Here is a 57,671-nt window from a genome sequence, read left to right as displayed (position 1 = left end):
GAATCAACGGATTATTGATGTCAAGAAATCCTTGGATCAAAACCAAGTTGTTATCTGGGATAAGCTCAATGATGGGCAGGCCACTTACGAGCAGGTTAGTCGAGATGATTTAATATAGCTTATAATAAAAGCATAAAACTTCTTGAAAGTTTTATGCTTTTACTATAAATTCAATTTAGGGTTTAATAATGAGATGTTCCCTATTCAATTGTTTTGATAAAAACCAAATGCTGATCAGTCGAGAGCTCTTGGCGATAGGAAAAGCCAGAAAAATTCAATGTTTTCAAGACTTCAATCGTTTGAATCTTCTGTTTGATGATCTGGTTTAGTAACTGGCCACGCCCTTTCTTGGAGATAGTTGAATGGGTCTTGAGTTGTCCAGCGCTTTCCTCTTGAAAAGTAATTCTAATAAGTGATTTTGCCAGCTGGGGTGAGAAAACTGATTCAAATTCACTCGATAGAAGGGAGATAACAGGTTCGTTATTCATAATAGACTTGAGGAAATCGTCATAAACAGGTCGCCAGTAGTTTTTCAGAGATCGACCATTGACTTGGACTTTACAGCTGAAATCTAAGCGATGTTCAGCAATATCAGCTAAAGCGTTGATAATACCATAGAAAGCAGAGGTAATAAAAATATGCTCTCTTGTAAACTTTTTATCAAGATCGGTCAAGTCTCTGTCAATTTGACGATACATCAGACCGTTGAAAAGTCCTAAAGCTGGGTAGCTAAGTGCCTTTCCGTTCTGTAAAGCTGTCAGATGCTGGGCTTCTATTTTTGCAGCATCGGACTTGATCTTATAAATTTTTTCTAATTCTGATGGATTAACTTGAGCCAAGATTTTTAGGATAGGTTGGCTTCTGTCTGGAAGGGAAACGTGATGACCTTGAGAGTGAGCGCGCACTTCTTTTGCAGGAGGAATTAAAAATTTCATTGTTTTTGATATAAATTTCTTGGTGTTATTAGCTAAGGTATAAATATTCTTGCTTAGTTACTCAGGAAATTGAGAGGAGAACCATGCCGATGAAAAAAACCAGATAGGCAATGAGGGCGGTAATTTTCAGACTAGTAGGAATTCCAGAACGATAGCGTTTCATAGGGAGAAAGAGGGCAACAAGTCCTCCCCCTAACAGCCCCCCCAGATGCCCAACAAGGCTTATGCTAGGATGACCTGACATTAAATCCATCAGATTAAAAGCTAGATTAAGAGCAATTAAAACTAAGAATTGGTTACCGACTTGTTTAAGAATGGAGCTATTGCCGATATAACCGACAATGACTATAGCTGCGAAGAGTCCAAAGAGAGCAGTTGATGCTCCTGCTGAAACTACAGTCGGTGTAAAAAATAGGGTAGCAGCATTTCCCATCAGACCTGCTAGAAGGTAGAGAAGGAAAAATTTTCCGGATCCCCAAAGTTCCTCAGCGATACGACCGACAAAGTAGAGGGTAACGCCGTTAAAAATTAGATGCTCCCAGCCGATATGGACAAATATTGGGGAAAGCAAGCGCCAGATTTGTTTGTGGTCGTACTGGACTGCTCGGCCGAACATGCCGCCAAAGTGGTAGATAGCGGGGCCGGTCGTAGATTCCCCAAAATAAATAACTTGCAGGGCTAAAAAGACTAATAGAGTAAAGGCCAGCAGGGCATAGGTGACTGGATATTTTTTAAAATCTTTGACCATCATAGATAAAGACCTTTCTAACTGGGACATCATGCAGATCAGCATGAAAATCGATCTCTTGACAGGGATAGATAGTACTGATTGTATCTCCTTGGAAATCCTTTAAATAGCGGTCGTAAAAACCTGCTCCAAATCCGATACGGTAGCCTTGTGAGTTAAAAGCTATACCCGGGACATGAATTAGGTCAATGCTAGTTTTAGCGACAGGATGCTCCTTTATGGGCTCTAAGAGACCAAATTTAGTCATTTCTAGTTGTTTTGGGGTGTATTCCGTAAAAGTCATCTGACTTTTAGGGTGGGTTTTTGGTACTAAAACGACTTTCCCGTCTTTTTGAGCCTGAGTAATTAGGGCCTTGGTATTATACTCGAAATCAAAAGCCAGATAGGTTGCCAAAGTTTTGGCTTCTTGATATTCTGAACTAGCTAGGACCTGCTCCAGTAAAGCCTTGTCAATCTCAGCTTTACGCTCTCTATTTTGCGCTTTTAGCTGCTTTAAAACAGTTTGCCGAATCTCGTTTTTTAACATGCTCTTATCTTACCATTTTTCCTGTGAATTGACAGGTTTCGTCGAAAAAAGAGTGGGATCAACCCCAAAATTGAAAATTTTGGTTCTCACCACTTCCTAATTTCTAGGCGGTGACTTGAAACGGTCTCTCCCCAGACCGTTTTTGACACTTGCTTTGCAAGCTTCGTTTCCCGATTAAAAAGGTCTCCCAGACCTTTTTAAGTCACACCCCCGCACAACTCCAAAGGTTCAGGGGACCTTTGGAGTTTGGAAAAAGATGAATGTCGTTCATCTTTTTGCCGATTTGGCCTTGTGGCAAAATGAAAACGCCAACAGTGGTTCATTGGTGCTCAAGCATCTAATGAACTGTACAGGAGCAAGACTTCTTGGCCTAGCCACCACTGCGCCAAAAGTTTATTACAAAACAGGAAGACTGGACGAGTTTTTGCCCAGCCTAGAATTTAATTGGCACGATAGTTCAGAAATTTGCTGATGGTCTCGACTGCAAATGGCAGAGCATCCTCATTAGGGCTCATTTTTGGACTGTGAAGATGATAAACTGAATCAACACCTAGCCAGAACATAACTCCGGGAATTTGATGAAGTAAGTAACCAAAATCTTCACCGGTCATAGCTGGCAGGATATCAATCAGATTGGCATCTGTCTTTTGGTCAAAGAAGGTCATCAAGTCCTTAGCTAAATTAGGGTCATTTTCAACAGGCAGATATCCCCCTTGAACCAGTTCAACATCTACCTCTAAACCAAAGGATCTAGCAACACCTTCTGCAATTTCCTGAAGTCGTTTTTGAGTTAACAAGTTCATTTCTTGAGTCAGTGTGCGAATGGTCCCGTGTAATTTAGCTTCTTCAGCGATGACATTATTAGTAGTTCCAGCATGCAACGACCCGAACGTGACGACAGCCCCTTCAATCGGATCAACGTTACGACTGACGATGGTTTGAACTTGGGTCACAAAGTAGGCTGCAGCAACCAGAGCATCGTTGGCCTTGTGAGGGAAGGCGGCGTGGCCACCAGTGCCCTTGAAAGTTACAAAGGTTTCGCAGGTTCCAGCAAACAGGGTGCTAGTATTGGTAGCGATATCGCCAACCTTTAAATCCGGTCGAACATGGAGGCCGTAAAATTCATCTGGTACCCAATTACCAAAGGCATCTTCTTCATACATAAGCTTACCCCCAGCCAAATTTTCCTCAGCGGGTTGAAAGAGAAAAAGTAAATTATTTTTGGGTTGTTTTTGAACTAGAGCATCTAACAGTCCCAAAGCCGTGGTCATGTGGATGTCATGACCGCAGGCGTGCATCCGTCCCTCGTGCTGACTGGCAAAGTCCAAACCTGTAGCTTCTTCTACGGGCAGAGCATCGATGTCTGTTCTCCAGCCTACTGTTTTTTCGGGAGCCGAGCCATGTAAAAAAACTAAGATACCAGTTCTCCAGGTTCTTTGCTCAACAAAATTCTTGCCGTGAGTAATTTCAGTAATCTTATCCAAAAGGTACTTTTGTGTTTGATACTCTTCTAAGCCAATTTCAGGAATCTGGTGGAGCTCTCGGCGGATTTTAATTAAATCTAACATAGAAGTGGATCCTTTCATTACTTTCATTAATGGACAGTTTAACTGATTGAACAGGTTAGATTTCGTTATTCAAACAGTTTTTAGCTTGTCAGTCGATATATTTACATAAGAAAAGAGAGTGGGCAAACTCTCTTTATCACAGACTTAGAGGTTGCGCAGGGCATCTTCCAAAGCCGTTTTTTGTTGTGTCTTGGTATCAATTTTCTTGATGACACGAGCTGGGACTCCGGCAACAACAACATTTTCAGGAACATCTTGGGTAACGATAGCACCAGCAGCAACGACCGAACCATTGCCAACCTGAACCCCTTCAATAACAACGGCATTAGCACCGACTAAAACATTGTCACCAATCCGGACGGGGTCAGCAGAAGCTGGCTCAATCACACCAGCCAGAACAGCGCCAGCACCGATATGGCTGTTCTTACCAACGGTTGCCCGACCACCCAAGATGGCTCCCATATCAATCATGGTTCCGGCACCGATTTCAGCACCGATATTGATAACGGCTCCCATCATGACCACGGCATTGTCTTCGATGGTCACTTGGTCGCGGATGATAGCACCCGGTTCAATCCGAGCATTGATATGACGTTTATCAAGCAGGGGAACAGCAGAGTTGCGACCATCCTGTTCAACCACATAGTCCTTATTTTCAGTCAAGTTGACCAGAAGGGGCTGGATGTCTTTCCAGTCACCAAAGAGAACGTTACCTAGCTTTGTTACAGATTCAGGGACATTTCCTGCCAACTGGCCTTCAAAGGTGACCTTGACATTGGTCTTCTTTTTAGCATTTCCGATATAGGCAATAATTTCTTGGGCGTTCATTTTCTGTGCAGTCATGATAGTCTCCATTCCTTTTTGTTTAAGCATTATTATACCAAAAATTCTGAAAATTTGGCGATAGAGTTTCAAAGAGCTTAAGAGAGAGATAGAAATAGGCAGGGAGTGAGAAAGAATCTAAAAATTAAAAATTTTGGTCTGCCTCCCCCTGCACAGTTGACTAAGTTTTCTGATTTGGCTTCTGGCAAAAAGAAAATCAGCCAACCCTTGCGCCAATTGGTAAATCTAGAGCAATAGCAAAAGAGGTAAGACTTTCGTACCACTCTTCATTTTCATTATAAAAGAAAAAATCCCTGACGGGACTGTATAATTCTAATTATCGCCAGTAGACATAGGCAGGATTAGGAGTAACGTAAACTAAGGTATTGCTGCCAGCATTGAAGAGAAGGATAATATCTTTTTCTTTATACTCGTAGATATAGTAATTGTGAAGATTGCCTAAGGAGAAATCCACAGCTTTCCAGTTAAAAGCCCGAGCCTCTTCACGAGTAATATCTTTGTTTTTAAAGAGGTTGATGATGCGCTTTGGTTCATCTTGCTTTAAGGCAATTACCATCTGCGAACTGTCATTAATAATTGAATCAGGGTTGCCGAGAATTTGCTTGACTGTATCAGCGGTATACCCCTTGTAGTCAGGGGCAGAAGCGGTTAAACCTGAGCTGGACCCCTCATAATAAATCTCACTGCCATCGGTTGCATAAATCTTATCTTTTTTGGCAGAATCAGCATCCACAGGCAGATCATCTGGATGGCGATTCTTATGAAACTTTCCCCTAGTACTTGGACTCCCATCGTTTGCCGAGCTGGTGACGTTCGTCTGATCGGAGCTTGAATGACTTTTTGGGTTACAGGCTACCAAAAAAGCGCCGGATGCCAGCAGGCATAACAGCAATAATAATTTTCTTTTCATCATAAACCCCTAATCAATAAAAAGCCTATTTTCATAGGCTTTCACTTGTCAAGTTTATCCTCCCTGTAGGACTCGAACCTACGACCCATGGATTAAGAGTCCACTGCTCTACCAACTGAGCTAAGGAAGGAGAAAGAGCTGTATTGGTACCGATGATCCACGTTTTGTATTGAACCCGCAAGTTAAAGCAGGTGGGTAACTCGCTCTTGCTTAGCTGCTTCCGCGTGAAACGGCCTGCATACTGCAAAAAGACTTACGTTTCCCAAAATACAAAGATTTAGTCGGTCAACACAGTGATGTGGATTCGTATACCACAGCAGTTTTATGTTCTTATCATACCATTTTTGAAATTTTTTTCAAGAGGAAAATACTATTTTTTATTAAAATCCCCTTACTTTAATCAGAAAGTTTATCAATTTGGTCCTTGTTAGCCCCTAAAGCTCGTTCGTATTTGCCCGTTTCATTGGCTGAAAAATAATTAATCCCTAAAAGTTTATCGGGCAGATATTGTTGCTTAACCCACTTTTCCGGATAATTATGGGGATAGAGATAATCCTGAGCATTGCCTAATTCTTTGCTGCCTTGATAGTGGCCATCGCGTAAATGACGCGGAATTGGCAGGTTTCCGGATTTCCGTAAATCAGCTAAGGCAGCGTCCATAGCAAGATAGGCAGAATTCGATTTAGGAGATAAAGCCAGATCAACCACAACATTAGCAATCAGAATTCGTGCTTCTGGAAATCCAATTTTTTGAGCTGCTTCCAGTGCCGTTACTGTGTGAATTTGAGCATCGGGGTTGGCCAGACCGATATCTTCATAGGCAATTACAGTCAGGCGGCGGGCTAGACTGGGCAGATCGCCCGCTTCAATCAAGCGGGCAGCGTAATGAAGACTGGCATTGACATCGGATCCGCGGATGGATTTTTGCAGGGCAGACAAGACATCATAATGGCCATCCCCATTTTTATCCATGGTAATGTAAGATCGCTGCAGGCTGTTCTCGACTGTATCCAAGGTAATATGGCGCCGCCCTTTTTCGTCAGCCTGAGTGGACATAACAGCTAACTCCAAGGAATTGAGGGCTGACCGCAGATCTCCGTTGGTGGCTGTCGCAATAAAATCTAGGGCTTCATTATCTAGGCTGATATCAAAATCGAATCCCCGCTCTTTATCGGAAATGGCTCGTTTGATAGCTGCCTTAATATCATCATTAGATAAGGGTTCCAGCTCAAAAATTTGCACTCGCGAGCGGATGGTAGGTGTGACTGAGAAAAAGGGATTTTCAGTCGTAGCCCCAATCATAATAATATTGCCATTCTCCAGCAGGGGCAGAAGGAAGTCCTGTTTGGTCTTGTCCAAACGATGAATTTCATCCAGCATAAGGACTAGGCCACCTGAGAATTTAGCCTCCTCTGCAATTTCCTGCAGGCGTTTTTTACTGTCAGTTGTGGCATTGAAAGTACGAAAAGCAAACTGAGTTGTCCCAGCAATAGCAGAGGCAATTGAAGTCTTACCGATCCCCGGTGGCCCATAGAGAATCATCGAAGAGAGCATATTGGCCTCAACCATCCGGCGGATAATTTTGCCTTCACCGACGAGGTGCTCTTGCCCGATAATTTCATCAATAGTCTTGGCCGCATACGCAGAGCCAGATTGGCTGTCATAACTCACAGCTCCTTTTAATTGTAGATTTTTATGATAGAATTATTGTAACACAAAAAAGGCTAAAGCAAGAAGAGGAGACCAGATGGCTAAGTATGGATTTTTATCAGTTCTGGAGGAGGAGTTAGAAGAGCATTTTGATTATGACTTCGCCATGGACTGGGACAAGCGAAATCACGCTGTAGAAGTGTCCTTCGCCTTAGAAGCACAAAATCTGGCAGCTATTGCAACCGTCGATGACAAGGGAGAGCTCTCAGATCAGGATGTCCTCTTTGAAGATTATGTGATCTTTTATAATCCTGAGAAATCAAGATTTAACCCAGATGACTACCTAGTGGCCGTCTCCTATCAGCCTAAAAAAGGGCTGTCACGCGAATTCTTAGGCTATTTTGCAGAAACCTTGAACACTGTTGCAACCGAAGGCCTCAGCGATCTGATGGACTTCCTCAGCGATGATACCATCCAAGAATTCGGCCTCCATTGGGATACTGATGCTTTTGAACATGGCAGAGCTAAACTCATCGAGACAGAGTTCTTTGAGTATCCGAGGTATTAGAAATTTCAGAAGTGCTGGGTTTAATGATAAAATAAAACGAAGAAAGTCTTATGTTACAGAAAAAATATATTGGTTCTTATAGTCAAAATGCTAGAGATTATTTTTCCTTACTGCCTGCTGAAAAAGAAATAGTAGAGAAGTTAAAAAATATCTACAGAAATGAAGAAGGAATTTTTATTCTTTGTGGAAATAGAGGGTCAGGAAAATCGAGTTTGAAAAATATTTCCTTGGAAGCTGTAAATTATGATAAAGCAGACAAAAAGGTTTTTGTAATAAATGTCTCTTTCTTTAGTGGTAATAAAGATTTTCATAGAGAAATTTTGATGCAAATTCCTCACGCAATCGAAGCTAGAATTGAAGAAATAAAAAATGGGATAGGACATCTGGTTAGTGATAATAGAAATCTCTATATTACTCCAAGATATGATGAAGAAGAAAAGGAAAAAGAGTATGGTCGATCAGAAATGCATCAAATATCTGTCAGGCTCTCAACCATCCAGAAAAAGATTGATAGGATAGTACTTAATAACACTACGGATATTGAAAATGTCCATCGTGAGTTATCGAATCACAGAAAAAGTGTAGTTGAAAAGTTTAACGGATTAAATCTACAATATGGATTTCAAAAGAAGCAAATACCTTCTTTTAAAGAATTTAGTGAAGTAAGAATAAAAAGTTTTCGGCGTGAAGTTAAAGAACTGGAGGAAAAAGTTGAGGGAGTTGAAAAAGCGTTAGATGAACTAAAGAAATTACATGAATTCTTACGTTTATCTCAAAACCAACTGAGATATTTCGATACAGAAATAACTCGAATAGAAACCTATTTAGAATCAACAACATCGACAGTGTCAACTAAAAACTCAATTGATTTAAGTGTTGATTTAGGTATTGTAAAATTAGGAACACAGTTACGAGGAGAGGACGATTCAAAAAAACTTGAGGAACAATCTCAGGAATTGAAAAATATCGTGACTGAAGAACTAAAAGAGCGTCAGCTATTTAGGCTTTTGCAAAATATGTCAGAGTTTTTTAATATTACTTTTTCTATAGATGAATTAGATAAATGTAGCACTGCGACAGTAATTAATATGATTGATAAAAACAAGATGCTGTTCTTTGATTGTAATGTCACTACGCTTTTGATTACTGATGTAGCGACAGCGATTTCATTATCAGAAGAATCAGATTATATTTCTGAGCCGAATATTGTTGTTGTTCCTGATTTGACTGTTTTAGACCATGTTTATAGGGTAAATAGTAAGGGGATGAATTTAAGTTATGATTTTATTGATATTTTAAATTATTATTTCATGAGTAAAATGAATAATAGAGAATTAAATTATAGTAGAAAATATGAGGGAAAATCAGGTTTTTCCAAGGGGTTTGAACTTTATAAATTTATGAATTCCTACCTTTATAGAGATTTAAACAAACTATATCAACCAATTGTATTGAAGTTTTATTGGGAATTGATTGATTTATTAGATTTTGTTGGAGAATTATCAAAAGAGGAATATGAACAGTTTGAAAATAGTTTTTTCAAAAAGAATGATTTGCATTCTTTAAAGGTCAAATTTATTGTTCGTAAAATAATAACTCAGTTGACAGCACAATCTTTTGAATATGCCTTTATTCTTGGAGATGAAAGAAGTAGATATAGACATAGTAAAGTATTAACTGAGTTTAATATTAAAAAAGGTCAAGTTGCTAATTTTTTGGAACAGTTAGCTTTAAAACCCACAATACTTTCTGATGATGATAATTTTTTAAAAATTAATAAAAGAGACTGTCAAACTGGAGGACTCTATGATTTTAGACATGACTTATCACAATATTTAATAGAATTGGGATTTAATGATGAGATCTTTAGAAATATCTTGTTAGAACTATCTAAGCCAAAAGAAAAATATATTTCTAATAATATGAAGTATCGATTTGCGGACCACCAATTTTATGATCCTTACCAAGGTATTGATGATGCAAGATCTGTCGTAGAGAGAGAAAATACAGTTGGTGTCATTTTATTCTATCCATACGATCACTCGGAGAATGCTGATCCTACTCATCGACCGTTACGAAATGGTATTGTTGTGACTGTGAATAATTTTGATGAAGCAGTATTATATCCTTATCTTGGTTATATCGGCTTACATTCTCATAAACCATATTATCTAGCAGATTTTAAAAAAGAATTAGAAAATCAAGATATTCCTATTTATGAGGTGGAAGACGAGAACTTATGGAATAAGTGTTTTGAACAAGATGGTCAAGAGCTTGAGGATAAAATTTTTAAAGTGTGTGAAAGTAAAATTAAACAATGGTTAGATGAACTACGAAAGGTGAGGAGTTAGATCATGGACAAGTGGCAAGAGTTAAGTGTTGTGGTTAATCGGGAGGCTCAGGAAGCGGTGGCTAATATTTTAGTAGAGTCAGGCAGCCAAGGGGTAGCTATTGAGGATAGTGCGGACTATCTTGGACCTGTTGGCAAGTATGGTGAGCTCTTCCCAGAGGTTGAGCAGTCTGACATGATTAGGATTACAGCCTACTATCCTGAGTCAATGGCTATCGAAGCTATCAAATCTGAGGTCAGCCAAGCTATCCGACAGCTGCCAGATTTTGGCTTGAAAACGGGTCAGATGAGCCTATCTCATCATGAATTGGCTGAGGCGGATTGGGCGGAAAACTGGAAGAGGTACTACCAGCCGACTCGTATCAGTCACGATTTAACCATTGTGCCAAGTTGGACGGACTACCAACCCTCTCAGGGTGAAAAAATTATTAAGCTAGATCCCGGTATGGCTTTTGGGACAGGAACCCATCCAACGACTAAAATGAGTCTTTATGCCTTGGAGCAGGTCCTGCGGGGCGGTGAAACAGTTCTAGATGTGGGGACGGGTTCTGGTGTCCTTTCTATCGCCAGCTCCCTGCTGGGGGCCAAGGCCATCTATGCTTATGACCTAGATGATGTAGCTGTTCGGGTGGCTCAGGAAAATATTGCTCTCAACCCTGATATGGGCAATATTCATGCAGCTACCGGCAACCTTCTTGAAGGTGTGGATCAGGAAGCAGATGTCATTGTGGCCAATATTCTAGCGGATATCTTAGTCAACTTGACCGATGACGCTTACCGTCTGGTCAAAGATGAAGGCTATCTGATTCTCTCAGGCATTATTGCTGAGAAACTGGATCTTGTCTTAGAAGCTGCCTATAGTAGCGGCTTCCTGCTAGAAACCCAGATGATGCAAGGCGAATGGCATACCCTCATTTTCAAAAAGACCGATGACCTGTCAGGGGTAATTGGAGGTTAGATGCAACAGTATTTTATTAAAGGTCAGCCAGAAAATTCTTTCGTTATCACAGATAAAGACACCGCTAAACACATGTTTCAGGTTATGCGGCTAAAGGCAGAGGATCAGGTCGTCTTAGTCTTTGATGATGGCATCAAGCGCTTAGCCAAAGTGACTAGTCCGACCCAGCAGGTTTTGGAACTGGTAGAGGAGCTTGACGATAATGTGGAACTGCCAGTTTCAGTTACCATTGCCTCTGGTTTTCCCAAGGGAGACAAGTTAGACTGGGTAACTCAAAAAGCTACAGAACTAGGGGCCAAGGCTATCTGGGCCTTTCCTGCGGATTGGTCAGTTGCTAAATGGGATGGCAAAAAATTGGCTAAAAAAGAAGAGAAGTTGGCAAAAATCGCTCTGGGAGCTGCCGAACAGTCCAAACGTAATCAAGTGCCTGATATTAGGCTATTCGCTCAAAAGTCCGAGTTTATCAAGCAGTTACCGGTATTTGATAAGGTATTTATCGCCTATGAAGAGTCCGCCAAGCAAGGAGAGCAGGCTGCCTTGGCGCGTGAGTTGGTACAGGTTTCAGCAGGCAGTAAGGTTCTCTTCATCTTTGGACCCGAAGGCGGGATTTCTCCAAAAGAAATTGACGTTTTCGAGCAGGCTGGAGCAATCAAGATAGGCTTAGGCCCTCGGATTATGCGGACTGAAACGGCTCCCTTATACGCCCTGAGTGCCGTCAGCTTTTATACAGAATTAATGAGGATTTAAAAAACGCCAACTGGCGTTTTTTAAATCTTTTTCCCGTTAAAGGTGAAACGGATGTGGGCATAATCCCTTTCGCCATTTTTACCGTCCATAAAGGCTTGGGCCTCCTTTTTGATTTGCACTAAGTCTACTCCTTGAGCCTTGGCGGCAAAGATGCAGCCACAGTAGCACTGACGGTAGATATCATATTCCTTGCACATTTCTACAGAGCGTTGGTAGCCTTGATTTTTCTTGAAATCACTCGGAAGATATTGGGTGTCGTAAATCTTCTGCACATCAAGTCCGACAGTGTTAATCGTTTGGGAGTTCTTGTGGGGGCTGATGGTTAAGGCACTACCAAAATAATCAAACCCAAGCTCCACAGCCTTTTCAGCCGTTTTATCCAAGCGATAGTCATAGCAGACGCGACAGCGATCTCCACCTTCGGGCTCATTTTCTAATCCGTGGACAGTTCGAAAAAATTCATTAGGAACATAGGGAGCACCCAGGAATTGGACAGCCTGCCCAGTGTTTTCGTTGAAATCGTGAATAAATTTCTCCACCACATATTGCCGTCTTTGGTATTCCGCCTTGGGATGAATGTTAGAATTGGCAAAATAAACCGTGATATCCGCCCACTGGCTCAGATACTCCAGTGTGTAGGTACTGCAGGGAGCGCAGCAGACATGCATGAGTATCTTTGGTCTTAATCCTTGATCTTGCCAGTTGGCAACCATCTTTTGCATGACACGATCATAGTTGATTTTTTGGTTAGGATTCATTTTTGCTAAGATGTCTTGACTATCAATCATAAGGTAATCTTTGGCCTTTCTTGCTTACAGTTTATCATAAATTGAAAGGGCTGACCAGTCTAGGGAAATTAAGCAGCAAGAGCTGGAAAGTTTTCTAGATTTTCCGTCTTTTCTTCCTATATGAAAAGTGTTAAAATTAAGGCAACTTAAAGTCCTTAGGAACAGCTCTGATACTCTGTAAAATCAAAAAAGTCCATTAGTCATGGATATAAATGAGTCTTGTAACATGAAGCACAATAAAGATAAAACTATGTCCTTACACAATGCTTCGCAAGGTGCTAGTCCAGAGTTAACCATTTTAATGACCGATGTGTGATAATGGATGCGACCTGACTCAGTCGAGCTAAGTTGGCGAGCTTTCCTAAAGATGAGAATAAGTTTTAGTTAGAGGTAGCGAAATGGCAAGTAACCCAAATTTAAAGGGACCAGAAGTTGTTGATGCGGTTAAAACCTATATGGCACCGGCAGATGTTGCTCTGGTTCAAAAGGCTTTGGATTATGCAACAGAAGCTCATAAAACGCAAAGGCGGCAATCGGGTGAGCCCTACATTATTCATCCTATTCAAGTGGCTGGGATCTTAGCTGATTTACAACTGGATGCTGTAACGGTTGCCTGCGGTTTTCTTCATGATGTAGTGGAGGATACAGAGGTCACCTTAGAAGATCTGGAAAGAGATTTTGGCCTCAAGGTCAGTCAGATTGTTGATGGGGTTACCAAGTTAGGAAAAGTAAAGTACAAATCCCATGAAGAACAATTAGCTGAAAATCACCGTAAGATGCTCATGGCCATGTCTAAGGATATCCGAGTTATTCTGGTTAAGTTGGCTGACCGCCTCCATAATATGCGGACCCTAAAACATTTACGGCCTGACAAACAAAAACGGATATCTCGTGAGACCATGGAAATTTACGCTCCTCTGGCCCATCGTTTGGGGATTAGTGCTATCAAGTGGGAACTGGAAGATTTAGCCTTCCGCTATCTCAATGAGGTAGAATTCTATAAAATTTCCCACATGATGCACGAAAAACGGCGGGAACGCGAAAGTTTAGTGGATGAAATCGTTGAGAAAATCAAGAATTATACAGCTGAACAAGGGCTTCACGGAAAGATTTACGGTCGGCCCAAACACATTTACTCTATTTACCGTAAAATGCGAGATAAGAAGAAGCGCTTTGATCAGATTTATGATTTGATTGCTATCCGCTGTATTATGGATACTCCTAGCGATGTATATGCTATGCTGGGTTATATTCACGAGCTTTGGCGTCCTATGCCGGGACGGTTCAAAGACTACATCGCCAATCCAAAATCGAACGGCTACCAATCCATTCATACAACCGTTTATGGTCCTAAAGGTCCCATTGAAATTCAAATTCGGACCCAAGAGATGCACGAAGTAGCTGAGTATGGGGTTGCTGCTCACTGGGCCTATAAAAAGGGCATCAAAGGTAAGGTCGATGCCCAAGAATCCGCTATTGGAATGAACTGGATTCAGGACTTGGTTGAACTGCAGGCGGGCTCTAACGGAGATGCTCAGGAATTTGTTGACTCAGTCAAGGAGGATATCTTCTCCGCTCGTATCTATGTTTTCACCCCTTCGGGTGATGTTCAGGAGTTGCCTCGGGATTCCGGTCCTATTGATTTTGCCTATGCTATCCACACTCAGGTGGGGGAAAAGGCTGTCGGAGCTAAGGTCAATGGCCGTATGGTTCCCTTGACAGCTAAGCTCAAGACTGGTGATGTGGTTGAGATTGTCACCAATCAGAATTCCTTTGGTCCAAGCCGGGACTGGATAAAGTTGGTCAAGACAACCAAAGCCCGCAATAAGATTCGCCAATTCTTTAAAAACCAAGATAAAGAAATGTCCATCAGCAAAGGCCGCGATCTGCTAATTGACTATTTTCAAGAGCAGGGCTATGTGGCCAATAAGTATCTGGATAAAAAACATATTGATGAGATCCTACCTAGAATGAGTGTCCGCAGCGAGGAAGCCCTCTATGCAGCTATTGGTTTTGGTGAAATCAGTGCTACCACCGTCTTTAATCGCCTGACTGAAAAAGAACGACGTGAAGAAGAGCGAGCCAAAGCCAAGGCAGAAGCGGATGAATTGATAAATGGTGGTGAAGTCAAGCATCAGAACAAGGATGTTCTCAAGGTAAAAAGTGAGAATGGGGTCATCATCCAAGGTGCCTCTGGGCTTTTAATGCGGATCGCCAAGTGCTGTAATCCTGTTCCGGGAGACCCGATTGAGGGTTACATTACCAAGGGACGTGGGGTAGCTATCCACCGCGCTGACTGCCACAATATTAAAAGCCAGGATGGTTACGAACAAAGGTTGATTGATGTTGAATGGGATGAAACCAGCAAGCTGGGCCAAGAGTATTTGGCAGAGATTGACATTTATGGTCTCAATCGTTCGGGGCTTCTAAACGATATCCTGCAAATCCTATCAACACAAACTAAGAGTATTTCGACTGTCAATGCTCAACCAACCAAGGATATGAAATTTGCCAATATTCATGTTAGCTTCAAAATCCCTAATTTAAACACCTTAACGACGGTTGTAGATAAGATAAAGGTAGTCCCTGATGTCTATTCCGTAAAACGGACGAATGGTTAGGTAATTGCCTAATTCTCTTGTCTGAGATCCTAAAACCTAAAATGGAGGCCATAAACAATTATGAGAATTGTATTGCAGCGAGTTAGTCAAGCACAGGTAAGTATTGACGGAGAAATGGTTGCTTCAATTGGTTCAGGACTCTTATTATTGGTTGGGGTTGATCCTGAAGATCATCAAGAAGACTTGGAATATATGGCTCGCAAAGTCCTTAATATGAGGGTCTTCTCTGATGACGAAGGGAAGATGAATCTTTCGGTGAAAGATATTGGGGGCAAAATTCTTTCGGTTTCTCAATTTACCTTGTTTGCAAATACGAAAAAGGGAAATCGCCCAGCCTTTACAGAGGCAGCTCCGCCCAAAATGGCCGGAAAACTTTACCAAGACTTCAACCAAATTCTTTCCCAAGAAATTCCTCTTGAGACCGGAGAATTTGGGTCGGACATGAAAGTGTCTTTAATCAATGATGGACCAGTGACGATCCTTCTCGACAGCAAAAATCGCTAAAAAGATTAAAAATCTGAGAAAGCTTGATTTAACAAGTGTTTTGGGGATTGAATTATTTCAACCACCAAATTGTTCATGTTTTGTAATAAAATAGTAATAAGTTAGATAATTTGAGTTTTATGTAACAGAGGAAGCAGGCCATCGCGGGCCTTGCTCTTTTTTTATTTGACAAAGTCAGTAAAATCAAGATAGTTTTGGGTGTAAAATTAGTTAATACTTTCAAGTATTGGGGTTGAGTTTTCTTGAATTTTCAGTAAAATACAATTCATGAGTTTTCGAGCGGCTCTCACCACAAAGCGCTTGATTATAAAAATTAGAAGGAGAAAAGACCGTGGAGAACAAAATGCTAACGCTTCCCAGCATGCTTGTCTTACTTGCCTGTGGGATGATGTTCGTTCTACCAGCTCGCTCTGCTCATGCAGAGGATGTTGTCAACCAACCCCGAGTTGCAGACGAAGCATCCACAGCTAGTCGTCCAGCGTCGTCGCAGACGACTCTGGAACGCAGTCAATGGCAAGAAGATACTCAGCCAGCAGAAGAAGACACTAGCAATGTGAGTTTTAAAGGCAATTCCCAGCAGGAAGTTGCCAGTTCAGACTCCAGTACAGAATTGCAAGATCCAGCAAAACAAACCCCTCCAGAACTTATTTCTGGGGATTCAGCTTCAGGGTCGGTTCCAGCAAGTTCAGCAATTGAACAAACGGGCTCAAATCAAGAAGCTGCCCAAAACCAATCAACTAGCAATCAAGGACCAGGTGTTATTCGGGCCACTAGTGCTCAGGTAACAGCGACTCGGTCAGTTATTGCTTCACAAGCGGGTGACGCTATTCTGGATTTATCAGCCGATAAGGCCAGTTATCGACCAGGTGAAGATGTCAACCTGTCTGTTGATTTTAAAAATACAACAGAACAGGAGCAGGACATAACAGTTTATGCTGACGTTTATTACGTTGACAACAAATTGGGAACTTATAAGTTCACGAGACACCTGAAAGCCGGTGAAGGTTACAAGATGCAAGCAGGTGACTTGAAAATTCCTGCTTCGCAATTTGAAAACAACCACGGTTACCTAGTTAAAATTAAAGTAGCTGATGTTAATAATAACACGCTAGGTGAAAGCAGCCGTGCCGTTGCTGTTGAAAGCGATTGGACCAAGTTTCCTCGTTATGGTATCGTAGGTGGTTCACAAGATACCAACAACAGCCTTCTATCTAAAGATGCTGATCGCTACCGTGCCGCACTTGAAAAATTGAAGAATATGAACATCAATTCATATTTCTTCTACGATGTTTACAAAACAGCCACTAACCCATTCCCAAGTGACGAAGCTCGTTTCAAACAAGATTGGAATACTTGGAGTGGTTCTGAAATTGATACCCAAGCTGTCAAAGATATTGTCAACCAAGTTCATGAAGGTGGAGCAGTAGCCATGCTCTACAATATGATCTTGGCTGAAAATACCAATACGGGTGAAGCTCCTGCCTTGCCAGAAACGGAATATGCTTATAACAGTGATGACCGTGGTTATGGTGCCAAGGGACAACCGATGTCTTATACCGTAAAAATTCCAAAAGACGGCAAAGAAGAAGATGTTCAAATTCAACGTTACTACAACCCAACCAGTAAACAATGGCAAAACTACATTGCCGATAAAATGGGCCAAGCTATGAAAAATGGCGGCTTTGATGGTTGGCAAGGTGACACTATCGGAGATAATGAAATTTACAGCTATGCCGATAAGGATAGCAATGACCCAAGCAAGAAACATTGGCTAACAGAAGGGTATGCAGAATTCCTTCGTGCCATTAAAGAAAAATTACCAAATTACTACTTAACCGTAAACGATGTTAATGGTGAACAAATCTACCGCCTTAAAGACGGTAATCAAGATGTTATCTACAACGAAATCTGGCCATTTGGTGGTTCAGCTCTCAAAGATGGCCGCAATCAAACCGAATATGGTGATCTGAAGGCGCGTGTCGATGAGGTTCGTAAGGTAACAGGTAAGTCTCTTATTGTCGGTGCCTATATGGAAGGTAGCGAAAAAGGAGGCTCTAAACGTGATGCAGAGGCTGGCAAGGCCTTGCAAACAGATGCTGTTCTTTTGACCAGCGCTTCGATCGCAGCTGCCGGCGGCTACCACATGTCTCTCGCAGCTCTTGCTAACCAGCAGAACGAAATAGACGGAGGCCAAGGTATTGGTGTCCTTCAAACTGCTTATTATCCAACTCAAAGCTTGAAGACTTCAAGCGAATTGACTCGTAAAAATAATGATTATCAACAATTTATCACAGCTTATGAAAATATTTTGCGTGATGGTGTTGAAAATGATGATGCCCAAGTAAATACTTATAATTCAGAAGGTAAACTTCTGTCAACTGATGCCAAAGGTATTAATGGCCATCAAGTATGGACTTATGGCAAAAAAGGCAATAACTTTAGAACTGTTCAACTTTTAAATCTGATGGGAATTAATTCTGATTGGAAAAATGAAGATGGTTCAGAAGCAGACAAGACACCAGATGAGCAAACAAACTTGACTGTTAAGTATGCTCTTGGTGATGTATCAATGGAAGATGCCCAACGTATGGCAAATCAAACCTACGTAACATCTCCAGATGACTGGTCTAAATCTAATATGCAAAAAGTTTCTGCCTCAGTAGAAACTGACGAAAACGGTAAACCAGTTCTCGTTATCAATGTTCCTAAATTAACACTTTGGGATGTTGTCTATATCTCAGCTGAAGATGAAAAATCAGCCCCTGAGCAAGATCAAACAGCGGCTCCTGCTGATCAAGCGACTGATGACAAAGCGGCTCAAGACCAAGTAAATCAGCCAGCAGCCCCAGCAGAACAGCCTCAAGTCCCAACTCAAGCTAAACCTGTGGAAACAGATCCGGCAGCAAGTCCAACTGCTCCAGAAAATTCAGCTCAACCTGAAGCAACTGAGCAACCAGCTACCCAAGATAAGGCAGAAGAGGAAGCCAGTCAACCTCTTGCGGAATCAGTTGAACCTCAGCCTGAAGCAGGAAACCAATCAGACGAACCAGTAACGCCAGCAGGCAATTTCTCTGTGGAACCAGCCGCAGCTGAAACCCCTGCGACTCCAGCAGACGAACCAAGTACCAATAAGCCTCAAGATCCAGCAGCTCAAGCTCAAGATCCAAGCCTTACCGAGGCACCAGCTCAACCAGAGCAACCGCAGGTAGCGGAGCCAAACTCGGCGGATCCAGCAGCTGATAAAGCGGCAGCACCAGAAGCTGCTAAACCGGATTCAGCTCAGTCAGCCGACCCCGCTACTCCAGCAACTGAGCCTGCTGCTACCGACCCCAATCAGCCTGCCGTTAATCCAGCTCCAACCTCTAATGAAGAGCCATCAGCTGGACCATCGGCTCCCGCTATGCCCGCACAGCCAGCTGCCAGTCCTGAAAATGAATTGCCAAGTCCAAATTCTGGACAAGACAATAATAATCAAACAGCTGACTTAGCGCCAGAGCCAAGTTCTCCAGCGGTTTCTGATAATCAGGGAAACCCATCAGGTGGGAATCAATCCCTACAGGTTCAAGGACAAGGCAATCCGGCTGACCCAGCTGACAATCCAGAAGGTTCTGCAACTCTTCCAGCGGACCCAGCGGATCAGCCTAATGCTGGTTCAGATCAGGCCAGTCAGCCTGACGATCCAGCAGCTAATCAAAATTCATCAGAATTGCCCAAAAATCCTTTAGTACCAGGTGAAGTCGGCCAGCCAACAACGCCGCAGCTTCCCAATTTAGAGACATCGACTTCGACCAGTATGGAGAATGAGAGCCCCTCTGCTGGCCAGTCCTCCGCTAAGTCTTCAGAGCAATTACCTAAGACAGGAGACAAAACCAGTGGTCTCATTTTTGGTATTAGTCTGGTCTTCCTCGCTTTGACAGGATTGCTGGCAAAACGTGAAAAAAACTAAAGCGATTAGGGGACTAGTTTTTTGAGCGGCAGCTCTTACTTCTCCTCTTTTTTGCGGGAATTGGCTAGAGATATTTTAGTCAAAACAAGATAAGAAATTAATTTTTAACCAGTGTCTCGGTTAAAATCGGGCACAAAAGAAAGGAGGTCTTATGCCATTGAGGAAAAAAAGTCTGGCAGTCTTGATGGGAGCTTTTGCTCTTGGAATGACTTGGCAAACGATGACGACCGTTTCTGCTGACGAACTTGCTGATAACTCGGCAAATATGGCAGCTGTGACTGATAGTCAGAGCCAGATCCAAGTGCAGGCAGCAACAACTGGTACGACAGTCTCTACTGATAGTGCAGTAACTCCTGCAGCGCCACCAGCTCAGGCAGAAAGTCAAGCCAGTCCAGCGACTGCGGACTCTAGCACTTATGACAGCTCTAATTACGGTGCCAATCTTCCTTATACAGGCTATGAGGCCGAACAAGGAACTTTAGCCAACGGCGCTAAAGAGGAAGCTTCAACAGATGTCGATTCAACTGCAGGAGAAGCTTCTGAACAGAAATATGTCGAACTACCAAATCAAGGGTCTTCCGTCTCTGTTCAGGTTGAAGCCCCAGCCAATGCTATCAATGTTCGCTATACCATTCCTGACGGAACATCTGGTCAATTAGATGTTCAAGTTAATGGGAACAGTGTAGCCAACCTTGATTTATCTTCATCATCGGCTTGGCAATACCTTGATACGGATGTTGAAAATGACAGTCCAACAACTAATTCACGGGCTCGTTTCCGTTTCGACGAGGTCCATTCCCTTTTGAAAGATATTCAACTGAAAAAGGGAGATACCCTAACCTTGGTCAAAAATTCGGCAGATAACGTTGCCTATGGTATTGACTTCATTGAACTAGAACAGGCTGGCGATCCAATCGCCCAAGCCGACAATGCCATTAGCATTGCTTCTAAGGGAGCAGTAGCCAACGATGGTCGGGACGATAGTCCAGCCCTCTTTGCTGCTATTAATGAGGCCAAATCAACGGGACGTCATGTTTATATTCCGGCCGGTCAGTTTGACTTTAATCAAAAAATTGGTGTAGATGCTTCAAACCTGAAAATTTCAGGTGCGGGCATCTGGCACACCCACCTACATTTCACCAGCGACCAAGCTGGTGGAGGTGGTTTTGAATTTAACCACAATGATAACGGTATCGAGTTGAGCGATTTCTTTATGGATTCGAATCTGACCTCGCGTTATCATGAAGCTGCTAATTACAAAGCGATTTCTGGAACTCTAGGTTCTAACTCATCAATCCATGACATTTGGGAACAACACTTCGAATGTGGCATGTGGATTGGTGACTATGATGCCTCTAATATGCATTATACCGACGGTCTTGTTGTTAAAAATGCACGAATTCGCAATAACCTAGCAGATGGTATTAATTTTGCACAAGGAACAAAGAATTCAACCGTAGAAAACTCTAATATCCGTGGTAATGGTGATGATGGCTTGGCCACCTGGTCAAGTATTGATGGTGCGACTAATGCAACCATTGCCGAAAATAATAAATTCCTTCACAACACCATCGAGTTAGGCTGGCGTGCTGGAGGGATTGGTATCTTTGGTGGCAAGGGCCACGAAGTTGCTAACAATCTGATTAAAAACAATATTGCCGGTGCAGGTATTCGTTTGAGTACTGTCTTTGCAGGTCATAATTTCGATACCAATGACACTGGAATTCATATCCACGATAACCTCCTCTGGAAGACTGGCACAACCAGTGACCTTTATCGTCAACCACGCAGTGCCATTGATCTCCAAACTCAAAGAGGAGATATCAAAAATGTTGTCATCACTGATAATAAAATTTTAAATTCTGTAACGAAGGCCTACAGTGCTACTGACGGTCAAGGAACAGAAAATGTTCGCTTTGTAAATAATAGTGTTGATGATCAAGCGCACCTTGAAAGCCCTAAGCCAGTAGAGCCAAGTGTGACACCAGCACCGACAGAAAACGATCAACCATCTCAACCTTCTGCCCCAGCCCCAGCCGATCAACCAGCGCCAATTGCGGAAGCACAACCTCAAGCAGAAGAAGTGCCTAAACCAGAGGAACAACCGGAAGCTGATGCCCCAAATCAACCATCTGATCAACCAGAAGATCCAGAGGTATCGGAACAGGCTCCGGCTCAGCCCGAAACGCCAACTCCATCAGAGCCTTTAGTCAATCAGCCAGACGCCCCAGCAGCTGATGAACCTGCGAATTCTGCTGATAATCACCCGGAAGCTGATGTAAAACCAGACGCAGACAAGGATCCAGCTAATCCAAGTCAGCCAAACGGTGATCAACCCCAGCCATCTCCGATTGCAGGAGAAGGACTTCAAGATCAACCTCAAGCAGAAGAAGCGCCTAAACCAGAGGACCAACCGGAAACTGATGCCCCAAATCAGCCAACGGACCAACCAAACGGTGAGCCTGTACAGCCAGATGCCAATCAACCATCTGATCAACCAGAAGATCCAGAGGTATCGGAACAGGCTCCGGCTCAGCCCGAAACGCCAACTCCATCAGAGCCTTTAGTCAATCAGCCAGACGCCCCAGCAGCTGATGAACCTGCGAATCCTGCTGATAATCACCCGGAAGCTGACATAAAACCAGATGCAGATAAGGATCCAGCTAATCCAGGCCAGCCAGATGGTAATCAACCTCAGCCCCAACCTAATCCAGAAGGAGATCAGCCTGATCAACCGGATCAGCCGGATTCTCAGGATCAGGATCAACCAAACGGCGATCAGCCTAATCCAGAAGGTAATGATCAATCTGGTGAGGCAGATGCAGGTCAGAATGGTTCCGATACTCCAACAGATCAAAATGAAAACGGTGGGGAACAACTGTTACCAGCACCAGCGCCGGAGAATCCCGAAACTGGTCTAACGGAATTGGTTCCATCAGAGCCTGTCCCAGTACCAGATGCTCCAGATCCTGTTAGTCCAGCTCCTCAAGCTGATGCTGATCAACCTCCGCTTGTTAAACAAGCCGATGAGGTAGCGAAAGCAGCTAAAGAAGCCGATGCTGACAATCAAAAGATGCCAGTCATGCCCAAAAATCCGATGACACCGGGAGAAGTTGGACAGCCAACCTCTCCGCAAATTCCAGGAGCTAAGAATACAGTTCCTACCAGTTCGAAAAAGAAGAGTAGTTCGGATAATCAAACCCATTCTGTCAAATCAGAAAAAGTTAAAAAACCTAAATCAGGCCATAAAACAATCGGTATTGTCTTAGTTCTTGGTATCGCTTTTGTTGGTGCAACAGGTCTGCTAGCAAAACGTGGTAAACATCATTAAGCGCTCAAAAGTTTGTCAATGAAATCATTGACTGACATTCCTGCCTAAATAAAAATAGCCTACCAGTAAAGCTGGTAGGCTATTTGTCGTCTTAAAATTCCAATCTTTTTGATCAATAATGAATATAATTTTAAACGATATAAGCTATGGAGTCCGTCAACATTTAGATTTTACTTTTTGGTCGAGCATCAATGAGATCTTTTGGTGCTGTTTGCATCAAAGTTAGAAAAGTCTTGGCAAAAACCTCCGGTGGTTCTGGAAAATCCTCAGCTACCCACTCGCCGACCAGTGCAAAAATGTAGTTAATCACGATTTTAATCATACTGGGTGTCATTAAGGGACTGTTATTGATAATGTGAATATTATCTGCTTCTAAAAGGAGTTGCAGATAACTCTCTTCAAGAAAATTAAAGACATTCCTGTCAATAGAAGTGTGATAGAGGATCCGTGCCTGTATTCGCTTTTGATAGACTTTAGGAATAACATCTCTAGCGACAGCCTCGTAGATAGAATGAATGCTAGGATCAGCAATGCTGCGTTTAAAAGTTTTAAAGACCTCCTCCGTCATGGACGTATGGATATAATCGAAGATCTCATCTACGCTGCTGAAATGTTTTTGGTAAATAGCCTGTCGCGACATGCCAGCTTCTTTGGCAATTTCTGTCATGGTAAGTTTGCTTTTATCTGGATTTTTCGAAGCAATGCGAAATACAGCATTGATGATACTTTCTCTACTACCTTGAACCATAGTCCCTCCTTGTATGAAGCCAATCTTATAAAAAAATTGACAGGCTGTCAAATGTTCTTCCAAACTGGGAAACTCATTGAAGTCAAAATCCTATATTATAAGGATTTTGGACTGCTTCTAGCTTGACATGGTGTCAATTTTTAAGGCTTTTAAAGCGGCTAAAGTTCTCTTATAATATCTAAGGTCGATAAATAAATTAAACAGGGCTGAGACGCTGGGCAAAAAGTGGGCAACTATTTCAGCTTTAGCGGATTATAAGAGTGGGTTATAAAGTCTTCCTAACTGACAAACACCGTCAGTCACTCTCCTATTTTTCTGTCGGAAATTTTCGCCAAGCGAATCGGCCCTTTGTATCTATGTAACTGAGCACGAGCTAAAATCCTAGTAAAAAAGATAAACTTCCTTGTGTCTTGAAAACACGGTGTCACTTTCCTATTTTATATGGATTTTTTCACGCTCTTTGTATCTTAATAACTGAACACGGGCCTAATTTCCTCGGAAAAAAGACCGACCTCCTCGTGTGTTAAGCACACGTCGTCACTCTCCTATTTTTCTGTTGGAAATTTTCGTCAAGCGAATCGGCCCTTTGTATCTTAATAAAGGAGATATTACCAATGGCTTATATTGAAATGAAACATTCTTTTAAACGTTATCAGATGGGAGACACGGTGATTGTTGCTAACAACGACATTACCTTTGAGATTGAAAAAGGGGAATTAGTGATTATTCTCGGGGCTTCTGGTGCAGGCAAGTCGACGGTTCTCAATATCCTAGGCGGTATGGACAGCAATGACGAAGGGCAGGTTATCATTGATGGAACAGATATAGCTAATTTCAACTCCAAACAGCTGACAGATTACCGGCGGACAGATGTTGGTTTTGTCTTTCAATTTTATAACCTGGTCCCAAATTTGACGGCCAAGGAAAATGTCGAGCTGGCTTCAGAGATTGTTACTGACGCCCGCGATGCTGCTGCAACTTTAAGAGAAGTTGGTTTAGGACAGCGCCTTGATAATTTTCCAGCCCAGCTTTCGGGTGGAGAACAGCAGCGGGTCTCCATCGCTCGAGCTGTGGCTAAAAATCCCAAGATCTTGCTCTGTGATGAGCCGACAGGAGCGTTGGATTACCAGACAGGGAAACAGGTCTTGCAGATTCTGCAGGATATGTCTCGCAAGCAAGGAGCAACCGTTATCATCGTGACCCACAATTCAGCTCTAGCCCCGATCGCCGATCGGGTTATCCACATGCACGATGCCAAGGTTAGCAGTATTGAAATCAACGACTATCCTCAAGATATCGCTAGTCTGGAATACTAGGAGGCCGAATCATGAAGAAAATATTTTGGAAGGACATTTGGAAGTCGTTCACAGGCTCTAGCGGTCGTTTTATTTCCATTATGACTCTGATGTTCCTAGGCGCTTTTGCCTTGGTTGGTCTCAAGGTGACTACCCCTGATATGGAGCGAACGGCTAGTGACTATTTGCAGAACCACCATACCATGGATCTCTCGGTTATTGCTAGCGCTGGCTTCAGTCAGACGGACCAACGAGAGCTAGATAAGATCAAAGGAGCCAAGGTCGAATATGGCTACATGTCAGATGTCAGCATCAAAGGAAAAGACGATGCAGTGCGGATCTTTTCCAAAACTGATACATTATCGTCTTACAAGCTAGTATCAGGAAAACTACCTGATAAGACTGCTCAGATAGCTCTGTCATCGTCTTTAAAAAAGGATTATCGGCTAGGCGATAAGATTAACTTCACTCAAAAATCACAAGGCATCCTAAAGCATACAACTTACAAGATTGTAGGTTTTGTCAATTCTTCTGAGATTTGGTCGACAAAAAATCTCGGAACCTCCACAGCAGGAGATGGCAATTTAGCTGCTTATGCTGTCACGACAGCAGACAGCTTTGCAAGTGCTGTTTACAATCTAGCCCGCTTACGCTATCAGGATTTACAAACCTTGAATCCTTATTCTGCTACTTACAAGAAGAAATTGGAGGAAAAACAGGAAGTTCTAGATGAAATCCTTAAGGATAACGGGAAACAGCGTTTAGCTACTATTAAAAAGGATAAACAAGCAGCTCTTGCTCAATCCCAATCTCAGATCAACCAAGCTAAGAGTCGGCTGGAAGCGCAAGAGCAACAGTTGGTTTACCTAAGCGGTCAGCAATTGCAGGCTGCGGAGGCTGCTATAAGTCAAGGCAAGACCAAGCTGGCTAAAAGTCAGGCCAGTATCCAAAACGCTCAGGCCGCCCTCAAAGCAATGCCAACTCCTAGCTACAGCTCTTACAGCCGTACGACTCTACCCGGAAGTAACGGTTATCGGACCTATGGTGATATCAGTCGTAATATCGATCGCATCGGTGACATCTTTCCCGTTGTTCTATATCTGGTGGCTGCCCTAGTGACTTTTACGACCATGACTCGCTTTGTCAATGAAGAGCGCAACAACGCCGGTGTTCTAAAGGCTCTGGGCTACTCCGATGGCGATGTGCTTAAGAAATTCGTCATCTATGGGCTTGTTGCCGGCTTATTGGGAACCCTTATTGGTGTTCTGGGTGGGCATTATCTGTTACCTTATATCTTGACTCAGAATCCTGCAAAATTGACAACATTGGGCCAGCCGCATTTTTATTTTTACTGGTCTTATACTGTTTTATCCCTGCTCTTAGCCCTTATCAGTGCTGTTTTGCCAGCTCTTCTGGTCGCTAGACGAGAATTAGGAGAGAAACCCGCCCAGCTCTTGCGCCCTAAACCTCCAGTCAGTGGCTCTAAGATTCTACTAGAGCGAATCAGTTTTATCTGGCGGCGCTTGAGCTTCACCCAAAAGGTTACGATCAGAAATATCTTCCGCTACAAACAGCGCATGGTCATGACCATCTTTGGTGTTGTCGGCTCTGTAGCTCTACTCTTTGCAGGTTTGGGGTTGCAATCGTCCTTAGGAAAAATCGTAGAGCGCCAGTTTAATCAGCTGACCCCTTACGATATGCTGATTCTGCGCAATGAACAGGCCAGCAGAGCCGAGAGTCAGCAAGTCGATGACTACTTGCATTCTGATCAGGTAAGGGACTATCAATCCCTCCATGCGCAAACCATAGATGAAAAAATCAGCGGTCAGGATGAGAAGAAAAGCATTACCATCATGTCAACGGACCAAAAAGATTTTGGCTCCTTTATCCGCCTGCGTGATCCCAAAACTAATCAATCGCTTGTTCTGGATCATAAAGGTGCTTTAATCTCCAAAAAATTAGCAGCTTATTATGGTGTCAAAAAAGGAGAGACGTTCTCTGTAAAAGATGATCAGGGCCGTTCTTACACTATTAAGGTAGCGGGGCTAGTAGATATGAATGTTGGCCACTACATCTTTATGTCGGATAGTTACTACCAAAACGTTTTTGGCAAAAAAGCAACTCATAATGGTGAACTGATTAAGCTGAAGGATAGCTCCCAGTCAGATATTTCTAAGCAATCTAGTCATTTGTTGAATTTAGCAGGTGTTACTTCTCTGACGCAAAACTCATCCATGATTACGATGGTGAAGACAGCCGTTAATGGTCTCAATGCCTCCATGACGATTCTTATTGTGGTATCTATTGCTCTAGCCATTGTTATCCTCTATAATCTGACCAATATTAATGTTGCCGAACGAATTCGGGAGCTCTCAACCATCAAGGTTCTGGGATTTCATAGCCGAGAGGTCATGATGTATATCTATCGCGAAACCATCTTGCTATCGGTGATTGGCATGATTCTAGGTCTGGTCGGTGGTTATTATCTCCATGGTGTGATTATTGCCATGATGAGCCAAGATACAGTTTATCCTACTCAGGTAGATCCTTATGTCTATCTAGTGCCTCTGGCAGTGATTACCTTTATCTTAATCGTTCTGGGCTGGGTCGTCTATCATCGTTTGAAAAACGTCGATATGCTGGAAGCCCTCAAATCAGTAGATTAGAATTTTGAAAAGAAAAGTTTCTCGTTTATCAAGCTATCTTTCGCGTTATCCAACTAATTAAGCTAATTAAATGTATAAAAAATGCTGGGCAAAACTCGCCCAGCATTCTTGTTTTGGAATCAATTCTTGGTGCGGCGGTTGGGAGCAAGACTTGTTGGCTACGCCAAGAAGTATTACCCCTGCACAGGGAGTGGGAGTGAAACGGTCTGGGGAGAGACCGTTTTAGGTCACCACCTTAAAACTAGGACGTGGTGAAAACCAAAATTTTCATTTTTTAAGTTGATTCCGCTCCCTTTAATCGGCTCCTTTATTTCTTTGAAAGATATCTTCAACCTGTAAGTTGAAAACTTCTGCGATTTTGAAGGCTAATTCCAGTGAGGGATTGTAACGATTATTTTCCAAATGCAGGATGGTTTCCCTGCGAACGCCTACGGCATCTGCTAGGTCCTGTTGGGTCATTTGCGCTTTTTCGCGTATTTCTTTTAAATTAGTAATAATTTTAGCCATACCTAATCACCCTTTTCAAAAATCCAGAAGCAGACATCAAAAAGGTTGAGCAAAGCGCCAAGATAGATAAGCAGAGCTCCTGGTGTCAGAGAGAAAGGAAACCAGCTGGTGATGATTGTCAGACCAAGGAGCGAGCCGATCATTAAGACCAGACATAAAGTCGCTGCCTTGGCTAAATCTTGGTAAAAGCGCTCATCGGGTCGCTCTATGGTTTTTTTAAAGCAGAAATAGCCACCAAGAAGCAAGAGCAAAAAGAACATTCCGCCAATAAAAAGCTGTTTAATCCAAGCTGGTTGGCTGTCAGGAGTTAAAATCCCAATGCCTAAAGTGTAGACAGCCATAGCAAAAAAGATTGTGGGCAAATAGATTTTTTCTGTCAGACCGAACCCCTGCTCTTTCCTGCTGATTGGGCTTACTTTAGACATAAGGCCAAATACTAGAATTTCAAAGAGGCTGACAAGCGTAAAAATAAGCCTCTTAATCCAAACTGGATGACTGGCCGGAGTCAAAAAATAGACGAGGATTAAGAGGGGGAGCCAGATCCAGTAAAGCCATTTCTTATTTTTAAGTATGGTTGGCCTCCCTGTCTTTTCTTAACTGATACCTCAATCCCCAGAGACCCAATAAATCTCCGATGATTGCGGCAAGGAGGACAAAATAAGCGAGTGGACGATTGAAACCGAGGCTAGCGAAAACCCCAAAGGCGATGCCAGCCGTCGTAGTGGCCATAAAAATAAGGACAGGCCATTTATAATTACCAGTTTTTTGCATAATAACCACCTGCTTTCTAAATAATTGATTTGATGGAGGATTTGTTAGAAATACCTCACCTCTTTACGTTATAAATATATCACATTTTCCGGTTGGGGACAAGATAAAATGTGATTTATTTCTAACTTTTTGCCAAAAAGAAAACCAGCCCTATAAAAGAGGCTCAGGGGTTATTCTTGTATAAGGATGGGGAGAGGAACAGACAGTCATGTACCTTTAGGGCTCTTGCCTCTTCCGCCTAGCAAAGTCTACGAAGTGAAACTTTTCAAGCAAATGTCGGCTTTCAGTAAATTGGAACTGCCGGCCGTCGGCCAAATAAACACGGGATCTGACAGATACAACATGGTGTTCAGCACCCACATCAAGCCAAATTTTATCCTGATTGGTCATCTGCTCGATGGTAATTTCTTTTTTAGCCCCCTCAATAGAAAGGTGTAGCTGGTTCTCCAAGTAATCATAGATCGAGTGCTGGGCAATCTCCTTGGTCATCTGCTTAACGCAATCAATCAGTAGGTAGTCAGTATCAACAACCGAAGCTGTGCCATTGACAAGACGCTGCCGTATGATACGCCAGACCTGCTTGCTGGCGGGAAAACCTGTGAGTTCTTGCAATTTTTGATCAACAATCAGTCGATCTAAGGCTAGAACGTTAGTCTGAGAGTCCATTCCTAAAGTATTGACTAGCTCCTGATAACTGGTTAAATGAGACACCGGAAAATTAAAGTGTTGATGGCGCAGCACCAGCGTCTGTCTTCCTTGAGATTTTTGGACTAAGCCCGCCTTTTCTAACGATTTTAGAGCCTTTCGGATCGTATCGCGGCTGACTTGATAGGTTTTCGTTAGAGTGTTTTCACTAGGCAATGCGGTCTCGGGAGGATAGAGCCCTTCTGCAATTTTGATCTCCAAATCCTGAAAAACCTTTTGGTATTTTTTCATCAATAATTCTCCTATAAGATACAAGGCTGTTAAGCACTCCAAAGAAAAATAAGAAACCTGAGGAAGAATCAGTGAGATTCTAGGCAGGTAAAACTTTTCTCACAAGAGAGCAGCCCGTCTAATTAGCTCGGCTTGTTTTTAGTTTACCATACAAGTTAAGAAAAAAGGTTAAAAAATCAAAGAAATTGTCCAGACAAGTTGCATGAGCATAGCTCGATAAGATAAAATGAAAGCGCAAACAGAAAAAAGGAGCAGGGATAATAATCACTATTACTTAATCGTTGATTTTGTTATCCTAGCTCTCAGCTTCGCAAGGTTGATGACATTTTGGCAAACGAGCCATAGATTGTTAGAAGTTGGAATGAAACTAATATGGTAGCCTATTGACCGCACGCTGAGAGGTCATGAGGACTTGCCTTGCAAAGCTTTATTGACGATTTCGATAACTTATAATCTTACTGTTAAACTAATCAATCTTGTATGTAAACAATTTTTATCACAAAAGGAGTCAACATGGGAAAATTTGAACAAGATGCCCGCGAGATGCTGGAAGCAATCGGGGGCAAGGAAAATGTTGCTGCGGTTACCCACTGCGCAACTCGTATGCGTTTCGTCTTAAATGATGAAAGTAAGGCAGATATTGAGCGCTTAGAAGCAATCCCAGCAGTCAAGGGAACCTTTACCAACGCTGGTCAATTTCAAGCCATCATTGGTAATGACGTACCGGTTTTCTACAATGATTTTACGGCTGTCTCAGGAATAGAGGGTGTTTCTAAGGAAGCAGCTAAAACAGCAGCCCAGAAAAATCAAAATTGGTTGCAGCGGTCATTATCTATGCTGGCAGAAATCTTTACACCAATTTTACCTGCCATCATCGTTGGTGGTCTGATTCTCGGCTTCCGCAATATCTTGGAAGGGGTCCAGTGGTCAGCTCTTGATGGCAAGACCATTGTAGAGGTTTCTACCTTTTGGCATGGGATTAATGATTTCCTCTGGCTACCGGGTGAAGCTATCTTCCAATACCTGCCAGTAGGAATTACTTGGTCAGTCAGCCGCAAGATGGGGACCAGCCAAATCTTGGGAATTGTCTTGGGGATCTGTTTGATTTCTCCCAATCAATTGCTTAACGCCTATGATTTTGCTTCAACCTCAGCTGCTGAGATTGCTTCTAAATGGACTTGGGATTTTGGTTTCTTTACCGTTGAGAAAGTCGGGTATCAAGCTCAGGTTTTACCTGCCCTCTTAGCTGGTTTATCCCTAGCTTATCTGGAACGTTTCTGGCGCAAGCATATCCCAGAAGTTGTCTCTATGATTTTTGTGCCTTTTCTATCCTTAATGCCAGCCTTGATTTTGGCTCATACGGTTTTGGGGCCAATCGGTTGGACTATCGGTAAGGGAATTTCTTTTGCCGTTCTGGCTGGTTTAACGGGCCCTGTTAAATGGCTCTTTGGTGCTCTCTTCGGTGCCCTCTATGCACCGCTTGTTATCACAGGTCTTCATCACATGACCAATGCCATTGATACCCAATTGGTTGCAGATAGCGGTGGTACAGGCCTCTGGCCAATGATTGCCCTCTCTAATATTGCCCAAGGTTCAGCTGTTCTTTCTTATTATTGGATGAACCGTCACGATGAACGTGAAGCACAAATCTCCCTACCTGCTGCTATCTCAGCTTATCTGGGAGTTACCGAACCAGCTCTCTTTGGGGTCAATCTGAAATATATCTATCCATTTATTGCCGGAATGATTGGCTCTTCTATTGCTGGTCTTCTCTGTACGACTTTCAATGTTACGGCTAACGCCATCGGTATTGGTGGTTTGCCAGGGATTTTGTCTATTCAGGCTAAATACATGATCATCTTTGCCTTCCTGATGCTTGTCGCTATTGTTGTCCCATTTGCTTTAACCATATTTTTCCGCAAGGCAGGTTTCTTCACTAAGACGGAAGATGCAACGGTCAAAGCTCCTCAAGTTGATGCCGTTGCAGAAGCAAAGAAAACAACCGAAGTTGAAAGCGGTACCTTGATTACAGTTCACAGTCCGCTTCAAGGGACAGTAGATGTGCTCAGTCAGGCACCTGACCCAGTCTTCGCTCAAGGGGTGATGGGCCAAGGTGTCGTGATTGAACCAAGTGAGGGAGAACTAGTCGCTCCTGTGGATGCTACCGTTTCTGTACTCTTCCCAACCAAACATGCGGTTGGTCTGGTGACAGATCAAGGCTTGGAAATGCTCATGCATATTGGTATGGACACCGTTAATCTTGATGGGCAAGGCTTCACAGCTCATGTTAACCAAGGGGATCAAGTCAAAGCAGGCGATAGACTTATCAGCTTTGATATTGAAGCGATCACAGCTGCTGGTTATCCTGTCGCAACACCTGTCATCGTAACCAATCAAAATGACTTCCAAACAGATGCTCTAGGCAGCCTACCACACGCTGTCAAACGCGGTGATGATATCCTAACGGCAAGTAAACTATAAGATACTAAGCCGTTAAGCGACTCAAAGAAATTTAGGGAGCCTGACGAAGAATCGCTGAAGATTCTAGGAGGGCGAGTCTAATTTCACAGAGTCGTAGGCATGTTCAATTAGTAAGATACAAAGCCGTTAAGCGTTCCAAAGGAATTTAGGAAATGGAGTGACGATTCACTGAGAATCTAGCGACATTTATCTAATTCCACAGGAACGTAGGCGTGTTCAATTATCAAGATACAAAGCCGTTAAGCGACTCAAAGAAATTTAGGGAGCTTGACGAACAATCCCTAAAGATTCTAGGAGGGCGAGTCTAATTTCACAGAGTCGTAGGCGAGTTCAATTAACAAGATACTAAGGGCGTCCGCGGATCAAGCAAAAATAGGAGGTTCGACGAAGACGCTTGCGTCTAGGAAGAAACTATCTTTTTTGCACAATCCGCAGCCCGTGTTCAGTTAACAAGATACGGCAGAGGCTTGTTTGTTATTTAAGGAGTCAGTACTTGATAACAAGCATCAATCACTACAGTGGCTGGCCGTCTACATTTAAAATAAATATGGTTTAAGAAGTTGTTTTGAAAATCAGAGGGGCTGGGACATTGTCTCAACCTCTCTAACTATATAAAGGGAAAGGAAATATATGACATTTGATAAGAGAAAAGTCGTCTACCAAATCTATCCAAAATCATTTAAAGACACAACTGGTAAGGGTACCGGAGATTTGCGCGGCGTCATTGAGAAACTGCCCTATTTAGCTGATCTAGGAGTGGATATGGTCTGGCTCAATCCTTTCTACCCAAGCCCCCAGCGGGACAATGGTTATGATGTGTCAGATTATACGGCTATCAATTCTGATTTTGGGACTATGGCTGATTTTGAGGAGATGATTGCCACTGGCAAGCGTCACAATATCGACTTCATGCTGGATATGGTCTTCAATCACTGCTCGACAGATCATGAGTGGTTTCAAAAAGCCTTAGCCGGCGATCCCTACTACCAGGACTTCTTTATTATTCGCGATCAGCCGACGGATTGGCGTTCTAAGTTTGGCGGCTCTGCCTGGTCTCCATTTGGAGATACAGGCAGATACTACCTCCATCTTTTCGATGAAACCCAAGCTGATCTCAACTGGCGTAATCCAAATGTTCGTGCGAAAATTTTTAAAATTGTTAATTTCTGGCGGGATAAGGGAGTCAAAGGCTTTCGCTTCGATGTTATCAACTTGATTGGTAAGGATGAGCTTCTGGCGGACTGTCCAGTAGATGATGGAAAACCAGCCTACACAGACAAACCCATCGTTCATGACTATCTGCGTATGATGAACGAGGCCAGTTTTGGTCAAGACGATGATTTTATGACCGTCGGTGAAATGAGCTCTACCACTATTGAAAATTGTCTGCTTTATTCAGCCGAGGACCGTCATGAATTGTCTATGACTTTCAATTTTCATCACCTCAAAGTTGATTATAAAGATGGTCAAAAATGGAGCCTTATACCCTTTGACTTTGAAACTCTCAAAGACCTCTTTCATACTTGGGGCGAAAAAATGAGTAAAGCCAATGGCTGGAGTGCTCTTTTCTGGAATAATCACGATCAGCCGCGTGCCCTCAACCGTTTTATTGATATTAAGAACTTCCGCAACGAAGGTGCAACCATGCTAGCAGCAAGTATCCACCTATCACGTGGGACTCCCTATATCTACATGGGCGAAGAAATCGGTATGCTTGATCCCGATTTTGACAGCATGGATGACTATGTAGATGTCGAGAGCATCAATGCCTATCAGATCATGATGGAACAGGGCAAGACAGCAGAAGAGGCCTTTGCCATTATCAAGGCCAAATCACGTGATAACTCCCGCACTCCCATGCAGTGGGATGATTCTGCTAATGCTGGCTTTACTACTGGCACTTCATGGCTTAAGGTCAGCAAGTCTTACCCTGACATCAATGTAAAAAAAGAAAAAACGGGGAAGATCTACCCCTTCTACAAAGAACTGATTCGCCTACGCAAGACCATGCCTCTGATAGCAGAAGGAAGTTATAAGGCGGCCTACAAGGACAGTCAGCAGGTTTATGCCTTTGAGCGTCAGCTTGATGGCGAGCGTCTGCTTGTCGTCAATAATTTCTACGCCCAAGAGGTGACATTGGAATTAGAACCAGTCTATCAAAATGGCCAAGTACTCCTCAGCAATTATGAGAGCGATGGATTAGGAAAGACCATCACTCTCAAGCCTTATCAAACCTTGGCTATTTTAACCAAAGGCTAAGGTAAATAGGAAAAAGAATAAAAGTAACCATGGCCACCCGTTTAACAGGTGGTCAATTTACATCACTCCTATCAGAACGAGACAGAATTAAAGTCACATAAAGTGAGAGTAGGACAGACAGCTATCATGACTGTTTATCTCAGTTTTGACTGGATATAAAATCTAATCAATTGTGCGGAAACTGTGATGAAATCTATTCTTATAGGATATTGATTCTTGTGTTTCTCCTAATTTTTCTGCTAAAACCTTTTCGTAATACAGACCTTCCCATAGCTTATACTTGACTTAGAGTTAACTCCAAGTGGTACACTACTATCGTAGTTAGAGTCTTTTGAAGATTTGCAATCTTAATGTCGATTGGAGGAGAATCTATGTTTGATTATACTTTATCTAACGGCCAAAAAATTCCTGCTCTTGGTTTTGGAACTTGGCAGACACCGGACGGTGATGTAGCTGAAAGTTCTGTCAAAGCTGCTATTGAGGCTGGTTACCGTCACATCGATACAGCTTCTATCTATGGCAACGAAGCGTCTGTCGGCCGTGGTATCAAAGCTGCTGGTGTACCTCGTGAGGAGCTTTTCATTACGACTAAACTCTGGAACAGCAACCACTCTTACGAAGCTGCCAAGGCAGCTATCGATGAGTCTATTGCTAAGCTGGACTGCGATTACTTGGATCTTTATCTCATTCACTGGCCAAATCCAAAAGCCTTCCGTGATAACTGGAAAGAAGCTAACGCCGGTGCATGGCGTGCCATGGAAGAAGCTGTAGAAGCTGGTAAGATCAAGTCTATCGGTGTTTCTAACTTTTTACCTCACCACTTAGATGCTCTGCTTGAAACAGCTAAGATCAAACCAGTTGTCAACCAAATCTACCTCAGCCCAAGCGTCCAGCAAGAAGAGTTGGTGGCTTATAATGAGGCGCACGACATCCTCAGCGAAGCTTACAGCCCACTTGGAACTGGTAAAATCTTTAGCATCGACTCTCTCAAAGAACTAGCAGTTAAATATAACAAAACCGTTGCCCAAGTCGTTCTTCGCTGGAGCCTGCAAAAAGGATTCTTACCGCTGCCAAAATCAGTGCACCAAGACCGTATCGTCGAAAACTTCCAAGTTTTTGACTTTGAATTGACAACAGATGATATGGCGATTATTGATGCCCTCAAGGGTCAAGCTGGTGAAGCTCCAAAACCAGATGAAGTAAACTTTTAATAGAACTAAAGAATCATATATGAAAAGTGTTCTGACTAATCAGAGCGCTTTTTTATTTTCCAAATATATCCTTTTTTAAGTTTAAGGCTGGTGTCACTACTGTTAATGCGACCCTAACATGGGTAGAGGACATGCTGCGGGCTTCTGGCGGTTTTGACTTGGTTCATCTGGAAGCTCCAAATGCCTTTGTCGCTATCGATATGACCGAAAGTCCGATTCAGCATCTCTCAAAAAACCAAAGCCGAAATCATTTTGGTACAAAGAAACGCCCCACCCTAAAACACAAGTGCTCCTTGATCTAAGGAGCTATCGGGCTTGCCAGCTGGCTTTTGCAGATGGACACACATGATTTTACCCTCTTTAAAGGGAGTATTGGTCATAGTTTATCAGAGGCTCCCTTGCCTTTGTTGATTTCGGTTATTTGGGGGCTTTTGAACATTTTGAACCTTCATGAGAACACTTTTATTCCTACCAAGAATTTCAAGTATTATCGTTTAACAGAAGCAATTGAATAAAGAAATAGCTGCGATAAGGACTGACATAGAGCATTTTAGTGCGAAGTTCAAAACGTTTCAAATCGTAGCCCAGTTTTATCAGAATCGGAGAAAGCGATTTGAACTAAGAGCTGAGTCACCTGTATTAGGAATAAAAATATGTCGTTAATTTTAAAGATATGTTACAGAAATGTAATATTTGATTACTTAATTTATACTTGATTCTCTCATTTTTTTTGATAAACTGTTAATATAATCTTAAAGAAAGGAAGGGTTTATTTATGGCTGGATTAATTAAATTGACGCCGGATGAGTTGCGCACATCAGCTCAGAAGTATACGCAAGGTTCACAAAGTGTCCAAGATGTTTTGACATCTCTGACGAATGAACAAGCTGTTATCTCAGAAAACTGGGATGGTACTGCTTTTGATGCCTTTGAAACGCAATTCAACGAATTGTCCCCTAAAGTTCGTCAATTTGCAGAATTGCTTGAATCTATCAACACGCAGTTGAATGGTGTTGCTAGTACTCTTGAAGAGACTGATAGTAATATAGCTTCGCAAATTAGACGCTAATAGAGGGTTTGAAGGGAGCAGGAAGGGCCAGTCCCTCCCTGCTTTTATTATGTAAGCTAGTAGTTTTCAGTAATCTTAACTAACTGCTGGCTCACATAATAAATAAAAAATTAGAAGGAATGACTGTCGTGAAAAAAAGAGTGCCAAAAGCTCTGAAGCTTGTTGGAAATATAGTCCTTATTGTTGCCTTATTTTTTGGAATTTTAGGATTGAATATCTGGCTGCAGCGGGTTCATAGAGAAAAGGCGGTAGCTGAAGCTAATCGCCTAAATATCGCCGTTATTAATGAAGACAGAAATGTAACGGATAAAAAGGAGACATATCACCTGGGTGATGATTATGTCAAAACGCTGGAGCGAGATGACAGCCAAAATTGGACAGTAACGACACGCTCAACAGCAGAATCAGGCTTGAAATCAGGTCGCTATCAATTAGCAGTTTATATCCCTAGTAATTTCTCGTCCAAGGTTCTGGATATTAACAATGTTTTAGTTGATAAAGCAACTGTAACCTATAAAATCAATGCCAAGGGAAGCCAGCGGGTAGAAGCAAAGGCTAAACAAGCTGGTGATAAGATTGTTTCTGACCTCAACAGTAGATTGGTCAATATGTATATGGCTTCTGTTCTGGGCAATCTTTACACGGCTCAGCAAAACGCCCAAACAGTTTCTGGATTGCAGCACAAGACAGCCGGCACCTACCAAGCAACACTCTATCAGCCGGTTATTAATTTTGAAAACGTCTTTCCGAGTCTGACGGGTCTCTCCAACAGCAGCCTGCAGTCTTCTTTGAGTCTTTCAAAAGCTTTGTCAGAAGCGGCTCAAAAGGCGGAACAAGATGGGGTTGATACCTCAGATATGATGCCGACTTTGACAAGCTTGATCGCTGACTACAGCCAAGGAGAGATATCAGCTAAGGACTACACTCAAGGTACAATGCAGATGGGAACCAAGGAACTATCCACCCAGCTGTCTGCTATGATCGATGCTTTGGAAAAAGATCGATCCAGTGTCTCCGGCCTCCTTGGAACAGTACCGTCTGAAGAAGCAGAGGGCGATGCATCGAACCCTGATCGAGCTAATAATAATGAGAAAAATCACCCAGAAGGAGATGATCGTCGAACTATCGATGATAGCCAAAGGGAAACTGATGACAGTAGTGACAAGGAAAAAAACTACCAAGAATCTTTAGAACAAGCTTCCGCCCAACTGGATAAACTAGAGACGCAATTAAGATCGGTCAAGGAAAAAAATGATAATAGCGATCAGACCAAACCCGTTGAAGATGTGGTCAGGGAAGAACTAGAAAAATACTATGGAAAAGCCCTTGAGCAAGTGACAGTTAAGGATCTTTTGGCAAAAGATCCTAGCTTAAATCAGAGCTTAGAGACCTATCAAGCCCGTTTAACCAGTCTCAAGAACTTGGTTTCTCAGTCAGTGAGCGCTCTGCCAGCCGATAAGGTGGCCGATGTGGCTGGTGATCTGAAAGGGGTCACAGAGACAGATTACAGCAGTCAGATTAATCAGTACACTGATGATTCATCAGCGTCTAACTATGGCTACAGTACCGGAGACGCTGCTGGACTTAAATCCAATCTGGCTTCTGCCGCCCAGGCTGTCCGTGACTACGATACTGAAGATGTTAAGGCCTCAACAGAAGTCAAGACCGAGACTCAAGCTAGTTTGAGCTGGGATAAGGACAAGGTGACTATTGACTCTTGGTATGTGACCAAGGAAGATGGTACCAAAACTGATCCTGTCAGTCCAGACACCCCGATCACGGTTGATCTCAGCCAGAACAACACCTTCCACTACAATATCAAACCCAACAGCGAAGCTCAAGAAAGCGGAGTAGTGAATGTCAAACTAGGCGGCGTTTCTGTGAATCAAACAGAAGGTAAGACCATTGATGTCAAGGATTATGCCCAAAAGGTTGAAGCCTATGCTCAAGCAGCTCAGGCTGTAGTGGCAGCCTACAATCATACGGGCAGCCTGCTTAAAGCCTACTATCCAAATGGTGCTGACCAGTCAGGGACTGACGATTTTCTCAATCAAAGTACAACAGACCTCTTAGTCAGTTTGCTAACACCTGCGATTTCAAATGCTCTCAATACTTACTCGTCTGATGTAGAAGTTGATCAAGCATTGACAACCCTGAAAGAAAGTCGCCAGACTTTAAGGGATAAGTTAGGAACAATCATCTCCACCAATAATCAGGTAGAGGCAGATATTAGTGCAACCTTAGACCTCCTAAAGCAGCTTCAAACAGGCAGTGCAGGCAAGGTTGATGAGAAGGCAGCCAAGGAGCGTTCGGATAAGTCATCCGATCTATCGAAAAAACTGGCTAAACTTATCTCACAATCCCAAGCCCTCAAATCCTCTGCTCAATCCAACGCTAAGGCAGCTTCCTCTGTCTCCAAGACCTTTGATTCCTTCAATAAGGCAGCGCAAAAAGCCCAAGATGATGGCAAGAAGCTGTCTGCGGATGCCAAGGTTCTGATGACGAAGTTTAATCAAGAGTTATCCGAGACTAATGATTTTGTCAAATCCTTTAAGGATGTCTTAGACAATGCTTACGATAACGGGGTTCCTAATGAAGCCCTCTTGGAATTTCTATCCAGTCCTGTTGTCTCGCGCTCAAGCTCCTACAAATCTCGTGTGACGACTGCGAAGCCTTTTACTTGGATCTTACTGCTGGCTGTTATTAGTTTATTTAGTGCTTATCTCTTTGCCACGCAGGATCTTATTGGACGTGTGAAGAATCAGTTTACCAAAGGGCTCTTTTCAGATACAGATCCGCTCAATGTCGGTACCTTGAGTGCCCTAGCTCTAATTGAAGGGATGGCTCTGGGGATTGCCTCAGCTAGATCTATGGCTTTAGATCGGGATCTGGTGCCTTCTTGGATTCTAATCTTTGTGCTCTTTAGCTTGGTACTGCTGCACGGTCAGTATTTTGTACTCAAGCACCTGCGCTCACTGGGAATGGGCTTAGTGCTCTACAACTTAGTCAGCTTTGTATACTTCTCTAATGCGCTTGGTGCCAGTGTTGGTTTGACTGGCTGGATGCGTCAACTCAAACACTGGAACTTCCTATCACTGATGGAGAAGACCTTGGCGACCTATGTTGACCATATCACGGCTGACAGCAAATTAATTGTCCTCCTGCTTTTAGCCGTTGTGGTAGTCATTGCCTTAAATATGCTGGTACGCTTCCCATGGGAGGTACGCTCTCAAGAGGTGTCAGAGAAAGCCTAGCAAAAAATAGAGATTAAAGACGTAAGGAGATTGTGATGCTTGCTTTAGTGAAAATGCGGTTGCTAGTTCAAACGGTATTAAAGCAGTGCCGCTTCAAACGATATTTAGCAGTGGCTCTTATCTCGGGCAGTTTCCTATTTTCACTGAGAGTTTCAGGGGTAACGGTAAAAGATAACCGTTTGCAGTTTCAGACCAATCGGGTGGCGCAGGATCAAAATGAGACCCTAGGGCAGCAGTCCAAGCAGGTCAGGAAACTCTTCAATCCAGAGGAAACACAGAAGCTGGATGAGCGTAAAGATGGCAAGGCAGCCCTCTCTGGTCAGCAGCGCCAGCTCTTTCAAACAACAAAAGCAGTGAGAACCAGCCGCAAACAGAATCAGACACCGCTCTTTCAGGCTAGTGTTACCCATACGCTGGATATTAAGGCCGGACAAGATGAAGACCGCTGGAACATAACAGCGGTCCTATTGTATAGTGGGGTCATGTTAGTGACCCTAGGAGCGGCAGGAACCATAAGCTGGTTTGTGGCCCGCCATACTAGACAAGAAGAGGAACAAACACATGCAGGTGATTAACGTGACGATTGATTTAGGCAAGCGACAAGTGGACCTCAGAATCCCTTGCCGCCTAACGGTTAGACAATTATATGAAGAATTAAGACAGATTTACCAATTGCCGAAAATGATCACCTCCCCCCAGCTTTTGGTGGTCAATAAAGGTTTAGTTTTATCGGAAGCCGCTTATCTGTCTGATTATCCGATTACCACTGGAGATTATCTGCGTTTAGAGGAGCTTTAAAGCATGGAAGAGCAATTTCACTTTTTAGGACAAGAGTTTACACTTATTAAAGAACAGAGTACTTGGCAGTTGACGCTCAGGCGCTCTATAATCAATCTGGCTAACTCGGATCAGCTGGATCTTTTAGCGCCCCCAGCTCCCCAGCTGCTGCCGCAAACTTATCAGGTTGATGAGGAAGTGGTGACCCTGACTTATGCAGTACCAACCTTAGGACGTACCTTTGGAGAGATTCAAACGTTACCCATGTCAGAGCAGCTGCGTTTTTCGCTTAATATCCTTGAGCTCAATCAGGTGACCAGCTATCCTTTCGGCTTGATTCTCCATCCTGCTAATCTCTTTATTACCAAAGATTTAACCTTAAAATTAGCTTATCGCAGTCTTTTGGGCGTTATGGTGCCGGTGAGCTTCACACCTGAGGACTTTTTGAGGCAGGCTAAGGCTCTTATCGTCAGCCTTTTTACCAGAGAAGAGTTCTCCGGCCTTTACGATGGTAGCTTGGAAGTACTCAAACTACCAGCCTTTTTGGAGTCTGTCCGCGCTGCTCAGACCTTACCAGATTTAGAAGCGTATCTGCACACCCTTTATCAGGAGAAGGTCGCTGAGGAAGCTAAAACACAAAGCTTGGTCTCTAAGCGCCGCTTTGCTGTTTATAAGTACACGACGATATGGCTGGCAGCTCTTGCCGTCCTGCTCAGTGTCCCTCTAGTCTATCTGGTCTTTTTCCAAAGCCCTTTCCAGGCTAAGATGCTGCAAGCCGATAAATCTTTTCTCAAGGAAGACTATACCGGCTTAATTGATGATATGGAGCGGGTCAAGCTGGACAAGATTCCTTATACGCAGAAATATGAACTGGCCTATGCCTACATCCAAGGGTTGGATTTTAATGCTGACCAGCGTGAGGTCGTCATGAATAATATCACCCTCAAATCAGATGAACTCTACTTGGACTATTGGATTCAAATTGGCCGCGGCGATCACGGTGATGCCGTTGATACAGCTAAGCGTTTGGATGATGTGGATTTAATCCTCTACGCCCTAGCTGAGCAGATTACGGCAACTCGTAAGGACAGCCATCTGTCTGGTAAAAAACGCGATGAAAAGCTCTCTCGCCTGCAGTCTGAATACGATCAGTACTGGGAAGATCGTAAAGATGCTCTATCTGGAAAGGATGATGATGGTACTGCTACCACGTCAGCTAGCTCTGGCTCTGCGTCAGAGAAGTAGATTTAAGCAAAAATAATGGTAAGGGAAGGCAGGCTAAAAGCTTGTCCCCTTCTATCCTATGAAAAGAAAAGGAAAGTTAAAAAGACTATGGATATCATTGTACTTCGTGATACCTACCGTCAGATCTTGATGGTCCCTAAAAAAGGCGCCCTGCGTCTCGATGATCACCTCAGCATCTCGCAAACTGATGATGGTTTGATCTATCAAACTAAGGAAAAAGAAGCTCCCCTCGGCACAGCCGTTCGCATAGGGGATTTTGCTGTTTATCCCAAGCCTGATAATCAGCGTTGTTACAGCATCGATGGCCTATCCCGTGTAGTTGTTGGCACCCTAGCTGGGAGCGATCTTCTGTCGGGAAGTCAGGCTATTAGCCTGCTACTAACCAAGGCTGAGGAAGGCAGCTGGCAGCTTCAAAATCTCGGAGCGCCCGTCTATCTTAATAATCATCTCACTAGCCAAAACCAAAAGCTTCCCTTTGGGGCAGAGGTGGCCTTTGGTAACAGCCTGCTCAAGGTCTTTCCCAAGGAAATCTGGGTGTCAGGTGATGTTAAAAATGTGACCTTACTTGAGGTAGCTGTTTCAGCTTACCATTACTATGAAGGCTATCCGGACTACCACCGCTCGCCGCGTTTGGTCTACCGCTCCAATGAAGACAGGATGACGGTCAATGCACCGCCGCAAGAACCCAATAAACCTCGTAATGAATTGCTCAGAATGTTGGTTCCGCCTCTGGTCATGATCGGTGTGGTCATCCTGATTACAGTCTTTCAGCCGCGAGGGCTTTACATCCTCATGTCAGTGGCTATGAGTATCGTAACAGCGATCTTCTCTATTCAGAACTACTTTCGTAACAAGCGGGAGTATAAGCAGAGCTTGGCCGATCGGATTTCGGCCTACCATGCTTATCTCTCAGATAAGTCTATTCAACTAACAGAGTTGGCACAGGAACAGCGTTTCGGCCAGTTTTATCATTATCCTGCTCTGGCTCAACTTGACCAGTTGACTCAAGATTACTCCCACCGTATTTATGAAAAGACCTCCCAAGATTTTGACTTTCTTTACTACCGTTTGGGGTTAGGGGAGGTGCCAACTAGCTATCAACTAGAGTATTCTCAAAAGGAGCGCTCTGGTGTTAAAGATCCTTTGGAAGTGGAAGGGTTTGAGCTCTATAAGTCTCATAAAAAACTAGATGATATGCCGGTTTTGGCCAATCTTAAGGGAGGTCCAGTTGGCTATGTTGGAGAACGTTCGCTAGTACTGGAGCAACTCCAGCTCCTTGTTCACCAGTTGGCCGTCTTTCAGTCCTATCATGATCTGCAGTTTATCACTATCATGCCTGAGTCCGAAAAAGACCAATGGCAGTGGATGCGCTGGCTGCCTCATGCTACTCTGCAGGACGTTAACGTCCGTGGCTTTATCTACAATGAGCGAACCCGTGATCAGATCCTCAACCGACTGATGGAGACCTTGAGACAGCGGCAGCTCCAACAAAAAGAGGCTGGTCGAAATCAACAGCTAATCCACCTGCCCCACTATGTGGTGCTGGTGACAGATGATACCCTGATTACGGACCATGTTATCATGGAATTCTTCGCCGGAGATCCGACAGATTTGGGTTGCAGTCTCGTCTTTGTGAAGGATGTCATGCGCTCTCTATCTGAGAATGTCAAGACGGTCATCAAGCTGAAAGATCAAGCCACCGGTGAGTTGGTCATGGAAAAAGGAGAACTCAAAAATCATGAGTTCGCTCTAGACCATTTTCCAAAAGGTTATGATAAGGAGCGGATAAGCCGCCGATTAGCTCCTCTAAACCACCTCAAAACACTAAAATCAGCTATTCCAGAAGCTGTAACTTTTCTTGAGATGTATCAAGTCGATAAAGTTGAAGAGCTGAAGATTTTTGAACGCTGGCAGTCTCACTCTCCTCACCAGTCTATGGCGGTTTATCTGGGTTTGCGCGGATCTGAGGATTATGTTAAGCTGGATTTGCATGAGCGGGCGCACGGTCCCCACGGTTTGATTGCAGGGACGACTGGTTCTGGGAAATCAGAGTTGATTCAGTCCTACATTTTAAGTTTGGCCGTCAATTTCCATCCGCATGATGTGGCCTTCCTCTTGATTGATTATAAGGGTGGAGGCATGGCCAATCTCTTTAAAGACCTGCCCCATGTGTTAGGGACCATTACTAACTTGGATGGCAACCAGTCCATGCGGGCTTTAGCGTCTATTAGGGCTGAGAATGAGCGTCGCCAGCGCCTCTTTAATGAAGCAGGGGTCAACCATATCCATGCCTATCAGAAAAAGTACAAGCAAGGAGAAGTGTCAGAACCCCTGCCTCATCTGATTATCATCAGCGATGAGTTTGCGGAACTGAAGAACGAGCAGCCAGACTTTATTACACAGCTGGTGTCGACTGCTCGGATCGGGCGCTCCTTGGGCGTTAATCTCATCTTAGCCACACAGAAGCCCTCTGGAGTGGTTGATGATCAGATATGGTCCAACTCTAACTTCCGGATCGCTCTTAAGGTGGCGGATAAGGCTGACTCACAAGAGATGTTACACACACCGGATGCCGCCAAGATTAACCAAGCGGGACGGGCATATCTGCAGGTTGGGAATAATGAAGTCTATGAACTTTTCCAAAGTGCATGGTCAGGGGCGGATTACCAGTCTGATAAAGGCGACCAAGGCATAGAAGATAATACGATTTTCGCGATTAATGAGTTAGGACAGTATGAGGCACTCAATCCAGATCTGTCAGGGCTTGATGAAGTAACGGACATTCGTGAAGTCCCTACAGAGTTAGACGTCGTGGTCCAGTATATCCAGCAGGTAACCAAAGATAAGAAAATTGCCCAGCTGGCTCAGCCTTGGCTCCCCCCCTTGAAAGAGCGGATTTATCTTTCCGAGGTTTCTCTTGCTCAGAAAAATTGGGATTTGCCAGCTAATTACAAAGTAACATACGGAACCATTGATATTCCAAGTGGACAAAAACAAATATCTGCAACCTATGATTTTGAGGAACAGGGACATTTGGTCCTATTCTCTGGACCAGCAATGGGAAAGACCACTTTCCTGCAGACGGTTGTCATGGATCTTGTGCGGCGTAACAGTCCCGAGGATCTCCATATCTATCTTTTAGACTTTGGGACAAATGGCTTACTGCCTCTGCTAAAATTGCCACATTCTGCAGATATTATTTACACGGATAATATTTCAAAAATTCAGAAATTCATTGAACGGATCAATAAGGAAATCAAACGGCGGAAATCTCTTTTTGCTAGAGAATTAGTCTCCACCCTTTCAGCTTACGAATATGAAACAAAAGACCATTTGCCAAGGATTTTTGTGGTTATCGATAACTACGAAGGCATTAGAGAAACAGTAGCATCGGATCTGTTCTCGCATTTCTTAACAAATCTTGCCCGTGAGGGGGCTGGTCTTGGCTTATTTGTTCTCATGACAACTGGGCGTTCGTCCAGTGTTCAAAATGCTATCTTAGCTAGCATAAAAAGTCGCTTAGCCCTAAAAATGACTGACGACAGCGAGACTAAAGGTCTTATTGGTAAACACCAGTTGATTATGGAAGATATTCCCGGTCGAGGACTCGTTAAAGTGGATAATCCTGAAATCATGCAGGTGGCTTTGCCGGTTTTTGGCGAAGATGATATGGCTGTCTTGAATAACTTACGTGATGAAGTTGATACCTTAGATGACTATTGGACAGGCAAACGCCCGACAGCTGTTCCGATTGTACCAGAAGTATTGAGAGTCCCAGACTTTATTAATCGAAACCAAACCAAGACGATCCTTCAAGTAGGAGGGTTACCACTTGGTCTTGAATATGAAGATGTTTCAACAGTTTCGATACAGAAAGGCCAAATCTATCATCTTCACATTCTTTGGGAGAAACAAACGGTACGACGTCTGATTTTTGAGCATCTCTATCAAATGGTTAAAGCAAGACCAAGTCGAGATGAGTTGATCTGTTTTGACACAGCTGATGTCTTTGATGTTGATTTAGATGACTATGATTGGCAAGCATACCATCATCATAATGAGATCGAGTCATTTAGACAAGCCTTTAATAACTTGAAGGATACCATTATTAGGGATCGTCAAAATAAATATTATCAGGATAGGTTTGTGTTCATTACAGATTTAGCTCAGTTGCTATCTATTACCAATCTAGATGACAACGACTTTGCCCTCATGTATGAAGAGGGTATTAAGGTTGGTGTTCACTTAATCTATGCGACGAATCTTTCATTTGTCAACCGTTCAAGCGTCATTAAAAATTATCTTGAGCAACAAGCTGGAGATGCCCTCATCGCCATGAAGATGGGCTCACAGAGCTTCTATAAGAAATCTAACAGTCGTTCTGAAGGCTTTATGGACAGCGATCAAGTATATTACCATCATCAGGATGAACAGACTCTGATTAAGATAACCAGATAAGGAGATAGCTATGAATAAAGAAAAAAAAGAAGCATCGCAAAAACAAATTGTATTCAAAACATTGACGAAGGATAATCAGGCCTATCTCTTAGACCTTGAATTACAGCGTCAAAAATCTCACTGGGAAAGTATTGGCTTCGGGTTAGTAGTCGTCTTATCCATTATTCTGATGATTGTGATGGAAGTTAATCAAGTTTCAAGTGCCTATAGTAATAAGTATATGATGTTTAGCACACCTATTTTATTTGCATATTTAGGATTTAGAATTACACCTAAAGCTAGATTATTTAGTCAAGTTGATAAAAACTATCCAGGGTGGCGTAAAGCGGTGAAAGGAAAAGTTCATCTGAATACAGGTGATCAGATGATTGCCTTAATAATTACAGTAATATTGGCAGGTTTTGTGTTTGCGGTATTTTCTAGCTACTATCGTCCAAATACAAAGCTTGATCCTGAAAAGCAATACAAACAATATAAGCAATATAATCCAAGCAATGATATCCCTAAGGGAAGTAAACATCTTAATGAATGATTAATGAAAACTTTAAAAGCAGTAACTAAAAACTCCTCCTTAAAAATAATCCAAACGTGATATTGCAAAAATAAGGAGAGTTTTCTTACAAATTTAGACAATGATAATTCAAAAAAAGACAGTAGAAAATTTTGAAAAGGATAGTTAAAACTCCTTTAGATAAAAATACTTTCTAAAACTTTCTTTCTAGAATAAGTCTTTAACCGTTCGATGCTATATTTTCTAGTATTAGTAATTTATCTCCTCAACGGTACTAGCTTGATAGGATTTTATTGAGATAAATTTTTTTCGAGTTAGCTATCCCCTAAAGAAAAAACACAAATTCGCGTTGGCGAAAAGAATGGAGTAAGGACATACGCCTTATTCCAATAAAGGTATAGCTCAAGACTTCTTAGGACTAGGGTGTAGCTGTTGATTATCATTGTCTTTTTCAATTTTAACAATTTTGATGCAGCACCAAAGCTTACTCAGTATAATCATAAACAAAAAGCGATGTCCCTAAATCAAGAAGCAGTAATACCGATAAGTCCAATTTAGATAAGGTGAAGGACAAGCTTAAATATTCCATAGAGTTCGTCAAAACAAGGAGGTTAGTGATGGCAGACGAGAGTTTAAAAAAGACTTTTTTGCCAAAAAGGCAAAAAAGCAAAAATACGAAAAAGTCCGAGATAGCATATCTAATCATGGTTTAGATTCAGAAAATAGCCTAACTCAAATTAATGATCTTATAGATAAGCTTCACGACTATATAGATAAAATTGATGGCAACGCAGGTTACCAATCCTATCTTGCAAATTTTCGCAGTAAAATGAGTGAAAAGCGTAAAGTCTTAAAAAACTATCGTGATTTTGTAAGAGATTCAAATAAAGCCTTTAAACAAATGTATAAGGATTTAAGCGATGAGATTGACAGCTTAGATTCCCAAATGCATGCTGATGCTGATGCCTATAATAAAGATCATGGTATGTTCGATGGCGATCGAATTCGTTTTTATGATTTTTGGTAAGAACTGTATATAAGGAGACCGTAATGAGTGATATAATGGATAGCAATATCAATTCTGAAGCTGGAATGTGGAGCAGTTCGGAGGATACAATAACTTATGACGATAGTGGTATTTCTTCTATTAAAAGCCAAATTAAGTCTGCCTTAGGGGCTCTAAATGATATGGCTGGTTTCGTTAAACAAGTGAAAAGTTATGATGTTTCTTGGAAAGGTGAAGCTAAGGATACCTATTCCGACTTAATGACATTTCTGGACAAGTATCATGATGATTTTAAAGATGCAGTTAACGCTCTGCAAGAGACAGTTGATGGTTTGAATACTTTAATTGATGATATTCCTAGTGCCAAAGTTTTAAAGGAGATTGACAACGCATGATGGAAAAACCAGTAACAAAAGAAGCACTCTATACCTTGATGCTTATGAATGATGATTCACGAGATATCCCATTTCTTCCTTTAGAAGCTCAAGAAGAGGAGACACGCAAGGAATCATTGACTAGGGTCCTGAAACAAGGCTATAAAGATTTGCAAGAGGTGGGACTTCTAAAAGGGAGTGAACCCACAGAAGATTTTGTAAATCTTGGCTTTTATTTATCAGAGTACTGTAAGGTCACTTATCATATCCAAGTTGATGAAAACTTTTATTGTGCGCCTCAGGTTGATGAGTATAACCGTATGTGTGTAGTGATTACTAAGGTAGGTGCTAATGCTTATATAGTAGACTACACAACAACTTTTATCTTCTTAAGTATCCTAATAGGAGAACATGATGCTTTGAAAGATATTGATGACTTCGAAAAAAATTATTTAAAATCAGTGTGGTCAGTCTATTCCTATATGAGATTTATGGTTTATTATGGAGATAGATCGGCAATTAGGATCAAATCAGAGCAATTGGGAAGAATCATTAAGGATAATTTGTTTGTAAAAACAGAGCAAAGTGGTTTGATTGAGTATAATTTGATGGAACAAAAAATTCGTTCATTGGCTCCTGATGAGCTAAAGCATCATCTCATTGAACAGATGAAAGTGGAGATTTAGAAAGGAAAGAAAGGGATGGCAACAAAAACAATCAAAATCAATTTGAATGATCATGAGGCTATGATTGTTGCATTAGGGAATGTTGTTAGCAATGCCACTACAATCAGTCAGTCGATGGCAAATATCGCTAAGTCCTTGCCGAATACAACTTCCGAAGGGATAGCTCACAAGTATATTCTAGATAAAAATAGCTTTGTCATTTACCAAACTCGTGCTGGAGAAATGCAGACGTTAGCGGAAGTGCTGCACCAATTTGCAATGGATACCATGGCAAAGTTTGTGAACGAGGACAGAGTCTTGGCGACTGAGGTTGCGAATCTCATGCTCAATGATCCTAACACTTCGGCGGCAGATAAAGATTATATTCGGAAACATCCAGAAGAAGCCGTTACTGCTGTGGAAAAAGCCTTGAACGATAAGGGAGGGCAGTCATGACTAAGTACTATACGAATAAAGATGACTTTTCACGCTCCTCGGGAGGTTCAGGCACTTCTGGAAGCTATTCAGTTATGTATAATAATTATGGGAGCAATACCAGCAGCACAAGTGAGAGCGAGATAACACGCTTGCTAGACAAAATTGACGCGGTTACCAAGGTTGTCCAAGACAATGACTGCTCCAGCTTTTATAAGCAGGTAGGTGATGCTAGCTTGGGCAAAGATATGCCTAAGAATACTTTTACCAATGCTCATGAAAGTGTCCAGACGATTTTATCAGCAGCGGCTAGAATTCACGATGAAGTAGTCCAACGCATTGACTCAAAGTTTACACATGGTTTGGATAAGAGTTTTTCAAAAACCAGTGCGATCAACGATGGGAAAAATGAGTATAAGACTGATAAGATGACATATGATAAGGAGCATACGGGTACCTATACGACCCCACAAATCAATGGAGGATCTAGCACAGAAACCTATACTTATACCACGAAAGAGCACTATACTTTGAACGACCTGCTCTCTAATGAGAAGAGTCCGATCAAGGCGACCCAAGAGGTTTATAAAGACAGAGTAAAAAATCTAAGGCAGCAGCTGACCGAGGCCAATGGTTATACGGAAGAAGAGGTCAAGAAGCTCAAAGGCATGAGTGATTCAGAGGCCATCAAGGAGTACGGTCTCGCCCCGCAGCATACTGTTTATGAACAGTTGCGAAGCAATCAGTGGTACGAGGATAACAAGAAAACTCTGGACTTTGTTGCTAAAGGGGTCACCTATACCTTACTAGCCGTTGCAGCGGTTGCAGCGATTGCCAGTACTGGAGGAGCGGCATTACCAGCCGTCGTTGCGACAGCGGCAGAAGGAGCGGCAGTTGCAGGGACGACCTTAGCGGTTGCCGATGCCGCCAGTGCCTACACGACAGGCGGCAGTTTTATGACAGGTCAAGTTATGTCAGAGGATGAGAAGGTATTTGCGGCCGCCAGTGCCGTTGTTGCGGTTACAACTTTTGGTGCCGGTCGGTATCTTGGGAGTTTCAGTCAAGCGGATGATGCCGCAGCCGCTTTGGGAGACACGAGTGCCGTCAGTAGTCAAATCAATACAGCCCGAGCTGTTTCGAATGCCGCGAACTATGCGGATTACGGGGTCAATATTACCCAGATGGGGTATAATAAGATAGTCAAAGGAGAAGATCCGGACTGGACACGTTTGGCATCTCTGGGAGTTAGTGCGGTAAACAATCACAATGCCAATATCAGAGAGGCCCGAGCTCAGGCAGGCGACATGGACTTTACGGCTTCTCCGGTTAGGAGCCAGCAACTATCGGATATCGACAGTCCTCACGTCAACCCAGCTGACATTGACTTGCCAAGTCAATCAGGGCACATCTCCACAGTGCATGAGGGGACATCTGGTCATGCGCCGGATGTGGCACCAAGCAAGGTGCACGACCTTGACGCTGGGGCTGCTGGCGCGGTGGCTGGGGCTAAAGCTTCTAAAGTACAGAGTGCTAAGCCAAGTGAAGTGGAAGCACCGACCAGAGCTGGTGAGGTGGCTGGTTCCAAGGGTTCTGATGTAACCAGAGCTAAGGTGGAAGCCGTTGAGAAACCAAAAGATTATACTGTCACTGATTTCAGGAAGGATATGGAATCATTACCTCATATTGATTTATCACAAAAGGTTGAAGATGGTATTGTTGGGACTCCGAATGGTAAACGTCCAGATGTCAACCGTGTGTATTCACAAGATGAGATTAATCAACACCTTTCTATGTTTGAAGATGGCATAGTGAAAGTAGTAAGCGGTGAGAGATATCGTGCAGACTTGGATAATTATGGAACCACAATCGGTGCTCCTAATGGACAATTTGTTATGCCTAAATCTGTCTACGAAAAGGCCGTTAAAGCTTCAAATGGAAATCCAAGAGTATTAGAAGAACTGCTAACTTTGGAACCTGGCTCTTTAGGAGATGCTCCAAAAGTAATTGAATCACATGATTTTACAGGACTTCGTATGCCATCTGGTAACGAAGCAGGCGCCTATCAAGGTGATTGGATTCCAGGTGGTTACACCAAGGGTGGAACACCGGAAGCAATTATTGATCAATTACCAGAGGGCCATTATACTGTTGACGATGTTTATTAACTGAGGTGATGCTTGATGTCTTTGAAATATAAAAAATACAATTATTGTTCAATTGAGGAAAATGTAGAAAAAAATAGATATATTATCTTTTGGACAAGGGGAAAAGAGCACTATTCTTATTCCATAACAGCTGAACTGGCTGGAAAATTAGCTAATTCAAGTAAAGATGAATTAGAAGTCATGTTCTATGCAGAAAAAGGTCGATGGCCAAAAGAGGGAGAATTGGATCATTATAATGAAACAAATGTGATCACTCATAAAGGAAATGGATTCCTTGTTTATGAAGAAGATGGACACTATGAAATGCGCTGGCAGACAGGGAGTCACGACTCACGGGAGGCTGTTTATCCTATCACCAAGGAGCTAATGGATAAAGCCTTTCAATCGGATCAAGATGCCTATGATGTCAAGACTTATTTGACGACCGGTTTATGGCCCAGTCACGACCAAGATGCTATTGATCGTTCCTTTATTCGTCAATATCCAGAAGTGCTACTAAGAAATCCAGAAGCCAGTCGATCCTTATTTAGCGAAGATGAGTTCGAAAGGCTGTTGAAAAAAGCTCATGAAGCTTCTGATACAGACACAGAGAACTAAGGCCATGGAATTGAATTGATTCATTTTAGCAAAAAAGATATATTGGAAATTTCCAAGATGATTTAGCCTAAGTGAAAAGCTTAGGTTAATTTTATAAGTTACCGAAATGTGAGTTCAAAATCCTAGCGATTTATGAAGCTATTTCAGATATTGTCCAACTGGATCCGTCCAAAGCTGGGAGACGGTCGACCTTGAGGGGACTTGGGACAGCATGAAAGCTGCGGGCAAGCGCTTTTTGGAACGGTGATGCAGCCTGTCCGCTCAAACCGTCTCTGCTGCTTCTGGCTGATAGTAGGGTCATGAGTTGGCAGAACCAATTTCTAAATGAAGCGGCGGCAGATACGCAACTGGCGACTCAATTTTGGTAGCACATCGGTCAAGCCACCGCTCAAGCAGATGATGCCGCAGCCGCTTTGGGAGACACGAGTGCCGTCAGTAGTCAAATCAATACAGCCCGAGCTGTTTCGAATGCCGCGAACTATGCGGATTACGGGGTCAATATTACCCAGATGGGGTATAATAAGATAGTCAAAGAAGAAGATCCGGACTGGACACGTTTGGCATCTCTGGGAGTTAGTGCGGTAAACAATCACAATGCCAATATCAGAGAGGCCCGAGCTCAGGCAGGCGACATGGACTTTACGGCTTCTCCGGTTAGGAGCCAGCAACTATCGGATATCGACAGTCCTCACGTCAACCCAGCTGACATTGACTTGCCAAGTCAATCAGGGCACATCTCCACAGTGCATGAGGGGACATCTGGTCATGCGCCGGATGTGGCACCAAGTAAGGCCAGCGTTCTCGATGCCAAAGCGCCCAAGGCAGAGGTTGATGGAGGTTCTGGCACAGGCAGCACCCCACACGCCAAGGTTCACGATCTCGAAGCCGGGGCTGCTGGCGCGGTAGCCGGTGCTAAAGCTTCAGATATTCCAAGAGCCAAGGTCAGCGAGACGGACGCACCGATCAGAGCTGGTGAGGTGACTGGTGCAAAGGGTTCTGATGTAACCAGAGCTAAGGCAACCGAAACTGTTGATTCCAACTCGAATGATTATGTACCATTCGCAGATCAGATGTCAGAAGCAGACGCCCAGCGCTATGAGCAGTGGAACAAGTATGCGGAAGCTGGCATCAGTCTGGAAGATCGTGTTCGAGTGCTTGAGATTTCTGAGAAGGCACCGAAGGTGGAGTATCTTCAGGATACGTATACAAGGCAAGAAATACTTGATATTAAGCCTAATGCTAATGAAGGTATTTTCCGACCAGATGTTGAAGATTATCTTGATCCAGACTATATTGAAGCCCATAGACAACAATTTGAAAATGGAGCTATAAAATTCCAGAAATTTACTCCTGAGGAAGGTGGATTCAACAATGGTGCTATCGGAAATCCTGGGGATCATGTTGCTTTTGTCATGCCAAAAGAGGTGGGAGAAACCTTACTTGATGTGAGTAAGGGAGATCCAAGACTTCTCGAAGATTTATTGGGCTTACATCCTGGTGATTTAGGCGACTCCCCAGTAGTGATTGATATTCCAGCAGAATCTTTGCATAATGTTCGAATACCAAGTGGTAATACTTAACAAAAATCAAAAATAGCGATATAATATAGTCATGACACTAGAAATTACACCAGCACAAGCACAAGAACTAAAACAAGCACTCAAAGATAAAGCAAATGATAAACACTATAGAAAACTTCATGCCCTCCTCCTTCGTTCACAAGGAATGAGCTTAACAGCAATCGGCAAAGAAGTTGGGCTCGTTCACCAGTCTGTTCGCAACTTAATTACCCGTTATCAAAAGGGGGGACTAACAGCTCTATTTAAAGAAAATCGCGGTGGTCGTAGACGTGCTTATATGACCGTCGAAGAGGAAGAAAGATTCCTAAACCAACAACTAGAACGGGCATTAAAGGGGGAGCACGTAACTGTTCAAAGCTTGTTTGAAGCCTATCAAGCTGAAGTTGGAAAGTCAACCACTCGTGAGGGATTCTATGCTTTATTAAAACGCCACGGATGGCGAAAGGTAACTCCTCGTCCAAAACATCCTAAAAAAGCAGACGCTAAAACGATTTATGCGTCAAAAAATAAAATCTATATTCAGGAAGACAAGAAAGCGCTTTAAGCATAGCCGACGTTACAAGAAAGTCCGTCTCATGTATCAAGATGAAGCGGGTTTTGGTCGTATCAGTAAGCTAGGAGCTTGTTGGGCACCTAAAGGTTATAGGCCACATGTAGCCAGCCACTACATTCGAGAATACCGTTATTGTTACGGAGCCGTTGATGCCCATACAGGAGAATCTTTTTTCCTCATCGCAGGAGGTTGTAATACTGAATGGATGAACGAATTTTTAAGACAATTAAGTCAAGCTTTTCCTGACGATTACATTGTTTTGGTTATGGATAATGCCATTTGGCATAAATCAAAGGCTTTAGAAGTTCCACATAATATAGACTTTGCTTTTATTCCGCCTTATACTCCTGAAATGAATCCTATTGAACAGGTCTGGGCTGAAATAAGAAAACGTGGGTTTAAAAACAAAGCCTTCAAAACTTTGGAGGAGGTTATTAATCAACTTCAAGAGGTTATTCAAAGTTTTCATTGGAAAGAGTTAAAAACGATTGTCCATAGAAAATGGACTTCGGCTATGCTTGATTTTCATTGAGTATAATGAAAAATCTGCATTTGATGGTTATTGGAAACCAGGTGGTCGTACTTATCCAGGTGATATGCCAGAGGCGGTTGTAGATGAGGTACCTTGGGGAGACTATACATTCAGACGTTTAGGAGGAAATTAAAATGGGAATTACCGATATTACATGGGAAGAATATGAAACATACAAAAAAGTAGATACACCAGATCAACTTTATATTAGAGAACACAATGGTGTGTACTACACTGTGTTTGAGCTTGGTATTGCATCGGTTAGACGTATATTTGATATCAAGGCGAAAGATTTTGAAGAATATATGTCTGGGAAGCGTTCATCATCTGATATTCTTTTCAAAGCTCAAAACAATGTTTGGCCACCAACAGAGGAAGAGAAAAAACATATAAAACAAGTAAGAGCTAAAGAAAGACCCATTACGTTAATTTCAAATCCTAAAAATCAATTACTTTTCACTCAAGCAGAACTGAGAGAATTAATTCCAATCGCTGAACAGAAATGGATAAATTTGAAAGGTAAATTGCCAGATGATTATGTGTCGCCTTTAGACAAATAACTTTATCGCATTCAAATCTCCTTCTAGATGATACGGTAGTAAGTGAGAGTTAGATGAAGTACCTTGGGGAGACTACGCTGTCAGACAGTTAAGAGGACGTTGATATGAGTTTAACAAATATTACATGGGAAGAATTTGACACTTATGAAAAGGTAGAATCTCCAACTCCGTATGATTTCCGTATACATGATGGCAAATATTATACGTTTGGAGAATTTGGAATTGCTTCTGTTCGGCGAGTTTTTGAAATTGATAATTCAGATTTTAATGACTACTTATCTGGGAAAAGAACAGCTAGCGAGGTTGATTTTAAAGCCCAAAACAATAGTTGGCCTCCAACAGAAGAGGAAAAAAAGTGGCAGAAAAAAAATCAGTAGAAAACAGTCCCACCGTTTTAATTGATATACCAAAATTTAGAAAATTATTTACACAAAAAGAACTTGAGAAACTCATTCCAATCGCAGAACAGCAACGGATTGATTGGAAAGGTAAACTGCCTGATGATTATGTTTCTCCTTTGGACAAATAATTTTATCCTCTTCAAATATCCTTCCAGATGATACAGTAGTAGGCGAGAGGTAGATGAGATACCTTGGGGCAACTATACTATCAGACAGTTAGGAGGACGTTGATATGAGTTTAACAAATGTTACATGGGAAGAATTTGACACTTATGAAAAAGTAGAATCTCCAACTCCTTATGATTTCCGGTGACAAGGTGATGAAGATGATGGCTTCAGCCCGTCGGATTCACGAGGAGGTCGTTCTTCGTATGGATAAGAAATACACCAAGGGGTTGGATACTAGTCTGAGTCATACCAGTGACATCAACAGCGGTAAGAATGCCTACAAGACCAAGCACCTTTCCTATGAGAAGAAGCATTATGGGAGCTACCAAGTGGCGCAGCCCAACGGGGGCTATAAGACGGAGACCTATCTGTCAAAGACAACGACGGAGCACTACAGCTTAAACGACCTGCTTTCAGATGAGAAGAGTCCGATCAAGGCGACGCAGGCGGTCTACGATACGCGAGTCGCGAACTTTAGAGAAATCCGAAGCCAATGGCTTTTCCAATAAGGAGATCCAAGCGGCCAAGTCCATGAGTAATGAGGAGCTGATCGACAAGTACGGCTTGGCACCCCAGGCTATGGTTTATGACCAGCTTCGGGGGACGCAGTGGCAGGAGGAAGGATAATGTAAAATGAATCATATCAGTAGAATAAAGAGAAAATATTTTTGGGTATCACTAGCGATCGTTGTTGGATATTATTTTTTTTCGATGATTGGTTTTATACTGTATTCTGCTAAAATTATTGCCACTCCGCAAATTTTGGGTGCAATTACATTTATAGTTCTACTCATTGTTATACGTGTGACTAGACTTAATTATTTAAAATCTATCAACAACGTATTGCTGGAACATATTGCATTGGCTGATTATCGTGCTTATTTAGAGACAAAAGCCTTTATAACTAAAAAAAGAAGAAATCAACAGGAGCTAAGCCTAGCTTCCTTGGACTTTTTAGAAGGAAATTTTGAAGATTGCTTAAATAGACTGTCAGGAGTATATTCTAATATTGAGAGAGATAAAAGTCGTTCAGGTGTTGATTTAAAACTTCTCTATTATCGCTATCAGTTTATGTCTTCTATTTTTTCGCATCAGGAGATTAATTTTGAGATGATCGAACAAGAGATGAATAGTTTGAAAGTTCGCAATCAATCCTTGAAACGGCAGGTATTAGAAGAAAATCGAGCACTATATGATATCGTGCATAACAAAGCAAACAATACCTATTTTGACGAGCATACCCCTAAAAATAAACTACAGCAATTGCAGTACCTCTATTACAGTGCTCTAAACGCTGAGCTTGAAGGAGACGATGTAAATAAAGTCAGACAACTATATACAAGCCTGTCTAATGAAAATCCTAGACTTTTCTTCGTTAAAGAAGCCAAGCAATATTTGAAGGAGACTATCTAATGGAACAAGAACGTCAGCAATTACCTAAAAATCAGATCCAA

Annotated in this window: 45 protein-coding genes, 1 tRNA gene, 1 other RNA gene and 3 pseudogenes (2 of these 50 only partly in view); 35 read left to right on the top strand and 15 right to left on the bottom strand. The window is 42.6% G+C overall.

Annotated features, from left to right (window positions below):
• Positions 1–118: the 3' end of an anaerobic ribonucleoside-triphosphate reductase activating protein gene (gene nrdG, locus STRCR_RS01395; RefSeq protein ID WP_004229883.1), read on the top strand. 482 nt of this gene lie to the left of the window's left edge; 118 of the gene's 600 nt are visible here — the last part of the coding sequence; its start codon lies beyond the left edge, outside the window; it ends in the stop codon at positions 116–118.
• A gap of 82 nt (positions 119–200) precedes the next feature.
• Here nrdG and yaaA read toward each other — a convergent pair whose 3' ends face one another.
• The 9 genes and pseudogenes from yaaA to STRCR_RS01355 form a co-directional block, all read right to left on the bottom strand.
• Positions 201–935, bottom strand: coding sequence for a peroxide stress protein YaaA (yaaA, locus tag STRCR_RS01390; protein ID WP_004228863.1), 735 nt, complete (start codon positions 933–935; stop codon positions 201–203).
• Positions 936–996: 61 nt separating this feature from the next.
• Positions 997–1,683, bottom strand: a complete 687-nt coding sequence (locus STRCR_RS01385) for a rhomboid family intramembrane serine protease (protein WP_040804774.1) — start codon at positions 1,681–1,683, stop codon at positions 997–999.
• Positions 1,667–2,209, bottom strand: a complete 543-nt coding sequence (locus STRCR_RS01380; RefSeq protein WP_004226815.1) for a 5-formyltetrahydrofolate cyclo-ligase — start codon at positions 2,207–2,209, stop codon at positions 1,667–1,669. The genes STRCR_RS01385 and STRCR_RS01380 overlap by 17 nt, the downstream gene beginning before the upstream one ends.
• Positions 2,210–2,649: 440 nt before the next feature.
• Positions 2,650–3,777: an N-acetyldiaminopimelate deacetylase gene (locus tag STRCR_RS01375; RefSeq protein WP_004225398.1), complete on the bottom strand. Its 1,128-nt coding sequence runs from the start codon at positions 3,775–3,777 to the stop codon at positions 2,650–2,652.
• Between the two features lie 144 nt (positions 3,778–3,921).
• Entirely contained in the window at positions 3,922–4,620 is a 699-nt protein-coding gene (gene dapD / locus STRCR_RS01370; RefSeq protein WP_004227667.1) for a 2,3,4,5-tetrahydropyridine-2,6-dicarboxylate N-acetyltransferase, read from the bottom strand.
• Between the two features lie 316 nt (positions 4,621–4,936).
• Positions 4,937–5,512 (bottom strand): DUF4947 domain-containing protein, encoded by a 576-nt coding sequence (locus STRCR_RS01365; RefSeq protein WP_040804772.1) that lies wholly within the window; start codon positions 5,510–5,512, stop codon positions 4,937–4,939.
• Positions 5,513–5,587: 75 nt separating this feature from the next.
• Positions 5,588–5,660: transfer RNA gene (locus STRCR_RS01360), tRNA-Lys, on the bottom strand.
• Between the two features lies 1 nt (position 5,661).
• A non-coding RNA gene (gene ssrS / locus STRCR_RS11470) (6S RNA) lies at positions 5,662–5,853 on the bottom strand.
• Positions 5,854–5,926: 73 nt separating this feature from the next.
• Positions 5,927–7,194: pseudogene (locus tag STRCR_RS01355) on the bottom strand (replication-associated recombination protein A).
• 83 nt (positions 7,195–7,277) lie between these two features.
• Here STRCR_RS01355 and STRCR_RS01350 point away from each other — a divergent pair.
• From STRCR_RS01350 to STRCR_RS01335, 4 genes are read left to right on the top strand one after another with little or no spacing between them, the layout of a single operon-like run.
• Positions 7,278–7,748: a DUF3013 family protein gene (locus tag STRCR_RS01350; RefSeq protein ID WP_004226578.1), complete on the top strand. Its 471-nt coding sequence runs from the start codon at positions 7,278–7,280 to the stop codon at positions 7,746–7,748.
• Positions 7,749–7,798: 50 nt separating this feature from the next.
• Complete coding sequence (locus STRCR_RS01345; RefSeq protein ID WP_003048900.1) at positions 7,799–10,099, top strand: P-loop NTPase fold protein; 2,301 nt, start codon at positions 7,799–7,801, stop codon at positions 10,097–10,099.
• 3 nt (positions 10,100–10,102) lie between these two features.
• Positions 10,103–11,056, top strand: a complete 954-nt coding sequence (gene prmA, locus STRCR_RS01340) for a 50S ribosomal protein L11 methyltransferase (protein WP_004227459.1) — start codon at positions 10,103–10,105, stop codon at positions 11,054–11,056.
• Complete coding sequence (locus STRCR_RS01335; protein ID WP_004226075.1) at positions 11,057–11,803, top strand: 16S rRNA (uracil(1498)-N(3))-methyltransferase; 747 nt, start codon at positions 11,057–11,059, stop codon at positions 11,801–11,803. It abuts the gene before it with no gap.
• 20 nt (positions 11,804–11,823) lie between these two features.
• On the opposite strand, the gene STRCR_RS01330 is transcribed toward STRCR_RS01335, so the two are convergent.
• Positions 11,824–12,591, bottom strand: a complete 768-nt coding sequence (locus STRCR_RS01330) for an epoxyqueuosine reductase QueH (protein ID WP_004225413.1) — start codon at positions 12,589–12,591, stop codon at positions 11,824–11,826.
• 398 nt (positions 12,592–12,989) lie between these two features.
• On the opposite strand from STRCR_RS01330, the gene STRCR_RS01325 reads away from it, so the two are divergent.
• The 4 genes from STRCR_RS01325 (at position 12,990) to STRCR_RS01310 (ending at position 22,993) form a co-directional block, all read left to right on the top strand.
• Positions 12,990–15,212 (top strand): RelA/SpoT family protein, encoded by a 2,223-nt coding sequence (locus STRCR_RS01325; protein ID WP_004229119.1) that lies wholly within the window; start codon positions 12,990–12,992, stop codon positions 15,210–15,212.
• 60 nt (positions 15,213–15,272) lie between these two features.
• On the top strand, positions 15,273–15,716 hold the full coding sequence (gene dtd, locus STRCR_RS01320; protein WP_004228385.1) for a D-aminoacyl-tRNA deacylase: 444 nt from the start codon (positions 15,273–15,275) through the stop codon (positions 15,714–15,716).
• 343 nt (positions 15,717–16,059) lie between these two features.
• Positions 16,060–19,662 carry a glycoside hydrolase family 66 protein gene (locus STRCR_RS12440; RefSeq protein ID WP_004229773.1) on the top strand — a complete coding sequence of 1,201 codons (3,603 nt, stop codon included), beginning with the start codon at positions 16,060–16,062 and terminating at the stop codon, positions 19,660–19,662.
• 151 nt (positions 19,663–19,813) lie between these two features.
• The gene (locus tag STRCR_RS01310) at positions 19,814–22,993 is read left to right on the top strand and encodes a right-handed parallel beta-helix repeat-containing protein (protein ID WP_004229814.1); all 3,180 of its coding nucleotides are present in this window, start codon (positions 19,814–19,816) and stop codon (positions 22,991–22,993) included.
• A gap of 163 nt (positions 22,994–23,156) precedes the next feature.
• Here STRCR_RS01310 and STRCR_RS01305 read toward each other — a convergent pair whose 3' ends face one another.
• The gene (locus STRCR_RS01305) at positions 23,157–23,741 is read right to left on the bottom strand and encodes a TetR/AcrR family transcriptional regulator (RefSeq protein WP_004228398.1); all 585 of its coding nucleotides are present in this window, start codon (positions 23,739–23,741) and stop codon (positions 23,157–23,159) included.
• Between the two features lie 614 nt (positions 23,742–24,355).
• Here STRCR_RS01305 and STRCR_RS01300 point away from each other — a divergent pair.
• Both STRCR_RS01300 and STRCR_RS01295 read left to right on the top strand, forming a co-directional pair.
• Positions 24,356–25,057 carry an ABC transporter ATP-binding protein gene (locus STRCR_RS01300; RefSeq protein ID WP_004229798.1) on the top strand — a complete coding sequence of 234 codons (702 nt, stop codon included), beginning with the start codon at positions 24,356–24,358 and terminating at the stop codon, positions 25,055–25,057.
• A gap of 8 nt (positions 25,058–25,065) precedes the next feature.
• Complete coding sequence (locus STRCR_RS01295) at positions 25,066–27,702, top strand: FtsX-like permease family protein (protein WP_040804322.1); 2,637 nt, start codon at positions 25,066–25,068, stop codon at positions 27,700–27,702.
• Between the two features lie 294 nt (positions 27,703–27,996).
• On the opposite strand, the gene STRCR_RS01290 is transcribed toward STRCR_RS01295, so the two are convergent.
• The 4 genes from STRCR_RS01290 to treR all read right to left on the bottom strand — a co-directional run bounded on the left by STRCR_RS01290 (position 27,997) and on the right by treR (position 29,916).
• A complete protein-coding gene (locus tag STRCR_RS01290; protein WP_003048877.1) occupies positions 27,997–28,209 on the bottom strand; it encodes a helix-turn-helix transcriptional regulator in 213 nt (70 codons plus the stop codon).
• Positions 28,210–28,211: 2 nt separating this feature from the next.
• Positions 28,212–28,781: a hypothetical protein gene (locus STRCR_RS01285; RefSeq protein ID WP_040804319.1), complete on the bottom strand. Its 570-nt coding sequence runs from the start codon at positions 28,779–28,781 to the stop codon at positions 28,212–28,214.
• Positions 28,774–28,980 (bottom strand): hypothetical protein, encoded by a 207-nt coding sequence (locus STRCR_RS01280; RefSeq protein WP_004228666.1) that lies wholly within the window; start codon positions 28,978–28,980, stop codon positions 28,774–28,776. The genes STRCR_RS01285 and STRCR_RS01280 overlap by 8 nt, the downstream gene beginning before the upstream one ends.
• Before the next feature lie 216 nt (positions 28,981–29,196).
• Entirely contained in the window at positions 29,197–29,916 is a 720-nt protein-coding gene (treR, locus tag STRCR_RS01275; protein ID WP_004225582.1) for a trehalose operon repressor, read from the bottom strand.
• Positions 29,917–30,429: 513 nt separating this feature from the next.
• Between treR and treP the strand changes: the two genes are divergently transcribed.
• From treP to STRCR_RS12095, 24 genes and pseudogenes are all read left to right on the top strand, one after another.
• Complete coding sequence (treP, locus tag STRCR_RS01270; protein ID WP_004225759.1) at positions 30,430–32,397, top strand: PTS system trehalose-specific EIIBC component; 1,968 nt, start codon at positions 30,430–30,432, stop codon at positions 32,395–32,397.
• Between the two features lie 630 nt (positions 32,398–33,027).
• Positions 33,028–34,656, top strand: coding sequence for an alpha,alpha-phosphotrehalase (treC, locus tag STRCR_RS01265; protein WP_004227781.1), 1,629 nt, complete (start codon positions 33,028–33,030; stop codon positions 34,654–34,656).
• Positions 34,657–35,027: 371 nt separating this feature from the next.
• Positions 35,028–35,867 (top strand): aldo/keto reductase, encoded by an 840-nt coding sequence (locus STRCR_RS01260; protein ID WP_004229159.1) that lies wholly within the window; start codon positions 35,028–35,030, stop codon positions 35,865–35,867.
• A gap of 38 nt (positions 35,868–35,905) precedes the next feature.
• Positions 35,906–36,530, top strand: a pseudogene (locus STRCR_RS12245) (transposase); the annotation flags it as partial.
• Between the two features lie 112 nt (positions 36,531–36,642).
• Positions 36,643–36,936, top strand: a complete 294-nt coding sequence (locus tag STRCR_RS01245; RefSeq protein ID WP_004226560.1) for a WXG100 family type VII secretion target — start codon at positions 36,643–36,645, stop codon at positions 36,934–36,936.
• A gap of 119 nt (positions 36,937–37,055) precedes the next feature.
• A complete protein-coding gene (esaA, locus tag STRCR_RS01240; protein WP_040804312.1) occupies positions 37,056–40,190 on the top strand; it encodes a type VII secretion protein EsaA in 3,135 nt (1,044 codons plus the stop codon).
• Positions 40,191–40,225: 35 nt separating this feature from the next.
• Positions 40,226–40,765 carry a hypothetical protein gene (locus STRCR_RS01235; RefSeq protein ID WP_004230113.1) on the top strand — a complete coding sequence of 180 codons (540 nt, stop codon included), beginning with the start codon at positions 40,226–40,228 and terminating at the stop codon, positions 40,763–40,765.
• Positions 40,752–40,988 carry an EsaB/YukD family protein gene (locus STRCR_RS01230; protein ID WP_040804308.1) on the top strand — a complete coding sequence of 79 codons (237 nt, stop codon included), beginning with the start codon at positions 40,752–40,754 and terminating at the stop codon, positions 40,986–40,988. Before STRCR_RS01235 ends, STRCR_RS01230 begins: the two co-directional genes overlap by 14 nt.
• A 3-nt stretch (positions 40,989–40,991) precedes the next feature.
• Complete coding sequence (gene essB, locus STRCR_RS01225) at positions 40,992–42,212, top strand: type VII secretion protein EssB (RefSeq protein WP_004226156.1); 1,221 nt, start codon at positions 40,992–40,994, stop codon at positions 42,210–42,212.
• An 87-nt stretch (positions 42,213–42,299) separates the two neighbouring features.
• Complete coding sequence (essC, locus tag STRCR_RS01220) at positions 42,300–46,670, top strand: type VII secretion protein EssC (RefSeq protein WP_040804303.1); 4,371 nt, start codon at positions 42,300–42,302, stop codon at positions 46,668–46,670.
• A gap of 10 nt (positions 46,671–46,680) precedes the next feature.
• Positions 46,681–47,202, top strand: a complete 522-nt coding sequence (locus tag STRCR_RS01215) for a hypothetical protein (RefSeq protein ID WP_004229464.1) — start codon at positions 46,681–46,683, stop codon at positions 47,200–47,202.
• Positions 47,203–48,082: 880 nt separating this feature from the next.
• Positions 48,083–48,208 (top strand): hypothetical protein, encoded by a 126-nt coding sequence (locus STRCR_RS12400; protein ID WP_268739567.1) that lies wholly within the window; start codon positions 48,083–48,085, stop codon positions 48,206–48,208.
• 23 nt (positions 48,209–48,231) lie between these two features.
• Positions 48,232–48,582: a hypothetical protein gene (locus STRCR_RS01205; RefSeq protein WP_004226373.1), complete on the top strand. Its 351-nt coding sequence runs from the start codon at positions 48,232–48,234 to the stop codon at positions 48,580–48,582.
• Entirely contained in the window at positions 48,579–49,247 is a 669-nt protein-coding gene (locus STRCR_RS01200; RefSeq protein ID WP_004229955.1) for a hypothetical protein, read from the top strand. Before STRCR_RS01205 ends, STRCR_RS01200 begins: the two co-directional genes overlap by 4 nt.
• 15 nt (positions 49,248–49,262) lie before the next feature.
• On the top strand, positions 49,263–49,682 hold the full coding sequence (locus STRCR_RS01195; RefSeq protein WP_004226315.1) for a hypothetical protein: 420 nt from the start codon (positions 49,263–49,265) through the stop codon (positions 49,680–49,682).
• On the top strand, positions 49,679–51,826 hold the full coding sequence (locus STRCR_RS11300; RefSeq protein ID WP_004227660.1) for a hypothetical protein: 2,148 nt from the start codon (positions 49,679–49,681) through the stop codon (positions 51,824–51,826). The genes STRCR_RS01195 and STRCR_RS11300 overlap by 4 nt, the downstream gene beginning before the upstream one ends.
• A 15-nt stretch (positions 51,827–51,841) precedes the next feature.
• Entirely contained in the window at positions 51,842–52,423 is a 582-nt protein-coding gene (locus STRCR_RS01185) for a hypothetical protein (RefSeq protein WP_004227618.1), read from the top strand.
• A 413-nt stretch (positions 52,424–52,836) separates the two neighbouring features.
• A complete protein-coding gene (locus STRCR_RS12240; RefSeq protein WP_004229359.1) occupies positions 52,837–54,003 on the top strand; it encodes a hypothetical protein in 1,167 nt (388 codons plus the stop codon).
• 31 nt (positions 54,004–54,034) lie between these two features.
• Positions 54,035–55,088, top strand: a protein-coding gene (locus STRCR_RS11465; protein ID WP_076612110.1) for an IS630-like element ISStso1 family transposase whose coding sequence is annotated in 2 segments (ribosomal slippage) — positions 54,035–54,472 and positions 54,474–55,088 — 1,053 coding nt in all. Because the reading frame shifts where the segments join, the coding sequence is not laid out codon by codon here.
• A gap of 134 nt (positions 55,089–55,222) precedes the next feature.
• Complete coding sequence (locus STRCR_RS01165) at positions 55,223–55,648, top strand: hypothetical protein (protein ID WP_004228760.1); 426 nt, start codon at positions 55,223–55,225, stop codon at positions 55,646–55,648.
• Positions 55,649–55,752: 104 nt separating this feature from the next.
• Positions 55,753–56,177: pseudogene (locus STRCR_RS01160) on the top strand (hypothetical protein).
• Between the two features lie 171 nt (positions 56,178–56,348).
• Positions 56,349–56,726, top strand: coding sequence for a hypothetical protein (locus STRCR_RS01155; RefSeq protein WP_115265119.1), 378 nt, complete (start codon positions 56,349–56,351; stop codon positions 56,724–56,726).
• Between the two features lie 124 nt (positions 56,727–56,850).
• Positions 56,851–57,630 carry a hypothetical protein gene (locus STRCR_RS01150; RefSeq protein WP_004226706.1) on the top strand — a complete coding sequence of 260 codons (780 nt, stop codon included), beginning with the start codon at positions 56,851–56,853 and terminating at the stop codon, positions 57,628–57,630.
• Positions 57,630–57,671: the start of a hypothetical protein gene (locus STRCR_RS12095; protein ID WP_004229265.1), read on the top strand. The gene runs 108 nt beyond the window's last position; 42 of the gene's 150 nt are visible here — the first part of the coding sequence; its start codon is at positions 57,630–57,632; its stop codon lies beyond the right edge, outside the window. The genes STRCR_RS01150 and STRCR_RS12095 overlap by 1 nt, the downstream gene beginning before the upstream one ends.

The organism is Streptococcus criceti HS-6 (assembly GCF_000187975.2).
GTDB lineage: Bacteria > Bacillota > Bacilli > Lactobacillales > Streptococcaceae > Streptococcus > Streptococcus criceti.
The sequence above is the reverse complement of the archived record's forward strand: the minus strand, read 5'-3'. Positions and strand labels throughout refer to the sequence as shown.

What these genes read in the sequence shown, in the direction of transcription:
- yaaA (WP_004228863.1), bottom strand. Translation starts at nt 935, where the DNA reads ATGAAATTTTTAATTCCTCCTGCAAAAGAAGTGCGCGCTCACTCTCAA.
- STRCR_RS01385 (WP_040804774.1), bottom strand. Translation starts at nt 1,683, where the DNA reads ATGGTCAAAGATTTTAAAAAATATCCAGTCACCTATGCCCTGCTGGCC.
- STRCR_RS01380 (WP_004226815.1), bottom strand. Translation starts at nt 2,209, where the DNA reads ATGTTAAAAAACGAGATTCGGCAAACTGTTTTAAAGCAGCTAAAAGCG.
- STRCR_RS01375 (WP_004225398.1), bottom strand. Translation starts at nt 3,777, where the DNA reads ATGTTAGATTTAATTAAAATCCGCCGAGAGCTCCACCAGATTCCTGAA.
- dapD (WP_004227667.1), bottom strand. Translation starts at nt 4,620, where the DNA reads ATGACTGCACAGAAAATGAACGCCCAAGAAATTATTGCCTATATCGGA.
- STRCR_RS01350 (WP_004226578.1), top strand. Translation starts at nt 7,278, where the DNA reads ATGGCTAAGTATGGATTTTTATCAGTTCTGGAGGAGGAGTTAGAAGAG.
- STRCR_RS01345 (WP_003048900.1), top strand. Translation starts at nt 7,799, where the DNA reads ATGTTACAGAAAAAATATATTGGTTCTTATAGTCAAAATGCTAGAGAT.
- prmA (WP_004227459.1), top strand. Translation starts at nt 10,103, where the DNA reads ATGGACAAGTGGCAAGAGTTAAGTGTTGTGGTTAATCGGGAGGCTCAG.
- STRCR_RS01335 (WP_004226075.1), top strand. Translation starts at nt 11,057, where the DNA reads ATGCAACAGTATTTTATTAAAGGTCAGCCAGAAAATTCTTTCGTTATC.
- STRCR_RS01330 (WP_004225413.1), bottom strand. Translation starts at nt 12,591, where the DNA reads ATGATTGATAGTCAAGACATCTTAGCAAAAATGAATCCTAACCAAAAA.
- STRCR_RS01325 (WP_004229119.1), top strand. Translation starts at nt 12,990, where the DNA reads ATGGCAAGTAACCCAAATTTAAAGGGACCAGAAGTTGTTGATGCGGTT.
- dtd (WP_004228385.1), top strand. Translation starts at nt 15,273, where the DNA reads ATGAGAATTGTATTGCAGCGAGTTAGTCAAGCACAGGTAAGTATTGAC.
- STRCR_RS12440 (WP_004229773.1), top strand. Translation starts at nt 16,060, where the DNA reads ATGCTAACGCTTCCCAGCATGCTTGTCTTACTTGCCTGTGGGATGATG.
- STRCR_RS01310 (WP_004229814.1), top strand. Translation starts at nt 19,814, where the DNA reads ATGCCATTGAGGAAAAAAAGTCTGGCAGTCTTGATGGGAGCTTTTGCT.
- STRCR_RS01305 (WP_004228398.1), bottom strand. Translation starts at nt 23,741, where the DNA reads ATGGTTCAAGGTAGTAGAGAAAGTATCATCAATGCTGTATTTCGCATT.
- STRCR_RS01300 (WP_004229798.1), top strand. Translation starts at nt 24,356, where the DNA reads ATGGCTTATATTGAAATGAAACATTCTTTTAAACGTTATCAGATGGGA.
- STRCR_RS01290 (WP_003048877.1), bottom strand. Translation starts at nt 28,209, where the DNA reads ATGGCTAAAATTATTACTAATTTAAAAGAAATACGCGAAAAAGCGCAA.
- STRCR_RS01280 (WP_004228666.1), bottom strand. Translation starts at nt 28,980, where the DNA reads ATGCAAAAAACTGGTAATTATAAATGGCCTGTCCTTATTTTTATGGCC.
- treR (WP_004225582.1), bottom strand. Translation starts at nt 29,916, where the DNA reads ATGAAAAAATACCAAAAGGTTTTTCAGGATTTGGAGATCAAAATTGCA.
- treP (WP_004225759.1), top strand. Translation starts at nt 30,430, where the DNA reads ATGGGAAAATTTGAACAAGATGCCCGCGAGATGCTGGAAGCAATCGGG.
- treC (WP_004227781.1), top strand. Translation starts at nt 33,028, where the DNA reads ATGACATTTGATAAGAGAAAAGTCGTCTACCAAATCTATCCAAAATCA.
- STRCR_RS01260 (WP_004229159.1), top strand. Translation starts at nt 35,028, where the DNA reads ATGTTTGATTATACTTTATCTAACGGCCAAAAAATTCCTGCTCTTGGT.
- STRCR_RS01245 (WP_004226560.1), top strand. Translation starts at nt 36,643, where the DNA reads ATGGCTGGATTAATTAAATTGACGCCGGATGAGTTGCGCACATCAGCT.
- esaA (WP_040804312.1), top strand. Translation starts at nt 37,056, where the DNA reads ATGACTGTCGTGAAAAAAAGAGTGCCAAAAGCTCTGAAGCTTGTTGGA.
- STRCR_RS01235 (WP_004230113.1), top strand. Translation starts at nt 40,226, where the DNA reads ATGCTTGCTTTAGTGAAAATGCGGTTGCTAGTTCAAACGGTATTAAAG.
- STRCR_RS01230 (WP_040804308.1), top strand. Translation starts at nt 40,752, where the DNA reads ATGCAGGTGATTAACGTGACGATTGATTTAGGCAAGCGACAAGTGGAC.
- essB (WP_004226156.1), top strand. Translation starts at nt 40,992, where the DNA reads ATGGAAGAGCAATTTCACTTTTTAGGACAAGAGTTTACACTTATTAAA.
- essC (WP_040804303.1), top strand. Translation starts at nt 42,300, where the DNA reads ATGGATATCATTGTACTTCGTGATACCTACCGTCAGATCTTGATGGTC.
- STRCR_RS01215 (WP_004229464.1), top strand. Translation starts at nt 46,681, where the DNA reads ATGAATAAAGAAAAAAAAGAAGCATCGCAAAAACAAATTGTATTCAAA.
- STRCR_RS12400 (WP_268739567.1), top strand. Translation starts at nt 48,083, where the DNA reads ATGTATAAGGATTTAAGCGATGAGATTGACAGCTTAGATTCCCAAATG.
- STRCR_RS01205 (WP_004226373.1), top strand. Translation starts at nt 48,232, where the DNA reads ATGAGTGATATAATGGATAGCAATATCAATTCTGAAGCTGGAATGTGG.
- STRCR_RS01200 (WP_004229955.1), top strand. Translation starts at nt 48,579, where the DNA reads ATGATGGAAAAACCAGTAACAAAAGAAGCACTCTATACCTTGATGCTT.
- STRCR_RS01195 (WP_004226315.1), top strand. Translation starts at nt 49,263, where the DNA reads ATGGCAACAAAAACAATCAAAATCAATTTGAATGATCATGAGGCTATG.
- STRCR_RS11300 (WP_004227660.1), top strand. Translation starts at nt 49,679, where the DNA reads ATGACTAAGTACTATACGAATAAAGATGACTTTTCACGCTCCTCGGGA.
- STRCR_RS01185 (WP_004227618.1), top strand. Translation starts at nt 51,842, where the DNA reads ATGTCTTTGAAATATAAAAAATACAATTATTGTTCAATTGAGGAAAAT.
- STRCR_RS01165 (WP_004228760.1), top strand. Translation starts at nt 55,223, where the DNA reads ATGGGAATTACCGATATTACATGGGAAGAATATGAAACATACAAAAAA.
- STRCR_RS01155 (WP_115265119.1), top strand. Translation starts at nt 56,349, where the DNA reads ATGATTTCCGGTGACAAGGTGATGAAGATGATGGCTTCAGCCCGTCGG.
- STRCR_RS01150 (WP_004226706.1), top strand. Translation starts at nt 56,851, where the DNA reads ATGAATCATATCAGTAGAATAAAGAGAAAATATTTTTGGGTATCACTA.